This is a genomic window from Acinetobacter sp. CY05, assembly GCF_059515805.1.
This window is the reverse complement of record NZ_JCAKMW010000018.1, coordinates 1-47,500: the sequence shown is the minus strand read 5'-3', so window position 1 is coordinate 47,500 and position 47,500 is coordinate 1. Positions and strand designations below refer to the sequence as shown.

Here is a 47,500-nt window from a genome sequence, read left to right as displayed (position 1 = left end):
CGAGTAACGTCCACTATCCTAGAGTATTAATCTAAGTAGCCTCCTCCTCGCTTAAAGTGCTTTACAACCAAAAGGCCTTCTTCACACACGCGGCATGGCTGGATCAGGCTTTCGCCCATTGTCCAATATTCCCCACTGCTGCCTCCCGTAGGAGTCTGGGCCGTGTCTCAGTCCCAGTGTGGCGGATCATCCTCTCAGACCCGCTACAGATCGTCGCCTTGGTAGGCCTTTACCCCACCAACTAGCTAATCCGACTTAGGCTCATCCATTAACGCAAGGTCCGAAGATCCCCTGCTTTCCCCCGTAGGGCGTATGCGGTATTAGCAGTCGTTTCCAACTGTTGTCCCCCATTAATGGGCAGATTCCTAAGCATTACTCACCCGTCCGCCGCTGAATCCAGTAGCAAGCTACCTTCATCCGCTCGACTTGCATGTGTTAAGCCTGCCGCCAGCGTTCAATCTGAGCCATGATCAAACTCTTCAGTTTAAAATCAATAGTGCCTATAGGGCACCAATCTTGGCTCATCAATTACTGACAAAAAATTTGCTCAAATAAACTTCGAGAAATTCTTACCAATTATCAATGAAAATATATTCGATTGATCAACCAGTAAAAATCCACACAAGTTGTTCTTCATAATCTCTTAATGATTTTCTTGCATCTTCGTCAGAAGCAAGTAGTCGGCTATAATACTCTTATTCTCACAAGAGTCAAGCAATTTATTTCAATCACTGCCGATGGATGAGCATTATAAATAAAAATGTAACACTAACAAGCTCTTTTTTAATTAAATGTTGATTAAATCAACTCAAAAAATATAAGACAATGATTTTTATGGGAAAATATTTTTAATAATTTATACCAAATTGATTCCTTTTGGTTTTAGAATCTAGTTTTTTTCAGTTAAATCAATGCAAAACAGCTGTTTTTGATTCTGATCAGAGCCAAGAACAAGCCAAAGCGAAAAATCGGCTTTGGCTTGTGACATAGTTTTAGAACTTCATACTTAGACGTGCCCAATAATTACGGCCAATATTATTAAATTGCTCATTACCCGCTAAGCCAATGCCAGCATTACCCATTTTATTTAAGTGTTCGGCATAGCTTTTATCTAATACATTATCAATTCCGACTGCCAGATCAACACCCTGTCTTAAATGATAGGTCGCATTGACTGCGAGTGTGCCAAAACCATGACTTGGCTTCAGGTCATAACCCACAATATTTCCCTCACCGACACTGACACGGTCTTGATCATCAACCATACGCCAGAGTAGTCCTAAGTTATATTTATCTTGGCTATAACGCAAATTAATACGCGCCTCTAGAGGTGCAATTTGTGGCAAAGCAGTATGGTCAGTGGTATTTTCACCCCAAGCATACATCGCACTTAGATCTGCAGAGATTACATCAGTAAATTGATAGCCAATACCGGCTTCTGCACCTGCAATTGTAGCGTCTACATTACGACTATGTGCCTCTGCCCCCATCATCCCTGTTGCCTGATAAGTGGTTAAAACATAGTCCTGCACTAAACCTGCATAAGCCGATACCCAAGAATTCCAACCCGCATGATGATGTTGATAGCCAAGATCGAGCTGTAAAGTTTTTTCAGTATCCACATGGTTAAAGGTGTTGAGATGACCATTACCTGATTTTGGACTAAATAACTCCCAGTAATCCGGCATACGCTCTACATACCCTAAGCCAATATAGGTTTTGCCGTCATCGTGTTCGGGATGAATGTTTTCAAAACGGATAAAAGCGCTAGGTAAAGTCTGCTCTCGTTCACGATTTAAACCTGTTTGAGTACTCGCACGTTGATCTTGGACCTGAACCTGATCAACACGCAGCCCTGTGACCACACGATTATCGTCACCTAAGTCATAGCTTAGTTCCGTAAAAGCACCATAAGATTGAAACTGCATATCAGTTTCGCGTGGCAGATCCTTATAACTGTTATGCATACCTTTACGAATGCTATGACGATTACGTTGACTATCTAAGCCGCTGATCAATTGCAGCTTATCCCACTCTGTAGTCATGGCCACTCGGGCATTTAAAGTTTGGCGTGCAACATTGGTGGCCATTGGCATTTTCATACCGCCTGCAGGGTTAAACTCTCGCAAGCTAAAGTTATCCATCACATGATCATTAAAGTTGTAATTCACTTGAGCTTCGAGCTTTTTTACATGATCAGTTAAGTTTTTCTTTTCAGCACGTAGGCCTAAACTCTCACGGGCAAATTTAGATCCATCCATCGCGCGTCCAGCATACACCGCTTCACCATCAGCCTTACCTGCGGTCAACTCTAACCAAGTATCTTGATTTGGTGTCCAGCCAAAAGCCAGATCAGCATTCCAACGCTGCCAATCCGAGGGCACTGTTGTACCATGACCGTCTTGATAACTGTCCGATACAGAACGATTGGTATTTAAACGGATATATTTGTGTTCATCGCCCACAGCAGCTTCAATGTTATGGTCTAAGCGGCCATAAGAACCAACCACAACACTGGCTTGACCACGATAATTGTGATCCTGTGAGAATTGCTCTGGACGTCTTTCAAAAATCACTGTAGCCGCAGAACCCGTATTGGCATATTGTACGGTTTGTGGCCCCTTAATCACTGAAATTTGATCATAACTTTCAGGTGAAATATACGAGCTTGGCGAGTCCATTCGACTTGGGCAAGCACCAAGGTTTTCTGTACCATCGGTCAAAATTTTAATTCTTGAACCAAACATACCGCGGAAGGTCACATCACCATTGGTACCTGCACCACTATTCACGGCGCTAAATCCCATAATACTTTGCAAATAATCTGCTCCATCTGCAGCTGGAATAGGTTGAATCGGCTGTTTAGGATCAGCGCGTACAATTAAACCATGGGCATCATTGCCTTGCTGTGCTGTTGCCACAATTGGCGCTAAGGATAGAGGCTGATTTTCTGAATTTTGAGCCGCAAAAATTGTACTTGAATAGGCGATCGCCATGGCAGCCGCTAGAGGCTGTAATAAAAACTGACCTGATGTCATGATCATCTCACTTAAAACATAAATACGAGTAGGCTAGAGCCAGCAAAGACCCTAAAAAATTGATCGAAATTTATGCAAAAAGTGGTGGAGCTCGCCCTTGGGGCAGTAAGAATAGACGTTGTAAAACAAACCAAACATAGGCGGCATTATTTTGCCAAGCAGCAAAACGCACTTGAATACGGTCTAGTACTTCCTTAACCGATAATTCAGGTGGTAAAACTAAATTGCCATATACCGTACAATATTGGCACTGATGATTAGCATCATGATGCTGATGCTCATGTTGTTGCTCTACAGCGTGATGATGTGCATGTGTTTCTGAATGTGAATGCAGTAAAGCTTGGGCAATAGTTTCACAGACCGGCGCCACTTGATAATGTGCTGGCAATAAAGGCTGTAAAAACACAGCAATCTGTAAAAACACGGCTGCAAAAGACAGCAGTAAAGCACTGCGCTGATACAAAAACAAAAACCCATACCTTGAGTATGGGTTTAAGTATAACAAAGTGGCAGAAAAAAGCAGCCTCTTTGCTTAACGTTGCACTTTTTGACGTTGACGTAACACTTTTTCCACTTTCTCACGTGCACGTTGACGTTTGAGTGGTGAGAGATAATCGACAAAAAGTTTACCGTTTAAGTGATCCATTTCATGCTGAATACAAACTGCCAGAAGTTCATCTGCTTCCATCTCAAATGCTTGACCTTCAAGGTTAATTGCTTCGATCTTTACGCGTGACGGACGCTCAACTTTGTCGTATATTTGGGGCACTGATAAACAGCCCTCTTCATACGGTTGGGTCTCTGTGGTCAGTGGGGTAATTTTTGGATTAATGAAAACCAAAGGTTGATCTTTGTTCTCAGATAAATCCATCACGATCAATTGAATATGATGGTCAACTTGGGTCGCAGCCAAGCCAATGCCGGGCGCTGCATACATCGTTTCAAACATATCTGCAGCAAGCTGACGAATTTCATCAGTAACTTCTTCGACAGGTTTCGCAATGGTACGAAGACGGGGATCCGGGAAACTTAAAATAGGTAACAAGGCCATACTGCGTCCTCAATTCTGCCATTGAATTAAAAAACCCAATGAAGGAATGCTTCATCAGAAAATTGTGTGTAAGATCGTTATTATAACGCAACTACATACATAATTTTAGGAATTATGATAATGAAAAAGGTTTTGACAGACACTGCTATTTTTCGTGTCTTGGGGTTTAAGCAGCAATTATTGGCTGTTGCAATATGTACCAGTTTGGGGCTGGCTTTTATCAGTGTCGCTGAAGCTGCACCGGCACGTAATATTAATCCACCTGCTTTAAAAGCCAATGCACCCAACGTGTATATTGTCAAAAAAGGCGATACCTTGTGGGACATTTCAAAACGTTTTTTAAAAAATCCGCTACGCTGGCGTGAAATTTGGGCCAGCAATAAACATGTCAAAAATCCGCATTGGATTTTCCCTGGTGACCGCCTCTTAATGTGCGATTATCAAGGTCGTCCAATTTTGGGTAAAGATGAAGGTGATGGTTGTGAAGGCATTATTAATCGCTACTTAGGCAGTCAAAACTTAAGACCTCAAGTGCGTTTAGAATCGACTAACAATGCCATTCCTGTAATTGCCTTAGATGATATCAAAAACTTTTTAGAACGCTCACATATTATTGGCCCTGATGCACTAGATGCAACGCCTTATATTGTGGGTGCAGCTGATCAACGTGTGTTAGCAGCCAAAGGACAAACAGTTTATGCACGTGGTGCTGGTTTAGAATCAGGTCAACGCTATGCAATTTACCGTGAAGGTGAACCTTATACAGCAGTAGATGCGAAAGGACGCAAATATCCAATTGCTTTAGAACTGACACAAGTCGCGACAGCCATTGCCAGCAAAAATACGGATGATATAACCACCCTAGAAATTACCGACACTTACAACTACGAAGTCCGTCGTGGTGATCGTGTTTTACCAATTTACGACCCAATGTTGCCAACTTTGTTCTACCCTGTAGAGGCAGATCATGTCGTGCCAGAGGGTAAAGTGATTCGTGTACAAGGTTCAATTGGTACAGCAGCTCAAGGTAGCGTCGTCACTTTAGATCGTGGTAGCCAACACGGCGTACAAAGTGGCCATGTTTTTGCACTTTCACAACAAGGCGAAATTGTCACCGATCCAAAAACCAAAGAACGGATTCAGCTCCCAGGACAACGTATTGGGCATGTCATGGTCTTTAAAACCTTTGATCAATTCAGCTATGGCTATATTCTAAATAGTGAATTACCCATTAAAGTCGGTGCTCATTTAGTGGCACCGGACAGTGATGACTAATCTCTAAAGTGAGGTGAGGTATGTTGCAGCAACTCTCACAGAATCAACTTGATACCATACGTCTCTGGTATTTGGTGCAACATTCCTTATCGAGTTTTTATAAACTCATCCAGCATTATGGCTCAGTCCAAGCCGCCTTTACAGCGCGACATGACTGGGCCAGCTTGAATTTACATCGCAGCCATCTAAAACGTGTTCAAGACTTTGAACAAGCTGCCGTTCAAGATCATTTCCAAAAAACTTTAGACCTTATTCAGCAACATAGTGATTTTGTACTGTGTTTAGATGATGCTGACTATCCACAACAACTCAACACCTATAATGACAAGCCACCTATTTTATTTGGTCAGGGTGATGTCTCTATTTTAAATGAAGCACAAATTGCGATTGTAGGCAGTCGTAAACCCAGTCCACATGGCCGACAAGTAGCTTATGATTTTGCGTATTATTTAAGTGAAAAAGGATTTTATATTAATAGCGGTCTAGCCTTAGGGATTGATGAAGCTGCACATAAAGGTGGCTTACTACATGGGCGTACCTTGGCGGTTATTGCCACTGGCTTAGAAACAACCTACCCCAGCCAACATTTGCAATTAAGACAACAAATCATTGCCCAAGGTGGTGCAGTGATTAGTGAACTTTTACCCTTCACTCAGCCCTTACAACATCATTTTCCACGGCGTAACCGAATTGTCAGTGGTTTAAGCCTAGGTATTATTGTGGCTGAAGCAACTTTAAAAAGTGGCTCGCTCATTACTGCTAAAATTGCTGCGGAACAAGGTAAACATATTTTTGCAATTCCAGGTTATATCTATGATGAGTATCATCAAGGTTGCCATTTACTCATTCGTGAAGGCGCAACCTTAGTGGATCATCCTGAACAAGTGCTTGAAGACTTAGCTTTAGCCACTACATGGCAACATCAACAACAGAGCCAGCGCAAATCAAACGTCTCTGATCGCACACCCCCTCTACTGCCTAAAACCAGCAAGACTGTTGTACCTGAACATTTAGCAGCGCTCTACGCCGTACTCGATTGGCAAGGTCAGGATTTAGACCAACTGTGTTTGAAATTAAATGACCATGCAGCCAGCTTAACAGGCCAATTAATGGAACTTGAACTCCTTGGGTTAGCGATGCAACAGTCAGGTTTATACCTGCGTTGTGGTTCAGGTCAATAAGGTTCACAATAGTCTTTCCATCCATCAAGTTAAGGGAAAGATGTATATGATTACGACCTCTGTTGCTGAAGCGGCACAATGTCTCAAACAAGGACAAGTTTTAGCTTACCCTACAGAGGCTGTTTGGGGTCTAGGTTGTGACCCATATAACGAACAGGCATTTTTAGAGATCTTACGCTTAAAACAGCGTCCGATGGAAAAAGGGGTAATTTTACTGGCTGCCAGTCTGCATCAAGTGGAACCTTTGTTGGCACATTTGCAAACGAGTATTCGTGAACAAGTGATTGCCTCATGGACCAATCGCAGTGCCAACGAACGTGCCACCACATGGCTATTGCCTGCGACCAATGAAATTCCAACGTGGATCAAAGGCAATCATCCAAAGGTCGCGGTACGTGTTACGACGCATCCTTTATGCGTAGCACTATGCAATGCTTTTGATGGTTTTATCGTCTCTACCAGTGCCAATCCAGCAGGACTTGAACCTGCACGTTCTTTACAAGATGCTAGTCAATATTTCGCCCAAGAATTAAATTATTTAAATGGTGATTTAGGCTTAAGCCGTGAACCAAGTCGCATTTTAGACGCTGAAACAGGTGCAGTGATTCGAGCCTAAATCATTAAATTTTAGGCAAAAAAAAGCTCAGCCATATAGGGACGGCTGAGCATAAAAAGGATGTGTAAATCACATCCAGAGGGTCTTTCAATCTGGTGCCTACTTAAGATCTTTAAGAATTACTTAAGTATTTGCGATGGCGGTATTATGTTCTAATCACTTGTTTTTAACAAATATATTTTTAAACTCAATTAATATATAAAATGTATTAGCTAATTATATTTTTACCTATTTGTTCAACGTATCTGACTATTTTGTATTTAGTTTTAAAAGAATTATCAATTTTCCATATTTGAAAAACTGAAGTTCTTTTAGAACAACTTCAATAAAAATATTTTTTACAGCCATGTGGCTGCTTAATTTTTAGACTCAAGCTTTACGCTGTGCTAAAAAAACGGCTGCCAAAATCACCCCACCTCCTATGCTGTGATAGATGGTCCATGCTTCATTGAGCCAAACATAGGCGATCATAGCGGTAAAAATTGGCATTAAATTCATAAAAATGCTGGTGCTATTGGGGCCTAATTTTTGAATGGCTAGCATCCACAGTAAAGGTGCTAGCAAAGATGGAAAAACCGCTGCATATAATACGCTTAAAATATTGGCGCTCGTTAATGTATCTAGGCCTATATACGCGATGAAGGGTAAGTGATACAGGACCGCGAAACAGATTTGCATATACAGCATGATCATCAGTGGCAAAGACAATTGCCACTTCTTTAAAAATACTCCATAAAAAGCATAGAAAAACACTGCTAGTAGCATAACAAGATCGCCACTATGCTGACCGAGGCTGAGTATTGCCGCCAATTGTCCTTGGCCAATCACATATAATAAGCCTAAAAAAGATAACGCACTGCCAATAACCGCATAACGGTTAGGGCGTTGTTTTAAAATCAGCAGCGCCACAAAAATGGTAAAAATAGGGATGAAAGCATTAATTAAGCCCATATTGGTGGCCGTCGTATAATGCGCCGCACTATAGGCCAGACCTTGATACAGCAACATGCCAAAAGCACTCAGAATAGCAATCTTGCCAAGAGCAGGCTTAATCTGCTGACGTTGCTGCCACACAGGTAGTAGCATAAATGGGCTCAAAATGAGCCATGCAATAAACCATCGGTAAAAACTAATACTGATAGGTTCAATAAATTCAGTGACGTAACGTGTCACCACAATATTTAATGACCAAATTAATACTGCACCAATGGGTAATAACACTGCCCACCAAGCCATCCGGCTTTGTTTCATTGTATTGTCCTTAATTTTTCTTTTGCGCCAACATCACGCCTGCAATGGCCATGATGGTACCTAATGTATGGTAATACATCCACTGCTCACCCAAATAAAAATAAGCCACAAGTGCGGTAATAATGGGCCCCAAATTCGTAAACATACTTGAACGATTAGGTCCCAAAGTTTGCATAGCTTTCATCCACATAAATGGTGCCACAATTGAAGGAAGTAGCGCCGCATACATCACACTGCTCACATTAGCTTGATCTAAGGGTTGCAAACCAAACACCAATAACAAAGGGATATGCAGGAGTAGGGCCAAGAGTGTTTGTGCAAATAAACTCACCCCTAAATTTAAAGGCAATTGCCAGGCACGTAATAACACGCCATATAGTGCATAGCTCAGCACCGCAATAATCATTAGGCCATCACCAAAATGAAAAATGCCCTGCAATAAAGTCATTGGTTGACCTCGTGATATTAAAAATAGTAAACCTGTGATAGAGAGGATACTTCCAAATATTCCGTATTGATTGGGCTTTTCAGTCAGAATAATGAAGCTGACGAAAATGGTAAAAATAGGAATAAAAGCATTGATAATGCTCATATTAGTGGCAGTGGTACTATGCCCTGCCCAATAAGACAAACACTGATAAATCAGCATGGCCAGACTTGCCAACACAGTTAGCTGACCCAAATGTGCAAACACTTGCTGTTTTTGTTGGATGAGTGCTTTAAATACAAAAGGTGCGATAACCATTAAGGCAATCAGTAAACGCCAAAAACTAATACTCACTGGCTCAATCACATGAGCAGCATAACGTGTAACCACCATATTCAGCGCCCAAATCACCACTGGAATCAGCGGAAAACTATATAACCAAATTGAATGAGTCTGAGTAGTGGCAGTGGGTGTGGTCATAGCACAGCATCTTATTTTAACTTGCTGCCATTTTAGCGGGCTTTTCTAGATCAGCTGTACAAGTTTTCACTTGCTCGTATCGCATTTTCTCGCTACAACATCAGTTGCTTAAAAACAAATAAGGATCAGTCATAATGACTTCTGTATACAATATTCCTGTAGTCACCATCAATGGCGCAGAAACCACATTAAATCAATATCAAGGTAAAGTGCTGCTGATTGTAAACGTGGCTTCTAAATGTGGCCTCACCTCACAATACGAAGGCCTACAAAAACTTTACAATGATCAAAAAAGCGCTGGCTTAGAAATCTTAGCTTTTCCATCTAATGATTTCTTGGCACAAGAACCAGGAAGTAATGAAGAAATTCAACAATTTTGTAGTGTAAATTACCAAATTGATTTCCCATTGTTTAGCAAAATTACGGTTGTCGGCGAAGATAAACACCCGCTTTACCAAGCATTAACCCAAGCAATTCCGGAGCGTATTGGTGAAGGTCCATGGGTGAAAGATTTAACTGATTATGGTTTAACACCAAATCAACCGCCTGAAGTGCTTTGGAACTTTGAGAAATTCTTGGTCAATAAAAATGGTGAAGTGGTGGCACGTTTTGCTCCAGACATTGCCGCAGATGATGCGCGTATTAGCGATGCCATTGCAGCTGAATTAGCCAAATAAATTATACATTCCGTAAAGTATCTATACCTCTTAGATACTTTACTTTTTATTCAATACAAGTTGTTGCATTGGATGAATATTGACGGTGACTATATATTCCAACATCTATCAAGTCTTTCAAATGATCTTGCTGAAAAAAAGAGTGCTTAGGCACTCTTTTTTATTTTTTGTTATGCCTTTGCAACAATCCATATTGTTGTCATATTTCTGTCGTATCTTACTCTATACATTGAATATTGGATCTAATTAGGCATGAGAAAGATTTTGCAAAGCATGGCAACGCCAATTGTGTTATTTAGTTTTGGTCTTGTAATGCTGGGCTGTGGCCAAACCCCTGCCCCTGAAGCAACTGCCCAGCCTGAAACCAATGTCAATTTAGAACAACAGGTGACTGAAGAAACAACAGCGCAAACCAGTGAACTCAAATCAGGCAGTATGTTTTATATGGTACGCGACGTTGCTGATGTACAGTTAAAAGCAGGTAGTTACATTGCTGACTTGCAACAGACCCAAACTGACTTGCAACAAGCAGTTGATTTACAAGATCATGAAAAATTAGAGGCTGCTGCCAAAAATTTACATAGTCAATTAACAGGCTTTAACCAAGCTTTAAATAGCCTTGATCTAAAAAGTCAGGAAATTGCCGACATTCGCCACAATATTATTGAGGCCAATGAAAAAGTGTTAGCCTCCGAGTTTCTAAACGGTCAACTCAATTTTAGCCAAGTTGATTTTAAGCAAATTGAGGCACAAATGGGCAATGTACAAGCTGAGATGCTGAAACTAGCAGGTCTGCTACTGCCACAAAAAGAAGCTGAATCTTAAGACATATGACAGTGAAGCCTAAGCATAGGCTTCACTGACTTTATACAACCCAATAGCCATAGTACAACACGAAAAAATAACCAGCTTGCTAGCATAACAATAAATTAAAAAGGCAAGGAGAGCTGTATGCAACAGGCTATCTATTCTATTGTCCCAGTAGAATTTCGTTTAGATCTCAAAGACCCTTTTATCTTTACCGCGCATCATATTGATTATTTTCCTGAAGGCAATGCTGATTTAGGTCCTCAACATCCTGCCTTAAATCATGAATATCGCATGCACTATGGCGAGACTGTCCCAGGTTTTCCTGAACATCCGCATACTGGTTTTGAAACTATCACCCTAGTAGAGCAAGGTGTGGTGGATCATTTTGATTCTTTAGGCAATGGCGGACGTTATGCCGCAGGCGACGTGCAATGGCTGACCACAGGCAATGGGATTGAACATTGTGAAATGTTTCCTTTAATTCATGAAGATCGCGCCAATACCATGGAATTGTTTCAAATTTGGTTTAATTCATCACCCGAACAAAAACAACAAGATCCAGATTATAAAATGCTGTGGCGTGAACACATTCCGCATGTCTATTTAAAAGATGCCAATGGTCAAACCACTGATATTCGCGTTATTTCAGGGCGATTACATGATCAAAAAGCACTTCCCCGTCCGCCACACTCTTGGGCAGCAGCACAAGAAAATCACGTCAATATTTTCCTGCTACAAATTCCAGCACATGCTCAAGTGACCCTACCTGCAACCACTGCAACTTCAACGCGTTTTGCCTATTTCTATCAAGGCTCAAATCTTGAATTATTTGGTCAAACAGTGAAGTTTAAGCATCTCATTGAGCTTCAAGCTGATGTAGAGGTCACCTTAACCGCGGGTGATAAAGAAGCACGAATTTTATGGTTAGAAGGCGAACCAATTGGCGCACCTGTAGCCATGCGTGGGCCTTTTGTTTTAAATAGTGAACAAGAACTTGATGCTGCTTTTCGTCGTTATCGCGCGACCCAATTTGGCAATTGGCCATGGCCAAGTTCTGCACCTACTTTTAAACGTGAACAAGCACGCTTTGCAACCTATGGCGGAGGTAAACGCCAAGAATTCCCTGAAAAATAAGCAACTTGTGCTTATGTGAAAACCACCCTATGCTGCTCTTAGTGTTATAAAAGCAGCTTATTTTGATGCAATTAATTATTTTTTGTGGCGTACAAGCTTCGGGTAAATCGACCTTTTATCAGCAGTATTTTTATACTACACATTTACGTTTAAATTTAGATATGCTCAAAACAAGGCACCGTGAAAATTTGCTCTTTGAAGCCGCTCTAGCTTCTAAAACTAAAATGGTGATTGATAACACCAACATAAATATCGAGGCACGCAGTCGTTATATCGCGCGAGCAAAAGCTGCTGGTTTTGAAGTGATTGCTTATTATTTTGATACCGATTTAAAAAGTACTTTAATTAGAAATAATCAGCGAATAGCTAAAGCCCAGATTCCTGAAATTGGCGTACGAGCAACCTATAGAAAACTTGAAAAGCCAACATTGCGCGAAGGCTTTAGCGCAATATATCAGGTCAAAATTATAGGTAATGGCGAGTTTTCAATTCAAGTATTTGATGCTGTTTGACGCCATGCCTTAAACGCAACCTGCATCTTTGCTTCTGTTAGTGGGTCAACTTGCTGTGCTTTTAGTTGTTTAAAATTGGCTTGGTAGACTTGGTGGCTAAAATCTTTGGCAAGTTGCTCTATGGCGGCTCTACCCTGCTCTTGGTAAGCTAAAATTTGCTGCTGAGTTAATTGTAAATGCCAGCAGTGCATCGCATCGCCTGTATCTACGGCAAAGCCTAAATAATATTGGTCTTGTTGTTGATAAAGTTCCCAAAAATGGGGTTGTTGTTGGATCAGCTTCATTTTTTAATTGTGATGTTGTAAAAAATAAATGTATAGCATAAAAAAGCTTTCATGATTAAATGCACGTTCAAACTTTCACTGTGCTTTAATTAAAAATTCTTTTATCTTGAGCTTAAGTAGTAAAACTTTGAAATAATAAAGCAGAGCCAAGGCTATCAAGCGATTTATCTAATCAAAATGATGAGCAATAGAAAATTTTCTCTTGCGTCACCACAAAATACATCTCTTAAATATGAAAAAAAGTACCGCCTTACTCACCATTCTGTGTAGCACAATTTTGCTGACCGCTTGTGTCTCATCAGCGCCAAGTGTTCAAACTGATGCACAGCGCCTAAGCCAAATTCAGCAGGATATTGCACAGAGCTTTACCAAAGCCAATACTGCAGGTGTGTTGTTATTTCAAAAAAATGATCAAATAGTGATTACAGGAAATCAGCTGCATAGGGCAGATCAATTCTTTATTCCTGCTTCGAGCTTTAAAATATTCAATGCATTGGTTGCGCTTGAATATCATAAAAGCAATCCCAACGAAATTTTTAAATGGGATGGTCAGCCTCGTGCCTATACACATTGGCAAAAAGACATGAGTATGGTTGAAGCTATGCAGTTATCTACTGTGCCTGTATATCAAGAGATCGCCAAGCGTATTGGTTGCAAACTTATGCAGGCGGAGTTAAAACGCCTGCATTATGGTAATGAAACCATGGGCGATGTGATTGATCGTTTTTGGCTTGATGGCCCCTTAGAAATTAGCCCTCGTCAGTTTTTAGGCTTTATTACTAAACTTTCACACAATACCTTGCCCTTTAGACCTGAAGTGCAACAGACTGTCAGTGAAATGTTGCTCATTGAAACTCATCCAAGTTACAAGCTGTATGGCAAAACAGGTTGGGGAACAACTCAACCATACGATGTCGGTTGGCTTGTTGGATGGATTGAAACTGCAAATCGTGAAGTTATTCCTTATGTTCTAAATATACAAATGAAACAAGGAATGGATCCAAATCTTCATAAGGAACTTCTCATCAAGTCATTGCAGAAGTTAAATATTATTTGATTCATTAATTCAAGCCATAAAAAAACCACCCTTGCGGGTGGTTTTTTCAATCTTAAACCGTCTCTTATTGAGCGCGGTTTTTGATTTTGCGGATCGTTTCTAACTGAGCAGCAGTTTCTGCAAGAGCAGCTAATGCAGCAGCAGCGTCCAAATCGCTCTTTTGATTTGCAAGCAAGTTTTCAGCATTTTTACGTGCTTCAATAATTGCTGCTTCATCTAAGTTTTCTGCACGGACTGCAGTATCTGCAAGCACCGTAACAACATGCGGTTGAACTTCTAGAACACCACCAGATACATAGATCAACTCTTCTGTACCATTTTCAAGCACAACACGAATCGCGCCAGGCTTGAGCAAAGTTACCAATGGTGTATGACCAGGCATAATACCGAGTTCACCACTAGCACCTTTTGCGATAATCATGCTGATTGTGCCTGAGTACAAAGACTCTTGAACACTTACAACATCACATTGCATAGTCGCCATGAGAATCTCCTAAATTAGGGAACTAATTAAAGTTTCTCAGCTTTAGCAATAACTTCGTCAATACCACCAACCATGTAGAACGCTTGTTCTGGGATGTGGTCGTATTCACCAGCTAGAAGACCTTTAAAGCCACGGATTGTGTCTTTAAGTGGTACAAGTTTACCAGGCGCGCCAGTAAATACTTCAGCTACGTGGAACGGTTGAGAGAAGAAACGTTGGATCTTACGTGCACGGTATACAGTAAGTTTGTCTTCTTCAGCCAATTCGTCCATACCAAGAATTGCAATAATGTCTTTCAATTCTTTATAACGTTGAAGAACGTTTTGAACTTGACGTGCAATTGCATAGTGCTCTTGACCTACAACAAGTGGGTCTAACTGACGTGAAGTAGAGTCAAGCGGGTCGATCGCAGGGTAAATACCTTGAGATGCGATATCACGGCTTAATACTACAGTTGCGTCTAAGTGAGCGAACGTAGTTGCAGGTGATGGATCTGTTAAGTCATCGGCAGGTACGTATACCGCTTGGATTGACGTAATAGAACCAGACTTAGTCGATGTAATACGTTCTTGAAGAACACCCATCTCTTCTGCAAGAGTCGGTTGGTAACCTACTGCAGATGGCATACGACCTAGAAGTGCTGATACTTCAGTACCTGCTAGTGTATAACGGTAGATGTTGTCTACGAACAATAATACGTCACGGCCTTTACCGTTTTCGTCTTTCTCGTCACGGAAGTACTCAGCCATAGTAAGACCAGTTAACGCTACGCGTAAACGGTTACCTGGTGGCTCGTTCATCTGACCGTAAACCATCGCTACTTTGTCAAGAACGTTTGAGTCTTTCATCTCGTGATAGAAGTCGTTACCTTCACGAGTACGCTCACCAACACCAGCAAACACAGATAAACCTGAGTGTGCTTTCGCGATGTTGTTGATCAACTCCATCATGTTTACAGTTTTACCAACACCGGCACCACCGAACAGACCAACTTTACCACCTTTCGCGAACGGGCATAGTAAGTCGATGACTTTAATACCAGTTTCTAAAAGGTCAGTAGAAGCCGCTTGTTCTGCATAAGAAGGCGCAGAGCGGTGAATTGGTAAACGCGCTTCAGTCGCAACAGGACCAGCTTCATCGATCGGGCGACCAAGAACGTCCATGATACGGCCTAAACATGCTGTACCTACTGGTACAGAGATCGGCGCTTGTGTGTTAGTTACGTTCAAACCACGCTTAAGGCCTTCAGTAGAACCCATTGCAATAGTACGAACTACGCCATCACCAAGTTGTTGCTGAACTTCTAATGTAGTTTCAGTACCGTCAACTTGGAGAGCGTCATAGATCTTAGGAACGCTGTTACGTTCAAACTCGACGTCGATAACCGCGCCGATGATCTGAATGATACGACCGCTACTCATTGCTGTCTCCTCAATTCAAACTAATATATGTTAAACGGCAGCGGCACCACCAACGATCTCAGAGATTTCCTGAGTAATCGCGGCTTGACGCAGCTTGTTATAAATAAGTTGTAGGTTCTTGATCAACTCACCCGCGTTATCTGTTGCAGCTTTCATTGCAACCATACGAGCAGACTGCTCACACGCGATGTTTTCGATCACACCTTGATACACCACAGACTCGATGTAACGAACCAATAAGCCATTTAAAAGCTCTTCAGCTCCTGGCTCATAGATGTAGTCCCAACCGTATTGACGGTTCAGACTCTCGCCTTCTTCAGCAGCTGCTAAAGGAACGAGTTGTTCGATCTTTTGGTTTTGAGTCATGGCGTTGACAAAGCCGTTAGACACTAAATAAATGCGATCTAACTCGCCTTTATCATAAGCGTCTAACATCACCTGTACAGAACCAGATAACTGTTCAAGACTTGGTGCATCGCCGACATTCGTCGTTGCGCCAAGCACTTTACCGCCGTAGTTTTTAAAAAACGAAACCGCTTTTTGACCAATCAAAGCAAATTGAACTTCAATTGACTGCTCTTGTTGCTGTTGAACGTGTTTAACCACTTTTTTGAACAAGTTAATGTTCAAACCACCAGCAAGGCCGCGATCTGAAGACACGATAATATAGCCAACGCGCTTTACAGGACGTTCAACCATATAACGGTGTTTATATTCAGGATTCGCTTGAACCAAATGAGCAATTACACGGTGCATATTTTCGGCATACGGACGGCCTTGAGCCATGCGCTCTTGCGCACGACGCATCTTAGAAGCTGCCACCATCTGCATCGCGCGAGTAATTTTCTGCGTGCTTTTGATACTAGCTACTTTGGCGCGAATTTCTTTTAAATTTGCCATACGCTTAACCTAGTATTCGAAGGCCCTTTCGAGCCTCCGAAGGTTGATTCCGTGAACCAAACCAACACTAAATCCAACAATTGTTGAAATTAGTAAGTTTGAGTCGCTTTGAACGTTTCAATACCTGATTTGAATGCTGCTTCGATGTCTTTATCCCAAGCACCAGTCTCATCAATTTTTTGCATTAACGCAGCGTGCTCTGAACGGAAGTAAGAAATTAACGCAGCATCAAAGTCTACGATTTTCTTCACTTCTACGTCAGCCATGTAGCCTTCGTTAGATGCATAAATTGAAACAGCTTGGTCAGCGATTGAGTATGGAGCGTATTGTTTTTGCTTCATTAACTCAGTTACGCGTTGACCGTGTTCAAGTTGCTTACGAGTTGCTTCATCAAGGTCAGAAGCGAACTGAGCAAACGCTGCTAATTCACGGTACTGTGCAAGAGCAGTACGGATACCGCCAGACAGTTTTTTGATCACTTTAGTCTGCGCAGAACCACCAACACGAGATACAGAGATACCCGCGTTCACAGCAGGACGAATACCTGCGTTGAATAATGATGTTTCTAAGAAGATCTGACCGTCAGTGATCGAAATTACGTTTGTTGGTACGAATGCAGATACGTCACCCGCTTGAGTTTCAATAATCGGTAATGCAGTTAAAGAACCAGTTTGGCCTTTAACTTCACCGTTGGTGAATTTCTCAACATAGTCAGCAGAAACGCGCGAAGCACGCTCAAGAAGACGTGAGTGAAGATAGAATACGTCACCTGGATACGCTTCACGACCTGGTGGACGACGTAATAACAATGAAATTTGACGGTAAGCAACAGCTTGCTTAGACAAATCATCATAAATAATTAATGCGTCTTCACCGCGGTCACGGAAGTATTCACCCATTGTACAGCCAGAGTACGGAGCAAGGAAAAGCATTGCTGCTGGATCCGCTGCCGCTGCTGCTACAACAGTTGTATACGCCATAGCGCCAGTTTCTTCTAACTTACGTACAACGTTCGCGATTGTTGATTGTTTTTGACCAACAGCTACGTATACGCATTTAATGCCAGAATTCTTCTGTGCGATAATCGCATCGATCGCCATCGCTGTTTTACCAGTTTGACGGTCACCAATGATCAACTCACGCTGACCACGGCCAACTGGAATCATTGTATCTACTGATTTATAACCAGTTTGTACAGGTTCATCCACTGATTGACGCCAAATTACGCCTGGTGCTACTTTTTCAACAGCATCAGTTAATTTTGCATCGATCGGGCCTTTACCATCAATCGGGTTACCAAGAGCATCAACTACACGGCCTAAAAGTTCTGGACCAACCGGAACTTCTAATACACGACCTGTGCAACGCGCTTTTTGACCTTCTTGAAGGCTTAAGTAGTTACCTAAAACAACGACGCCCACTGAATCCTGTTCTAGGTTCAGTGCCATACCATAAAGGCCGCCGTCGAATTCGATCATTTCACCGTACATTGCGTCAGCAAGACCGTGAATGCGCACAATACCGTCAGATACCATAACAATGGTACCTTCGTTTTTAGCGGTTGCGCTGGTGTCCAGATCGCCGATACGCTGTTTAATGAGCGCACTGATCTCGGATGGATTCAGTTGTTGCATTGCGCTATACCTCAATCTTTTTAAAGTTCAGTCTTCGAGCAATTACGCAAGAAGACGAGTCCGCATTTTTTCAAGCTTATTAAGCGCAGAATCATCTATCACTTGGTCGCCTGCACGAATAACAACACCCGCAATTAACGCTGGGTTCACTTCTACAGAAACATTTACTGCTGCTTGGAATTTCTTCTCTAAGGCATGTGCAAGTAGTTGTTCTTGTACAGAAGTTAATGGAAAAGCCGATTCGATCACGACATCCACAATATTGTTATTCTGTGATTTAAGCTGTTCGTATTCCGCTGCAATTTCAGGTAGAAGACTCAAACGACCATTTTCAGCAAGCAATGTCAAAAAGTTTGACACTGCTGCGGTTTGGTCTTCACCTAAAACTTTAGCAAAAAGACTTACCTGCTCAGCAGGATTAAGCTCAGGGCGATTTAGATAAGCTGAAAATGCTTCGTCTTGCACCGCAGCACTGAGCAAGTTAAGCGCAGTTGACCAAGAGTCAGCTGCGTTTTGCTCAGAAGCGTAAGCAAATGCTGCTTTTGCGTAAGGGCGTGCCAACGTCAAGAGTTCAGCCATAATCCGCCTCTCTTAAAGTTTAGCAGCCAGCTGAGTCAGCATGGCATTGTGAGCTTCTGCATCAACTTGCTGGCTAAGAATTTTCTCAGCACCAGCTACTGCAAGAGCAGCCACTTGTTGACGTAATTGTTCGCGAGCCGCATTGATTTCAGTATCAACAGCTTCTTTAGCCTGTTGACGAATGCGCTCACCTTCAGCTGCTGCTTGAGCACGCGCTTCTTCTACCAATTGCGCACCGCGACGGTTCGCTTGTTCGATCAATTGAGCCGCTTGTGCTTTAGCTGCGTCGAGTTCAGCTTTTACTTGTGCTTGCGCATCCGCAAGGTCAGCTTTTGCTTTCTCAGCCGCATTTAAGCCGTCAGCAATTTTACGCTGACGCTCACTAATCGCATTGATTAGTGGTGGCCATACAAACTTCATGCAGAATGCGACAAACATCGCAAACGCAATCGCTTGGCCAAACAATGTGAGGTTGATATTCATTGCAAATTCCTCAAATAGTGAATTTCGGAATTAAGCTGATTAACCTACAAATGGATTAGCGAATAGGATAAATAAGCCAATACCAACACTGATCATTGGGATCGCATCAAGAAGACCCGCTACGATGAACATACGTGTTTGAAGTTGTGGAGCAAGCTCAGGCTGGCGAGAAACAGCTTCTAGGAAACGACCACCTAATAGTGCGAAACCAATACCAGTACCTAATGCAGCAAAAGAAATTAAGATTGCGACTGCAATAGCAGACAAACCAAGTACTAATTCCATGAAAAAATCCTCAAATGTTAGGTTAAATCAAAACTAATAATCATCTAACCATTAACGAACAATTAGATAAAAAAATACGATTAATGCTTTTCACTTGCCATACTTAAGTACACGATGGTCAACATCATAAATACGAAAGCTTGCAGTGTAATTACAAGAATATGGAAAATTGCCCAAGGTACAGACAATGCCCATTGGATCCAGAACGGTAATAATGCAATTAGGATGAAGATTAACTCACCTGCGTACATGTTACCAAACAGTCGTAGAGCCAATGAAACTGGACGCGCTAGGAAAGTAGCTAACTCTAAAACTAAATTTACTGGAACTAGTAAAATTTTAAATACAATATTATTTGAACTAAACGGGTTGAATGCAAATTCGCCTGCAAAACCACCTAAACCTTTCGCACGAATACCGTAGAAGAAGATTAAAGCAAAAACAGACAACGACATACCTAAAGTCACGTTGATATCTGTTGTTGGAACAATCTTAAAGTAGACGTGATGCGGGTCCATGCCAAATACGTGTGCACCGATCAATTGAGCTGTATACGGGATAAAGTCAACTGGGATTAAGTCCATCAAGTTCATGAGGAAAATCCACACGAAAATGGTCAATGCAAGCGGTGCGATTAAACGCGATTTGCCATGAAAAGTGTCGCGAACATTTGAGTCAATGAACTCGATAATCATTTCAATTGCAGACTGGAACTTGGTCGGAACACCAGCGTTTGCAGCTTTCGCTGCAACCCAGAACAGAAAACAGAAAATGATACCAAGGCCAATTGACCAACCCATTGAATCCAAATGAATAGCAGTGAACCCCATCTGTTGAGCTTCTTCAGCACTTTCAGCTAACTTCCACGAACCGTCTGGCATTTTGCCATAGGTCATGTTAGTCAAGTGATGCTTGATATACTCGGTCGAAGTAAGGGCATGTTCTTCAGCAGCCATAAATCACACCTGGTCAATGTCAAATACTAATATAGAGATAAGCGAACATCGCGTGCTGCTTGATATCTCGCTCAACTCCAAAAAACTTTTCAATTTTTGCTTGTGCTGATACTCATCGTTTTAGACGTGACACACAAAAAGGTGCGACCCACGACATGGCTTGAACGAGAATAAAACCACAGAACAATGCCCCCGCTGACAACGGTTCGACATTACTCAAAATCAAAACGAATCCTACGATCACAATCGCAAACTTACCCATTAAGCCTCTAAACATGTTCAAATAAACTTGTTGAGAAGCTCGAGCGCCTGCTGTACGAAAAGATTGCCACGTAAAGTAGCAACTCGCGAGCCAACAGACAAATGCACCTAAAGCTGCACTTAAGGCCACGGTTGAGTCTTTTACAACCCATCCTATCAAGGCTGAAACAGGAATCATGCATGCTTGTAAGAAGACCAAAGCTTTCGCTAATCGTCGGTCAATCAAGCGACTAGTTCGGCTCATTTTTTATCCACTCACAGCAATGACGCTTGACAAGTTTAGCTGATGATCGTTTTTAATCGCAGGCATTATAGAGTTACACCCCTGAACATGCAATCTTTTCCCGACCTTAGTCGCGTTTTTTTGTATGTTGGCATGTAATCAATAAACCTAGCAATTTGCATATTTTTTGCTTTACTTTCGTGCATTTAATACGCACTCATGAGTTTTATCAGCCAATGATTGCCACGCTTGCACAAAATTCGTCTCATGACTCATGCTTTCATCTACCGTGCTAAACACGATATTGCCTAATTTTTGATACTGACTTTTGCTCGCATGTCCTTCAGCAAGTAAGCACATTTTACGATATGGACGGTTGTCATTAAGATATTTAATTTGCGCAACCGTTGCCCCCACATGTGGATCATCGGTTAAAGCACCAGCAAACTTCAGCTTGAGCGGACGCTCTAAATATTGATAGGCATCATGATAAGCCCAATAGCTTTTACCCGTACTACTATGCGTATATTTTTGTGCAGTTAATAACATGCTTTGCGCAAATTGTTTGGCATTATTCCAATACATTTCACGCTTTTCAGGCATTTGTTGTGAACGTAGCGCCGCAATAAAGAATCCAATACGTACCGCATTATTTGGATCTAACCACACATGGGTATCTACACTGTTTTTAATCGCCACTCCGCGGGTATTACGTAGCGGCAGGGTTTGTAAAATACCCGAATCTAATAACGCAATCGCTTTGCCATCATTGGCCAATAGTTTTTCTAAAGGGGCTTCATGCGCTTTGCCTAACCACAATACCAACGAGGCATCTTGAATCAATTTACGATGATTGGGCGTTAAACTGACATCATGTCCTGATTGTTCCGCCAATAACAAAGTTGGTTTTTCTACTCCTTTGGTAATTTCCTTGGCAATGAGATAGATCGGCTGTGTAGACACGACTAGACCTTGCGCCCACGATAAACTCGTAAACAAAGCCAGTGACACAAATGCTATTAAACGGGACATGAGGAGAAATCGCTAAATTTTTAACTGTTGTTATAATATAACAACTCGACAAAAATACCTACGCGTAATCGAAACTCAAAGCGCTTCGTGCTAAAATTTAATGTCCACTTTTCTTGACTCTCTGAACTGAGGTTTGCGCATGAGCTTATGTTCGCATGAACACCACAATGTCTTGCACGGCGTCCACGATCATCACAATGTGGCAGCGCGTCTTGCGGAAGCAGAAAGCCTGTGTGCCAATAGCGGCGCGCGTCTAACCCCACTACGTAAAGAAGTATTAGAACTGATTTTAAATGCCAATGGCCCGATGGGTGCTTATGACCTATTGGCTAAAATTAAAGGTCAATCTGATCGTCCGGCTGCACCGCCTACCGTCTATCGCACTTTAGATTTTTTATTAGAAAAAGGTTTAATCCATCGTTTAACCTCTATTAATGCTTACATTCCTTGTTGTCATCCACGTGAAGGACATCAGGCCGCTTTTTTAATTTGTACCGAATGTAAAGTGGTTAAAGAGGCATCAGCACAAACCTTATTACAACAATTGAAATCTTTAGCCGATGATGATGGCTTTACCCCACATCACAGCATTATTGAGATTTCTGGCATTTGCCAACAGTGTCAAAAATAATGAATAACCCATTAATTGAATTACGTGGCATTCAGGTCCGTATTGATGAACGTGACATTTTAAAAAATGTTGATTTTAGTCTGCATCCTCAAGAAATTGTGACTTTAATTGGTCCCAACGGTGCAGGAAAATCAACTTTAATTAAGGTGTTACTGGGTATTCTTAAACCCAAATCTGGACACGTGATCAGCCATAAAGCGCTGAAATTTTCCTATGTGCCACAGAAGTTTAATCCTTCACATAGCTTGCCGCTTAGGGTGTGTGATTTATTGGCCTTAGAAAAATGCGATGCTGAGATTAAGCAACAAATTATTCGTGATACCGGTATTGCCAAGCTTGAGCGCTCTAAGGTTCAACAACTCTCAGGGGGCGAACGGCAACGTGTACTAATTGCACGCGCTTTACTGCGCCAACCGGATATCTTAGTGCTAGATGAACCGATGCAAGGTTTAGACATTCAGTCTGAAGCTGAACTGTACCACTACGTCAGCAGTTTACCAGCCAAATATGGCTGTGCCGTGCTGATGGTGTCGCATGACTTACAATGGGTGATGCAAGGTACGCATCGTGTGGTGTGTTTAAACAAACACATTTGTTGCAGCGGGACACCTGCCAATGTACAGCAACACCCCGAATACCAAGCAATTTTTGGCACCAATCGCGTCTTTTACCAACATCATCATGACCATTGTGCACATGGTGATTCAGCTACGCCGTGCCAACATGATCCACGCCCGCATATTCACCCAGAACCGGAAGTTTAAAACATGATGGATTGGTTACAACTGCTGTTACCTGCATGGACGATGGGTACACTCTTGGTATTTTTAACCGCGCCACTGGGCTGTTTAATGTTATGGCGCCGTATGTCATTTTTTGCCGATACAATGGCGCATGGTACCTTATTGGGGGTTGCCATTGCTGGTGCGATGAGCTTACCGCTTTGGATGGGCGTGACTTTTATTGCGCTGCTGTTAGTGGGCATTCTTTGGATCCTGCATGATCCACGCCTACCAAACGATGCGCTACTGGCACTGTGCTCGGCTACTTTACTGTGTTCAGGTTTATTGTTTATTCAACATATTCCAAGTTTACGCCCTGAACTGCTCAGCTATTTATTTGGTGACTTACTGCAAATTGCTTGGTCAGATTTACCTGTCTTTGCCTGCGTCATCATTGCTGCACTTGTGGTGTTATATAAATATTGGCATCAACAAATCCAAGTTGCGATTGACCCTGATATTGCAGTCAGTGAAGGGATTAATGCCAAATGGCAACGTTTAGTGTTTATGTTACTGTTGGCTTTATTTACTGTATTGGCGCTTAAAGCTGTTGGTTCATTACTCATGGGCGCATTACTAGTCATTCCCGCTTTGACTGCACGCCTGTTGGCACACTCACCTAAACAAATGCTGATTTGGGCTTTTGTAGTGGCACAAATGGGTATCAGTGTTGGTTTATGGTCAAGTGCAGGTCTCAATATCTCAAGTGGCTTAAGTATTGTCATTACCATGTCAATGCTGTTTGCCCTGATCTTTAGCGTACAAAAACTACGCAAAATAGCGTAAAAGCACTCCCCTCCCCTCGCTTGAAAGCTAAAAATTCCTAAAAAAGTCACCTTCAGTGGCTTTTTTGCTTTTAACTTACAATGTTGTAGGTGAAAGCTTACATCGTATAGTGCCAATCGTCGCTTGGGCAAAAGTTCGCTGTGACTTATTCTAACTACATCAGGAACAGGAAGTTCCGGAACATAAAACAATAATTATAAGTTCTTACATCAGGAACGTGAGGTACGACAGGAGTTATACCTAAACCTACCCCCATCTAGAATAGCCCGACAGGATGTCGGGCTATTCTTTTATTGATGAACCAAACTGAGTAAAATTGCTGCACCTGCAAACAGCGTGGCAAAACTTTTATTGAGAATTTTTTGTTGTTTGGGTGATTTCAATAAGCGAAGCACTTTGGCCGCCAATCCGGTATAACCCGCCATCACGATCAAATCAATACTAATCATGGTGATGGCCATCATCACATACTGTGGCCATTGTGGCCGTGATAAATCTAAAAATTGTGGCAGTACCGCCAGTAAGAATACAATCGCTTTGGGATTACTCATATTAACTAAAAAGCCACTGAGCACAAGTTTTACAGGCGACTTTAATTGGGTGTCTTGTGCAATTTGAATGGATTGTACTGGCGCACGCCATTGTAAATAAGCCAAATACAACAAATACGCCACCCCAAACCATTTAATCGCTAAAAAGGCCCACGGACTGGTCGCAAACAATACCCCTGCCCCAGCAGCGACAATCGCAATTTGCACCAATAAGGCCAATTGCAAACCCAACGCATTCCAATAGCCACGGCGAAAACCATAGTTGAGTCCACTTGACATCGAAGCGATTGCCCCTGCGCCAGGCGAAATACTAATCACCCAACATGCCAGCATAAAACCTAGCCAAAGCTGATACGACATCATCTCAACCCACTGCAAAAATTACGCTTATTATAGCGTCGTACTGAACTCATCGCTGTGAAATTTTAAGCCTACTCTATGCACAGCATAACTGCTCGGGCACAATAGGCCCGAGCCAAATAGCAAAAATATATTCAAGGAGCTGATTATGACCGCACAATCTGTCATTTTGCCACTACCTTCTGAGCATGCCCGTTTTATTGTTTTACGTCTAAAAGATCTAAACATTAATCAACTCAAGCAGCAACTTGCAGCACTGTTTAGCACACGCGATCGTTTAATCACTCAACATCCTCAAGCTCAAGTAAAAACTGCAGTGGCATTTGGCCCTCAGCTGTGGCAGCAGCTCTATCAGCAAGCACCGCAAGGCTTTAAACAACTCGAACCGATTCATGGCTCATTTACAATGCCTGTGGTTGAGGCGGATGTGTTGATTCATATTGCTGCACAGCGTAGTGACATTTGCTTTGCCTTAAGCCAAGCTTTCTTTGACGGGATTCAAGATAAAGTAGACGTATTAGATGAACGCGTCTGCTTCCGTAATTTTGATGGACGTGACCTAACCGGTTTTATTGATGGCACAGAGAACCCACAATTCCCAGATGATCGTGCTGAAACTGCATTATTGCCTGAAGATGCAGGTATTTTTGCCGATGGCTCATTTGTCTTTGCCCAACGTTATGCCCATGATTTAGGAAAATGGAAAAAACTCAAAGTTGATGCACAAGAACAAGTGATTGGCCGTACTAAATTAGAAAGTATTGAACTTGATGATGATGTAAAGCCTGACAATGCACATACCGCACGCGCCATTGTAGAAGACGAAGATGGTGAAGAATTGGCCATTTTGCGTCATTCACTGCCTTATGGGGATGGTCGTGGTGATCAAGGTCTATTTTTTATTGCCTACACCAACGATTTAAGCATTATTGATCAAATGCTCTTGCAAATGTTTGGCAGCAGTGGCGATGGGATTCATGACCGTCTGCTGCATTTTGTTACTCCAAAAGATGGAGCATATTACTTTGCCCCAAGCGAAGAATTGCTCGAAGAAGTGCTGACAACAGCATAAAAAAAGGCGCTTTAAGCGCCTTTTTTATTTAGAACGTTACACGTCGATATGGACGGTATTGCGGTGTCCAGAAGTTACTTTCAATCATCTCTTCTAAAGCCGCATCATCAATAATCGGTGCTACTCCATCTGCCATAGCCGCTTTTGCCACTCTAAAGGCAATGAAGCGCGATACTTTTTGGATCTGATCAATTTCAGGTAATAAATCAGCAGTAATATCTTGGAGTTTTGGAGAGCATTCTGCTAAAGCATTACTCGATGCCATTAACATCGCATCGGTCACACGGCTAGCACCCACTGCAATTACCCCTAAGCCAATGCCTGGGAAAATATACGAGTTATTACACTGCGAAATATTGTAAATTTTGCCTTGATAATTCACAGGTGCAAATGGACTACCTGTTGCGATTAAAGCATGCCCTTCAGTCCAGGCGATCACATCACTTGGCGATGCTTCAACACGTGACGTTGGATTAGAAAGCGGTAACACAATCGGATGCTCGCAATGGCTGGCCATCGTGCGAATGACTTCTTCGGTAAATAGACCCGGTTGACCTGATACACCAATCAGTACACTAGGTTTGGCATTTTTCACGACATCCAATAATGAAATCATGTCATTGATGTCAGCCCAATGGCTTACATTGGCAGGGTTTTGTGCTAATTTACGTTGGAAATCTAATAAATTTGGCTGATTTTCAGTAATTAAACCAAAACGATCCACCATAAACACCCGTGCACGCGCCTCGGCATCGCTTAAGCCTTCTGCCACCATTTGCGCCACAATTTGTTCTGCAATTCCACAACCAGCCGAACCTGCACCTAAGAATGCCACCACTTGGTCTTTGAGTTGTTTACCTGCAGCACGACTTGCAGCAATCAGACTACCAACTGAAACCGCTGCCGTACCTTGAATATCATCATTAAAGCAGCAGATCTTATCGCGATATTTCATCAGTAATGGCATCGCATTTTTTTGCGCAAAGTCTTCAAATTGAATTAAGGCTTCAGGCCAACGACGTTGAATAGCATCGATGACTTCATCCACAAAGTCATAATACTCATCGCCACTAATACGTGGCTGCGGCAGCCCCATATAGATGGGATCATTCAGTAACTGTTGGTTGTTGGTGCCAACATCTAAGGTAATCGGCAGCGTATAAGCTGGGCTAATCCCACCACAAGCGGTATACAGCGATAACTTACCAATAGGGATACCCATACCACCAATGCCTTGATCACCTAAACCTAAGATACGTTCGCCATCAGTGATCACAATCACTTTAACGTTTTTCTTAGTCACGTTATGCAAAATGTCGTCAATATGACCACGATCTGCATGCGAGATAAATACGCCACGATGACGACGGTAAATATCAGAAAAACGCTGACAGGCTTCGCCCACAGTTGGGGTATAAATAATAGGCATCATCTCACTTAAATGATTTTCAATTAAGTGATAGAACAAGGTTTCATTGGTGTCTTGAATATTACGTAAATAGATATGACGGTTAATGTCATCATTAAATGCGCAGTATTGTTGATAAGAACGCTGGCTTTGCTCTTCAATACTTTCAATAGCATGTGGAATTAAGCCATGCAAATTAAATTTGCTACGTTCTTCTGCAGTAAATGCTGAACCTTTATTGAGTAAAGGAAGTTCTAGCAGATTGTGGCCTGCATAAGGGAGATATAATGGTTTTTTGAAATCGTCTGCGGTCATGCCTAAGCTCGTTATTGTGTTTTGCAAAAATGGGGTTAGCTGTCGTACCCCTTGCTTAAAGATGCCTAAGCTTAACCCTATTTTTAACAAAATGTATATTTAGTAAATTGATAATGATATCAAACTAATTTCTTTTATTAATACCACTAAAATTAGCCTGAGTTCGGGCAAAAATCCAACTTAAATCACATTTTTTTCGCATCCATACTTAGACAAAGCCATTATTTTCGCTACTCTAAGCACAAAGCCACATCTTACACTTTAAAAATTCGTGTTAGGGCTAAGCCTAGACAGAGTTCAGCTTACAATCGTTAATTCCGTTTAAGACTACAATTTAGTCATTTAATAGCGAAATGATCGTAAGCATATTATCAGTTTAAAATCCAAGCAAACAAAGGTCTTAAAATGCTCATTTTTACAACTCAAGATTAAACTTTTTGACTGCTTTGCTATGATTCAACAACCCTATTTTCCGTTATGGTTTGCTTAGCCTTATACAGCTTAAATCTTAGCGAGGCTTAAAAAACATCGCACATTATTTATTCACAACAAATGGCTTCACCTAAAGGCACGGAAATTTGCTATATTTGCTGTTTTTCTGCGACATTTATTTTCGACTGAATATGAACACGGCAATCCAAGCAGCGCTCGATCATGCAGTGCAAGCCCTTCAAGCTGAAGGTGTACTCCCATCCGACTTTAATAATAGCGGTAACTTAACGCGTACTAAAGACCGCAGTCACGGTGACTTTGCGTCAAATATCGCCATGATCGCGTCGAAAGCTGCGGGTATGAAGCCTCGTGATTTAGCGGAAAAGATTTTAGCAGCACTTCCTGAAGTTGCAGATATCAGCAAAGCTGAAATCGCAGGTCCAGGTTTTATTAACTTCTTCTTAAATGCTGACCAACGTTTTGCAGTGCTAGATGCCATTCAAGCACAAAAAGCAGCTTTTGGTCGCACCCAAGTCAATGCGCAAAAACGTGTCCAAGTTGAGTTTGTCTCTGCAAACCCAACATCTAGCCTACACGTAGGGCATGGTCGTGGTGCAGCGTATGGTATGACAGTCGCAAACCTGTTAGAAGCAACGGGTGCCACTGTTGACCGCGAATATTATGTCAACGATGCTGGCCGTCAAATGGACATTTTGGCAACTTCTACTTACCTACGTTACTTAGAATTAACAGGTCAAGAATTAGTCTTCCCAAAAAATGCTTACCAAGGCGACTATGTTAAAGAAATCGCACAAAGCATTATTGACCAAGATGGTGATGCACACGTGCGTCCTGTAGCAGATGTGTATAAAGATGTGCCTGAAGACGTACAGTTTGCTGCCGAATTAGATGCAGATGGCAACAAGGTCGTTTTATCTGGCGACAAAGAAAAGCATATCGACGGTTTAATTCATAACTCACAAGCGTTAATTGGCGAAGGTTACCGCGTATTCCATCAAGCAGCTTTAAAAGCCATTCTTGATGACATCAAAGATGACCTTGGCGAATTTGGTGTTACGTTTAATCAATGGTTTAGCGAAGCTTCATTAACTGAGAAAATTGAAGAGGCACTACAAACCTTAGACCAACGTGGGTTCCTTTATGAAAAAGACGGCAACATCTGGTTTAAATCCACTGAATTTGGCGATGAAAAAGACCGTGTGGTGAAACGTCGTAATGGTCAAACCACTTACTTTGCCTCTGATATTGCTTACCACCTAAATAAACTACAACGTGGCTATACCGATATCGTCGATATTTGGGGTTCAGACCACCACGGATATATTGCACGTGTGAAAGCAGCAATTGATGCTATGGGTTACGACTCTAAAAAATTGACCGTACTTTTGGTTCAATTTGTTAGCTTATGGCGTGGCGGCGAGATGGTGCAAATGTCATCGCGTTCAGGTCAGTTCGTAACTTTACGTGACCTACGTAAAGAAGTGGGTAACGATGCGGCTCGGTTCTACTACGTGATGCGTAAATCAGAGCAACACATTGACTTTGATTTAGACTTAGCTGTGTCACAAAGTAAAGACAACGCGGTGTACTACATCCAATACGCGCATGCACGTATTTGCCGTATGTTAGAAAAAGCAGCCTCTTTAAGCATTAACTTTGATGCAACAGTTGCGCGTGGCTTAGCTGCTAAACTTGAGCTAGATGCTGAAACTGAAATCTTAGCCAAGCTTGCTGCTTATCCTGAAATTGTTGCGCGTGCTGCTAATAGCTACGAACCGCACCAAGTGGGTAATTACTTAAAAGAACTGGCAGCGTTATTCCACGGCTGGTACAACGAAAATAAAGTACTAGGTGACGACGCTGAGCTCACTCAAGCACGTTTACTGTTATCAGTGAATGTACAGCAAGTGCTACGTAACGGTTTAGAGCTACTCGGTGTATCTGCACCAGAGAGCATGTAATACCTTTATAGGACTGACTGCCCTTTCTTGCTGCTCATCATCTTTTGAGCAGCAAACTTAAAGTGCATCAAGCACTTTATATTCACGATGTAATAGATTGTTATTACATGGTGAGTTCAAAGGCTTAAGGTTTGACTTTAAGTCTTTGAATCGCTACAAGTGGTTTATTCACTCGATCTGTTTAAATAAGGACATCTACGTGTTTGGAAAAACGCAACGCGGCGTATCTGAACGACCGAATAAGCAAAAAAAGCCACTCATCCCGACTTGGTTATGGATGTTGTTGGTGATTTTAATTGTACTTTGCTTTGCTGTCGCATTGATGCTGTGGAAACCGTGGTCGCCTGTACAGACCAAGACCCAAGTCACCACTGAGCAAACCCAAGAAGATACCAACAAAGACTATCGTTTTTATGAGTTGTTACCCCAACAACAAGTTACTCCAATTCCCGAACAAGCTATACCCGAAAATAAAAACACCAATGCAGTGGTGATTATTGAAGCGCCTGAAGCGCCGGCTTCAGAAGCCACCGCTAATCAGACTGGTTTACTCAGCCCTGAAGAAGTCAAAAGCAACTACATTTTACAAGTGCGTAGCTATAATGACCCTGATCAGGCCGATGCACGCCGTGCTGAAATTATTTTAAATGGCTTATCTGCCGATGTACTCAAAATTCAAGAAAATGGTGAGACCTGGTATCGCGTCATTTCAGGTCCCTATGAATCGCAAGATGCTGCAATCAGTGCTCAGCAAACCTTACAACACAGTGGTATTGATTCCATTGTGGTAAAACGCTAAAACTGAAGCGACCTATAGGGTCGCTTTTTTATGGCATCTGATTTAATTCTTGATCTTTGCCTTTCGCGCGTTGATAAGCATCACGCGCTTCAATACGCTTCACATAAGATTGAATATTGGCATATTCATCCCCAAAGCGTGCTGCCAAGGCTTGCAGTGCAAAGCTCATTTGAATATCAGCAAAAGAAAATTGACCAGCAAAATATTCATTTTGGGTTAAGTAGTCTTCCAAATATTCTAAATGTTCTTTTAAACGTGGGCTAATGAAATTGTGCTTTACCCCATCCAAGACTTTATCTGCAACACCTTGCAGCACGTCAGGGAGTTTTTTAGGTACTTCATTCATAACAAAGGTCATTAGCAATAAAGGCATCAATGAGCCTTCAGCATAATGCATCCAATAACGATACTGTAATTTTTGAGCTTGCGCTGTAGGCTTAAACTGATCTTGTTGATCATATTGTTCTTGCAGATATTCTAAGATGGCTGCTGATTCAGCTAAAGTAAATTCTTGATCGGTTAAAATAGGTGCTTTACCTAAAGGATGAACATTTTTTAATTCTGGCGGTGCGGAGAAATTGCTCTGACGCTGATAAAATTTAACTTGGTAGTCGAGCTGAAGTTCTTCAAGCGCCCATAAAATCCTTAACGAACGCGACTTTTCTAAATGATGTAAGCAGATCATCTGCATGCTCCTATTCTCGTTTGGTCTTGACTATAACGAGCTTTGCTTCAGAAAATCTGCCCCATTTACATAAAGGCTATTTAGAGCCTAAATGCCTTAACATTATTATTTACTGGCCCGCATACGCTCAGGTAAAACTGGTGCTTCTAAACGTGGTCCTTCATAAGCTGGAATGTGACCAAAACGCGCACGCCCTTCTACCCATTGCTGACGTGCTTCAGCCAACTCTTCTTGGGTACGTCCGACAAAATTCCACCATAATAAGATGGGTGATTCAAAAGGTTCACCGCCAAGTAATAAAACACGACTATTGGCAGCCAATTCAACTTGAATTTTGTCTACACCCGGCTCAATAAACAAAAAGTTATCATCATTAAGCTCATGACCATTTACCGTGGCTTCGCCCTCTAACACCATAAAGCCATACTCGAACTTGGGGTTGAGTTTTAACATGCTATTGGCTGCTTGCTTGGTTGTTAAATCTACCCCTAGTAGCTCGCTATGGACTTTCACTGGTGAAGTCTTATTTAAGAAGTCACCTACTAACACGGTAAATTCAATCTCATCTTTGACCACAACTGGCAAATCAGGATAGTGGTCAAAGCGTGGTGCGATATTGCGCTTATCATCTGGCAACGCAATCCATAGCTGTGCCGCGTGCATTTGCGTTTCATTGTCGGGCGCTACTTCGGTATGCGAAATACCATACCCTGCGGTCATTAAATTGACTTGTTTAGGGCGAATTAATTGCTTCGAACCTAAGCTGTCATCATGCAACATCGTGCCATCAATCATCCAAGTAAAGGTTTGCAAACCAATATGTGGATGTGGACCAACATCTAAACCATCACCTTGTGGAAAATGGACAGGACCCGCATGATCTAAGAAACACCATGCACCAATCATACGTTTCTCACGACTCGGTAATGCGCGTTTAATTACTGTACCTTGGCCAATTTCGGCACGGCGTAGAGTAAATGTTTGAATAAATTGGTTGATATATTTGGCGCAATCATCAGAATGCGAAATTTCGGTGTAAGTATTATTGGTCATGACACATCCTAAGTGTTGCTGATTATAAAAGTTTAATCATTTTACTGGTACGAATCTATCATCCATTTGATACGCTAAATCCTATCTTTAGGACAACACTATTTTAATTTAGTAACAAAAAAGAGCGCCTAAGCGCTCTTTTTTATTGGATGTGCCCTTATTTAGACACTGCCGCGAGCATAGCTATTGGCGTAAAATCGGCTAAAAGCTATCGCTTTTAGAAAGCCCGATTGCCTCAAGCATAGCTTTCGGCGTAATTTAGGCAAGAAACGTTGTTTCTTGAAACCCCTAAATTACTCCCATTCAATCGTTGCAGGTGGTTTAGACGATACGTCATAAACAACACGAGAAACGTCAGCAATTTCATTCATGATACGCGTCGAAATCTTGTCAACTAAATCATAAGGAAGATGTGCGAAACGCGCTGTCATAAAGTCTACAGTTTCAACGGCACGAAGTGCAATTACCCATGCATAACGACGACCATCACCCACTACACCCACAGATTTCACTGGTTGGAATACCGCAAATGCTTGTGCAGTTTTGTCGTACCAACCGCTTGCACGAAGTTCTTGCATAAAGATGTCATCTGCTAAACGTAAAATGTCAGCATATTCTTTCTTTACTTCACCAAGAATACGAACACCTAGACCCGGACCTGGGAATGGGTGACGGTAAAGCATTTCGAAAGGTAAACCTAAAGTTGTACCTAAACGGCGAACTTCGTCTTTAAATAAGTCACGGATTGGCTCAACCAATTCAAAAGCTAAATCATCTGGTAAACCGCCCACGTTGTGGTGTGATTTAATGACGTGTGCTTTACCATTTTTGGTTGCAGCAGATTCGATCACGTCTGGGTAAATCGTACCTTGTGCAAGGAAGTTTACGCCATCTAACTTACGTGCTTCTTCAGCAAATACTTCGATGAATTCACGACCAATGATTTTACGTTTTTTCTCAGGATCAACTTCACCTGCAAGTGCAGATAAGAAACGATCTTCAGCATCAGCACGGATCACGCGAATACCCATGTTTTTCGCAAACATGTCCATCACTTGCTCGCCTTCGTTCAAACGTAATAAACCGTTATCTACGAATACACATGTCAATTGATCGCCAATCGCACGGTGTAAAAGCGCAGCCACAACAGATGAATCCACACCACCTGAAAGACCTAGAAGCACTTTTTGATCGCCAATTTGTTGACGAAGCTGTTCTACACGTAGGTCAATAATGTTTTCAGAATTCCAAAGCGCACGGCAACCACAAATGTTGTGTACGAAGTTAGACAGTAATTCAGCACCTTTTGCAGTGTGAGTCACTTCTGGGTGGAATTGAATACCATAGAAACGACGTGCTTCGTCAGAAACCATCGCCACTGGGCAACTTGGTGTGCTAGCAGTAATTTGGAAACCTTCAGGAATGGCAGTCACTTTATCGCCGTGACTCATCCAAACTTTTAACTGGTCTTTAGAATCTTCAAGGTCGCCAATAAGTTTGTCGCGCACTTGAATATTCACTTCTGCATAACCAAATTCGTGAACAGTACCTGGCTCTACTTTACCGCCAAGCTGTGCAGACATGGTTTGTAGACCATAGCAAATACCAAGAACAGGTACACCAAGTTCAAATACAACTTGCGGTGCGCGTGGACTACCTTCTTCATGAACACTTTCTGGACCACCTGACAGGATGATCCCGTTTGGGTTAAATGCACGAATGTCTTCTTCAGACATATCAAAGGCGTACATTTCTGAATAAACACCAGCTTCACGTACACGACGTGCAATAAGCTGACTATATTGAGAACCGAAATCCAGAATCAGGATACGATCTTCAGTAATTTGGGTATTGGTAGTCATGGCAAACAACTATGCAGGCAACGAATATAAGCGCGCTATTCTAGCATTTTTCCTACGATTAGGCACACTATTCAGATAAGGTTAAAAACTAAACTGTGCCTTTTTAACCAATTTAGCTTCTAACCTGATTATTTTGGCTGAAATTGCGGACTTAAGGCAGACGTTGTAGTTTAATCACTTCAATATCTGTAGGTTTACTACGATGGGTATCCACTTCACCCATCAGCTTCACTTTATCACCAGCTTTGAGTTGCATCGGTTTCCATAGATCATCATCGATATCTAGCATAATGCTGCCTGTAGCATCTTTAAACTCAAAATCATCGCCAGCAATATGCTTAACAATGGTACCCGTTAAGGTCACGCCAGTTTCATCTTTAAGTGTTTTGGCTTTGGCAACACTCACGTGATTTTTAGCTGCTTCTTGCAACAGCACTTGATCTGACTTGGCAAAGGCCAAAGGACTGCTGAGTAATGCTGTACCAAGACACAGACTTAAAATAATTTTTTGCATATTTCTCTCTGGATTGTTGTATGGATAGCATTATTTTAAGAGCTCAACTTTTTTTAAATGTAAATTTTGGTGGTAATTTAAGCAGTTTTATACCTCTATAATCTTATAGTTTTACAAGATGATTACAGCACAACAAAAGCTGAAATTATTTGACTTGGCTACTGACTTTCCCCCCCTAGACTGTTAGCATTTGGCGACACTTTAGCTTGCTGCCGCTCATGGAACTCCTCGATTTTATCTTACACGTAGACGATCACTTGCTTGAATTCATCATCAATTACGGGGTGTGGATTTATGCAATTTTGTTTTTGATTATTTTTGTGGAAACTGGTTTGGTGGTAATGCCATTTTTGCCAGGTGACAGTTTACTGTTTGCAGCGGGGGCTTTAGCAGCATCAACGGGTGCTATGGACCCTTGGATTTTAATTCCACTGTTGTTTGTTGCTGCGGTTTTAGGTGATACTTTAAATTATCATATTGGTCGTTATATTGGGCCTCGTGTATTTGAAATTGAATCACGCTTTATTAATAAAAAACATTTACTTGCTACACAACAATTCTTTGAAAAGCACGGTGGTAAAACCATTATTTTTGCCCGCTTTGTACCATTTGCCCGTACCTTTGCGCCCTTTGTCGCTGGTGCAGGTCATATGAATTATAAATTTTTCTTAACCTATAACATCGTGGGTGGTGCGCTGTGGATTAGTTCTTTTGTTATTTTGGGCTACTTATTTGGCAATATGCCAATTGTCAAAGATAACTTCACCCATTTAATTTTTGGCATCATTATTTTAAGTGTTTTACCCGGTGTCATTGGTGTTATTCGTCAAAGATTTTTTAAGAAAACCCCAGCTTAAAACAAGCCAATGAGTACTGGTAGTACGCACACGATTAATAAAACTGCCGATCCCTTATATAAGCGATCGGCATTTTTTGCACTGTTTTGAGGGTCTAATAAGGCACGTCCAAAGCCCATCCAAAATAATGCTGTTGGAATTAAAATAATACTAAAACAAGCAAAGACTGTAAGGGTACGTTGTGGATCATCCCAAGTCTGTATTGGAAAAATCCCTGCGGCAAAAAGTAACGCTTTAGGATTTTTTAAGGTGGCAAAAAACAATTGATAAGCGCGAATGGTGTGATGCTGTTGACTGTACTTTTGTAAATGATTGGCTTTCCATAAATAAAAAGCCCAACCAATCGTATAAAGACTACTCGCCACATGAAAAACCAAACTAATTTTTGGCCAGTAAGGCTGCATTAAGTGAATAAATAATGCCCATAAATTAATAGCATAGATATAACCAAATAATTGCATCGGAAGATAAACACTGGTTTTGGCAATGCCTTGTTGATGAGCCGAACTGGCCCATAAAGCATTGGTCGGCCCAGGGATCATCAATACAGCAAATACAGCCATCAGAAAAATCCAGTTCTCTAGCATCCTTACCCCTTCGCATCCTGCAGCCTAAAACACTCCATTGGGCTGCTTAAAGCGTATTATTTTTTTACATTTTGACGCACAATCATAGGACAGTTTTTAAATTTTGCCGCTTGTACTAAAGCTTCTTGTTGACCCAAAAGTCGTGCTTCTTCGCTACGTTTGGTATTACTTGACTGTCCCATATTCACCGATACATTGGGTGCTAAGCCCCAGCCACCACGACTACCCCAACCACCACCAAGGCCAACACCTACGCCCATACCTGTGCGTTTTGGCGTTTCTACACCATTGGCAATATATTGGCTGATGCGATTATATTCACTTTGCAATTGTTGACAGTTTAATGCTTGATATTGGGTTGGCGAAACATAAGTAGGCTTAACTGGCGTTGAGCATGCGCTGAGTAATACAGCACAGCTCGCCAACACAGCAGCAACAGTTAATTTTTTCATATCGATCTCAATATGTTCATTCTTCTATTTCATTGAACAACGATTGATAGGCCTGCGTCAATTTATGCTCTGTGGCAAAATGGATTAACGGTAAATTACGTTGATGTGACTCTTTCATGACCACGGATGGCGGCAGTTTATTTTCAAATACGGGCAAACCTTCCGCCACTAAATCTGCTACTACACTGCGGGGTAATTTGGCTTGCATTTGATACTGATTGACTACAATTCCTTCGATTTTTAAATCAGGATTATGATCATCCTGTGTTTCGATAATATTATGAATTAAGCTATCTAAAGCACGGCGCGAAAAGACATCACAATCAAAAGGAATCAAGATGCGATCTGCAGCAATTAATGCCGATAAACTAAAGAAATTAAACGCAGGCGGTGTATCAATATAAATACGCTGATACTGCCCATTAAGCTCCGCTAGCGCGTCACGTAACTTATAAATTTTATGTTTGGCCTCCAAGGCCGCAGTTAAGCTGCCCAAATGTGGACTTGCTGGTACCACTGCGAGATTGGCAAATTTAGATTGATGAATATAAGGTGCTAAACCTTGAGAACGATTTTTTAATAAACCACCCAAAGCATTACTCAGTAGGCCTTTAGCAGGACTATTTAAGACATTTTGAAAATATTCTTGAATATTCGGTTGGATCCAATAATCAGCGCTGGCAATGGCATCCTGCCCTAACACATATTGACTGGCATTGGCTTGAGCATCTAAATCAATAAGTAATGTGGTATAGCCTTGCTGAGCACTTAGTGCTGCCAAATTTACAGCAATACTGGATTTTCCCACACCACCTTTTTGATTAAAGACCACGCGTGTCAGCATAAATTACCCCTCAGTTTTTATTGTGTAGTTTTACATCAGTCTAACTGAGAGGTTTTAATCAGGGCTTAATTATGTCCAACAATCACGAGAAAACTGGTTTAATAATAACCAAACCTAGTAAGCCTATTAAAGCCAATATGGCAATTCCCATTCCAGCACGACGCTGTACCAACAAAACTGAATCATCTTGTTTAAAAGCTTTGATCATTGAGGAGACAATGACAAAAAATAGCACCACTTTGGCATAGAACCATGGCTGTACCAAAAAATCCTTTAAATACAAAGAGATTAAACCAGTTAAAGCCATAAAAGTTAAACTAAAATGCTGTAAACCTACCCACACTTTTCGCCCTTTGGGACTTGGCTGTTGACCTTGTGTACCTACAAATAAACTCGCTGTACGTGCCAACATGACGACAATCAGTAGGCTGGCCAAGCTCATATGAATAATTTTGACCAATAATTGAGTTTCCATAATCTACCTTAGGCTTTAGGTGCGTGCGCACATTCTGGACTTGCTGTATCTTGACCTTGCCATTCGTCTGCTACAAACGCATGAATGGCCAGTGCATGAATTTTACCTGGGCTGAGTAAATCACCCACTGCTGCATAGATTTTTTGATGACGTTGTACCAAACGTAAGCCTGCAAATACATCACTCACAATCACCACTTTAAAATGCGATTCTTTACCTGGATAATAGCCGCCATGACCAGAAGATTCATTAACCACTTCTAAATAAGTTGGGTTCAGTCCCTCTAAGCACTGTGTTAACTGCTGCTCTAACATTGTATTCACCATTGATTCGTTTTGATTTGAGTATAGCGTGCTCCTTTAAAAAAGCAGTAGTCAGCGTATTAATCAGGTAAAAATGCTTTGATTTTAATCAAATTAAATTAATTTGCTGCAATTTTACTCAAACAATGCATTAATTTAAAAAAAGGTGTTGACCTAATTTTTTCAATCTGTATTATACGTAGCCATGCGGGAATAGCTCAGTTGGTAGAGCATAACCTTGCCAAGGTTGGGGTCGGGAGTTCGAGTCTCCTTTCCCGCTCAAAATTTTTTGATTTAGTTTTTTTATTTAAAAAACCGAATAGACTCCGCGGGAATAGCTCAGTTGGTAGAGCATAACCTTGCCAAGGTTGGGGTCGGGAGTTCGAGTCTCCTTTCCCGCTCCAAATTTTTTTGATTTAGTTTTTTATTTAAAAAACCGAATAGACTCCGCGGGAATAGCTCAGTTGGTAGAGCATAACCTTGCCAAGGTTGGGGTCGGGAGTTCGAGTCTCCTTTCCCGCTCCAGATTCTAAAAAAACCCTGATTTTATATCAGGGTTTTTTTTCGCCTATTATTTTTTACTACCCTTGCACATAGAATAAGCAACCAAGCAGTCTTGCCACTAAAGTTTTATCCTATGGGCATTCGAGCTTTTTACTGTAAAAATTTTCCTAAAATTGGCTAACTTTGCATTTTTTTTGATATTTTTCGCAGTTTTTCTGCATTTTATTTGCTAAAACACGTTGCATAATCAACACACTTTAAAGTCTAGCTCTTTTCAAACATGACGCTGCTGTGTATAACAATGGACTTTAGGGAAAAGCAATAAGCATAGTCAAAAGGCCTATAAAAGCGTTAGACTATGCCCACAATCAATGCAATGAAATGTCCGTTGAGACAAACAAGAAGGTGAAGGTTGATGCCGCTCAATACAGTTGAAGAGCTTGTAGCAGATATCCGTGCAGGAAAAATGGTCATCCTTATGGATGATGAAGACCGTGAAAATGAAGGTGATCTTGTAATTGCTGCCACGCACGTGCGTCCGGAAGACATCAACTTTATGATCACGCACGCGCGTGGCCTTGTTTGCTTAACGTTGAGTAAAGAGCGTTGCCAACAATTAAATCTGCCTTTAATGGTTGATGCTAACGGTGCCCAGCACGGTACTAATTTCACCCTTTCTATTGAAGCGGCTGAAGGCATCTCAACCGGTATTTCTCCTGCCGAACGTGCCCACACCATTCAAACTGCGGTGGCAGCACATGCTAAACCTGCGGATATTGTACAACCGGGGCATATTTTCCCGTTAATGGCGCAGCCAGGTGGTGTATTACACCGTGCCGGTCATACCGAAGCAGGTTGTGATTTATCGCGTTTAGCAGGTTTAGAGCCAGCATCTGTGATTTGTGAAATTATTAATGAAGATGGCAGTATGGCGCGCCGTCCTGATTTAGAAGTCTTTGCAGAAAAGCATGGTCTTAAAATTGGTACCATTGCGGACCTCATTCACTACCGTATGACCAATGAGCAAACGGTAGAACGTTTAGATCAACAAACACTAGATACTGAATACGGTACTTTTGAATTATTCCGTTACCGTGAATTGGGTAACCCAGATATTCATTTAGCTTTGGTCAAGGGTGAGCCTAAACAAGGTGTGACCACCGTACGTGTACATGGTTTTAGCCCAGCACGCGACTTACTCAAAATTAATAAACAAGACGGTGAACCCGCTTGGAACTTAGATCGTGCTTTAAAAGAAATTTCAAGCAGCGAGCGCGGTGTCTTGGTATGGATTGGTCAACGTCATTTACAAGATTTAGGTCCAGCTTTAGAGAGCTTAACCGCACCTAAGAAGACTAAATCTAATGCAGCATTGTCGCAGCAATATCAAACCATTGGTGTTGGTGCACAAATCTTACGCGATTTAGGCGTAGAAAAAATGAAACTGTTAAGTTCGCCATTACGTTTTAATGCACTTTCAGGTTTTAACTTAGAAGTGGTGGAATACATCACCGCAAATCAAACATCTTAAGAAATCATCGAGGTTATTATGGCAGTTCGCCGTATTGAAGGTATGTTACATCTCGCGAACGAAGACCGTTATGCGATTTTAGTGGGTCGTTTTAACAGTTTTGTTGTAGAACATTTACTAGAAGGTGCAATTGATACATTGAAACGTCATGGTGTATCAGAGGATAATATCACTGTTGTTCATGCACCCGGCGCTTGGGAACTTCCAGTTGTGGCTAAGAAATTAGCAGCAACCAATAAGTTTGATGCAATCATTGCTCTTGGCGCGGTAATTCGTGGTAGCACACCTCACTTCGACTTTGTTGCGGGTGAATGTGCCAAAGGTTTAGGCGTTGTTGGTCTAGATACTGGCTTACCAGTAATTAACGGTGTATTAACTACGGATAGTATCGAACAAGCGATTGAACGCTCTGGTACGAAAGCAGGCAACAAAGGTAGCGAAGCTGCCTTGACTGCTATTGAAATGGTTAACTTGTTAAAGGCTATTTAACGCTATGTCGCAAACACTTCAAGCAACTTATGCAGCAAAACGTAAAGCACGTCGCTTTGCTGTACAAGGTATTTATGAATGGCAAATGAGCCACAACCCTGTGCATGAAATTGAAGCACGTACACGTGCCGACAATGCCATGCATAAAGTGGATCTTGGCTACTATCATGAATTGTTGACTCAAGTGGTTGCAAACTCAGAAGCTCTAGATGAGCTGCTTATCCCTGTGCTGGATCGTGAATTAAATGCCCTAGATGGCGTTGAACTTGCGACCCTTCGTTTAGGCGCCTATGAACTTCAAGAACATCTTGAAATTCCTTATCGCGTGGTTTTAGACGAAGCAATTGAGCTTGCGAAACATTTTGGCGGTGCCGATAGCCACAAATACATCAATGGTGTATTAGATCGCTTAGCAACGACTTTACGTGCAGCAGAAAAGCAACAAGCAAATTAATTTTGGTTTGTTGCGATGGCTGAGTTTTCAATTATTGAGACCTACTTTAATCGGCAGAATAAAAACTCTGTCGATTTAGGTGTGGGTGATGACTCAGCCCTGCTCACCCCGCCAAAAGGTCAACAATTGGTGATTTGCGCAGATACCTCTGTCGCAGGTCGGCATTTTCCTGTAGAAACCCATCCACATTCGATTGGCTGGAAATCTGTGGCAGTGAATTTATCTGATATTGCTGCAATGGGTGCCAAACCGCATAGTATTTTATTGGCATTGAGCCTACCCCAAATTGATCATGACTGGCTCAAAGGCTTTAGTCAGGGTTTATATGATTGTTGCGATCAATTTGGTGTAAGTTTAATTGGTGGTGATACCACGCAAAGCCCACATCTGACTATTACCGTCACCGCCCTTGGTTGGATTGAACACGGTCAAGGGGTACTCCGCTCTGGTGCAATGCCAGGCGATTATATTTGTGTCAGTGGCACCGTTGGTGATGCTGCTTATGGCCTCGCACATCTAGGTCATCCCCTGCAACAACGTCTCGATTATCCGACACCGCGTTGTGAATTAGGTGCTGCTTTAAAAGGCTTAGCCTCGAGTATGATTGATGTTTCAGATGGTTTAGCTCAAGATTTAAGCCATATTTTAACGGCATCTCAAGTGGGTGCAGTGATTGAAGTCAATGATTTACCGCTCAGTGCCACATTAGCTGCTTTAGACGAACAACAGCGTTATCGCTATGCTTTGGCTGGAGGTGATGACTACGAGTTGTGCTTTACCATCAGTCCAGAAAATTATGCGCGTCTTGAAGCGCTGAATCTTAATCTCGCTTATCGTAAAATTGGTGCAGTGCACAACACACTTGGGTTAACATTTACCCAATATGGACAGGCTTATCACTTCGATTTTAACGGATACCAACATTTTGCCTAAAACACCTATTCAATTTAGCCGTATGTCTGCTTTTGAACGTTTTATTGTGTTCTGTGGCGTCGGTTTTGGTTCGGGTCTAACACCTAAAGCACCAGGCACATTTGGTTCAGCTTTCGCATTGATATTTATTCCTATTTGGCTTGCATTTGGCTTTATAAACACTATATTAGCTATCGTCCTGATGTCTTTGGTGGGAATTTATATTTGTGGAAAGACCGCTCAAATCATGCAGGTACATGATGATGGGCGTATCGTCTGGGATGAGTTTGCAGGACAGTCTATTACTTTTTTACCTCTCATTTACTTCGGGCAAATGAGTCTATTCTGGGTACTCATTGGTTTTGTGCTATTTCGAGTGTTTGACATTTGGAAGCCTTGGCCAATTAATGTTGTAGATCGCCAAGTCAGTGGGGGCGTTGGCATCATGCTCGATGATATTATCGCGGGTATTTGGGCAGCATTATGTATCTGGGCATACTTACATTTAACAATGACATAGATCATTAAGTAGGATTTTTCATGTCTACGACCGTTATTATCTTAGCTGCCGGTAAAGGCACGCGCATGCGTTCAAGTTTACCTAAGGTATTGCAACCGCTTGCAGGGCGTCCATTGTTGGGTCACGTGATTGCCACTGCCAAGAAATTGAACGCCAATAATATTATTACAATCTACGGTCACGGCGGCGCTTTAGTACAACAAGCTTTTGCAGCTGAACAAATTGATTGGGTCGAACAAGCCGAGCAACTCGGTACAGGTCATGCGGTACAAATGACCCTACCCGTCCTTAAACAAGAGGGTATGTCGTTAATTTTATCCGGTGATGTACCTTGTGTAACACAAGACACTTTACAACGTCTACTCGACGCTTCACAACAAAGCGGTATTGGCTTAGTCACTCTTACCCTGCCTGATGCTTCAGGTTATGGGCGTATTGTGCGTGAAAATGGCGCAATTCAAGCTATTGTTGAGCATAAAGATGCTTCTGATGAGCAGCGCCAAATTCAAGAAATTAACACCGGTATTTACTGTGTCAGCAATGCCAAATTGCATGAGTGGCTCCCAAAACTGTCTAACGACAATGCCCAAGGCGAATATTACTTAACAGATATTGTCGCTATGGCTTTAGCCGATGGTATGACCGTAGCCTCTGTGCAACCAACACTTGCTTTTGAAGTTGAAGGCGTCAATGACCGCGTACAACTAGCAGCCTTAGAACGTGAATTCCAAGCCTTTCAAGCCAAGAGCTTAATGCAACAAGGTGTGCATTTAATTGACCCAAGTCGTTTTGATTTACGTGGTGATTTAACTGTTGGTCGAGACGTTCGCATTGATATCAATGTGATTATTGAAGGCGAGGTGACTTTAGGCGACAACGTGGAAATTGGTGCAGGTTGTATCATTAAAAACACCACCATTGCAGCAGGCACCAAAGTTCAACCATATAGCGTATTTGAAAATGCAGTAGTGGGTGAAAATGTACAGATTGGCCCATTTGCCCGTTTACGCCCAGGCGCTAAACTTGCAGACGAAGTACATATTGGTAACTTTGTTGAAGTTAAAAATTCGAGCATTGGTCTTGGTTCTAAAGCCAATCACTTTACTTATTTAGGTGATGCAGAAGTGGGCGCAGGCTCAAATATTGGTGCAGGCACAATTACCTGTAACTATGATGGCGCCAATAAATTTAAAACCATCATTGGTGATGCTGCATTTATTGGTTCAAACAGTTCTTTAGTTGCTCCTGTGACCATTGGCAATGGTGCAACCGTAGGTGCAGGCTCAGTGATTACCCGTGATGTGGCAGACCATAGCCTTGCTTTTGAACGCAGTAAACAATTGGTAAAAGAAAACTATCCACGCCCCCAAAAGGTTAAGAAATAAGAGGATTTAAATATGTGCGGTATTGTTGGTGGCGTTGCAGAACGTAGTATTACCAGTATTTTAATTGAAGGTCTAAAGCGTCTTGAGTATCGCGGCTATGACTCAGCAGGTCTAGCCTTAGTCAGCCAAGGTCAAGTGTTACGCGAACGCCGTGTGGGCAAAGTGGCTAATCTTGATCAAGCTGTTAAAGAATCAAATATCACAGGTTCATTGGGTATTGCGCATACTCGCTGGGCAACGCATGGTAAACCGACTGAAAATAATGCCCATCCGCATATTTCAGGCAATGTGGCTGTGGTGCATAACGGTATTATCGAAAACTATCAAGAACTTAAAGATGACTTACAAGCTTTAGGCTATGTCTTTACTTCACAAACTGATACCGAAGTTGTCGCGCATTTAGTCAATGATGCCCTTAAAACCACGCCAAGTTTATTAGAAGCAGTCAAAAAAGTTGTTCCTCAACTTAAAGGTGCTTATGCGCTTGGTATTGTCCACACTTCACACCCAGATGAACTCATCACAGTACGTGAAGGTTCACCGCTAGTGATTGGTGTAGGTATTGGCGAGAACTTTATTAGTTCGGATCAGTTAGCATTATTGCCAATTACCAACCGTTTTATCTACCTTGAAGAAGGTGATATTGCACGTTTAACTCGTAATACCATTGAAGTTTTTGTCGATGGTAAGCTAGTTGAACGTCCAGTGAAAGAATTAGATGCAACGGTCAGCAATGCATCTAAGGGTGAATATAAGCATTACATGCTGAAAGAAATTTACGAGCAACCTGAAGCCATTCAGCAAACCATTTCTCAAGCTTTAGATGGCAATGCCCTACGCCCTGATTTCTTAAAAGATGCAGTTGTAGATTTTGAGAAAATTCAGCAAATACAAATTATTGCCTGTGGTACCAGTTACCATGCGGGCATGATTGCTAAATATTGGTTTGAACAACTAATTGATTTACCATGCCAAGTGGAAATTGCCAGCGAATTCCGCTATCGCTTGCCAGTGGTTGTAGCCAATACTTTATATCTATGTATTTCACAATCAGGTGAAACTGCTGATACTTTAGCTGCATTACGTGATACGCAAAAACGTGCAGGAGCTAAAGGTTTAGATATTACGACGATGGCCATTTGTAATGTGGCAACATCGTCAATGATTCGTGAGACCAATCATAACTTGTTGACTTTAGCGGGTCCTGAGATTGGTGTAGCTTCGACCAAAGCCTTTACCACCCAACTTGCAGCTTTAATGCTTCTAGTCCTTAAAATTGGTGCAGTAAAAAATACCATTAATGCTGAGCGAATTTCTAGCATTGCCGCTGAGCTGTGGCATACGCCAAAAGTGATTTTAGATACCCTACAAAACAATGATTCAATTTTGCGTTTATCTGAATTATTTGTTGAAAAACAGCATTGCTTATTCTTAGGTCGTGGTACACAGTTCCCGATTGCCTTAGAAGGTGCGTTAAAGCTTAAAGAAATTTCTTATATTCATGCTGAAGGCTATGCTGCAGGTGAACTCAAACATGGTCCATTGGCACTCGTGGATAACGATATGCCAGTGGTGATTCTTGCACCTAAAGATGACATGCTCGATAAACTAAAATCGAATATGGAAGAGGTGCAAGCACGTGGTGGTGAACTGTTTGTTTTTGCTGATGAAAACAGCGGTATTGGCTGTAAAGAGCGTCAACATGTGGTCGCTGTACCAAGTATTAGCCCAATTCTGGCGCCAATTGTATATAGCGTACCTGTGCAATTGCTGTCTTACCATGTTGCAGTGTTACGTGGTACGGACGTCGATCAGCCGCGTAACTTGGCAAAATCGGTAACAGTTGAATAATACAGTGCATAAAGAAGGGCGCTTTTGTAATAGAGTAAAAATGTTTAATACTATGTAATAAAGTCCTTCACCCTAAAATAAAGTTCCATACTTTTTCTATACTTAAAATATATTTACATATTTTTCAGTATATTAAGAAATAAGTATGGAACTTTTTTTATTTTTAAATGAATCAAAAATTATTTTGTTGTTAGTAGTATGAAATTTTCTTTAATTAATATTAAAAATTTATTGATTAAAATCAATTATTTATAAACTGTATAGTATGAAACTATATTACCTTACAATATAAAACACTCAACTCTATCAATTCTTATCAAAATTCCCTCAAAACTTTATCCGAAGAGATAACTTTTTATACGGACTAGCTTTGTTGCCCAAAGATTCATAGGGGCAGAGCTACCCTTAATTATTCAACTTTAAGATGCAGCTTAGGTATGAGGACAGATTAATTCTATAAATCTATTGAGTACTACTACATGTGCATACATCTCACTAGAGAAGCTCCTTACTGGCAATTTATCGTCTAATAATTTGATGCGATGTATCGTGGCTTCCACCAAACCTTCGAAGACGGCACTCAGACCAGAGACCCTCCTACATGTCTGACTGTTTTTCTTTAATGCCTTACCATATCCAAATAAATGCAGCTGGATAAATTTAGGCTTAAATCCCTAAGAATATTTTTCATAGAAGTAATATTTTCAATTTAAACTGAGCTAAAGAAAAGACCTCTTGCGAAAGTGGTTATTGCAAGTTTATTCGGTTTACTAGTGCAGCAATTAAGTTAATGCGTAAACCGAATCTTTTCCGTCTATTTCGATAGCGTTCACTTAATATTCTAAATGTTTTCAATTGACTATTGATGTGTTCGATCACAACTCGTATTTTTCCAATCAGTTTATTGTACTTTTTCTCAACACTAAATAACGGGAAATTCTTCTTTTTCTTTATGGGCATCAATAATTTAAAGCCATGTTGCTCTAATCCATAGTACCCTAAATCGGTCACAACATATTCACAATGCTTAAATTTCTTAACCGTTTCTCTTGCC

At 41.6% G+C, this 47,500-nt stretch carries 50 protein-coding genes, 3 tRNA genes and 1 rRNA gene (1 of these 54 cut by a window edge); 25 read left to right on the top strand and 29 right to left on the bottom strand.

The genetic code is table 11. From position 1 onward, the window contains the following. The 4 genes from AC5YCD_RS12440 to def form a co-directional block, all read right to left on the bottom strand. A 16S ribosomal RNA gene (locus AC5YCD_RS12440) occupies nt 1-486 on the bottom strand (it extends 1,051 nt beyond the left edge of the window). A 506-nt stretch (nt 487-992) separates the two neighbouring features. Continuing rightward, nucleotides 993-3,038, bottom strand: a complete 2,046-nt coding sequence (locus AC5YCD_RS12435; RefSeq protein WP_496130334.1) for a TonB-dependent copper receptor — start codon at nt 3,036-3,038, stop codon at nt 993-995. A gap of 70 nt (nt 3,039-3,108) precedes the next feature. Next, nucleotides 3,109-3,501 carry a DUF2946 domain-containing protein gene (locus AC5YCD_RS12430; RefSeq protein WP_496130333.1) on the bottom strand — a complete coding sequence of 131 codons (393 nt, stop codon included), beginning with the start codon at nt 3,499-3,501 and terminating at the stop codon, nt 3,109-3,111. A 69-nt stretch (nt 3,502-3,570) separates the two neighbouring features. After that, on the bottom strand, nt 3,571-4,089 hold the full coding sequence (def, locus tag AC5YCD_RS12425) for a peptide deformylase (protein WP_496130330.1): 519 nt from the start codon (nt 4,087-4,089) through the stop codon (nt 3,571-3,573). Nucleotides 4,090-4,209: 120 nt separating this feature from the next. Between def and AC5YCD_RS12420 the strand changes: the two genes are divergently transcribed. From AC5YCD_RS12420 to tsaC, 3 genes are read left to right on the top strand one after another with little or no spacing between them, the layout of a single operon-like run. After that, on the top strand, nt 4,210-5,364 hold the full coding sequence (locus tag AC5YCD_RS12420; RefSeq protein WP_496130329.1) for a LysM peptidoglycan-binding domain-containing protein: 1,155 nt from the start codon (nt 4,210-4,212) through the stop codon (nt 5,362-5,364). Nucleotides 5,365-5,384: 20 nt separating this feature from the next. After that, nucleotides 5,385-6,545: a DNA-processing protein DprA gene (gene dprA / locus AC5YCD_RS12415; protein WP_496130328.1), complete on the top strand. Its 1,161-nt coding sequence runs from the start codon at nt 5,385-5,387 to the stop codon at nt 6,543-6,545. Nucleotides 6,546-6,591: 46 nt separating this feature from the next. After that, nucleotides 6,592-7,161 carry an L-threonylcarbamoyladenylate synthase type 1 TsaC gene (tsaC, locus tag AC5YCD_RS12410; protein ID WP_496130327.1) on the top strand — a complete coding sequence of 190 codons (570 nt, stop codon included), beginning with the start codon at nt 6,592-6,594 and terminating at the stop codon, nt 7,159-7,161. A 369-nt stretch (nt 7,162-7,530) separates the two neighbouring features. On the opposite strand, the gene AC5YCD_RS12405 is transcribed toward tsaC, so the two are convergent. Continuing rightward, complete coding sequence (locus AC5YCD_RS12405) at nt 7,531-8,412, bottom strand: DMT family transporter (protein WP_496130326.1); 882 nt, start codon at nt 8,410-8,412, stop codon at nt 7,531-7,533. Between the two features lie 10 nt (nt 8,413-8,422). After that, nucleotides 8,423-9,319 carry a DMT family transporter gene (locus AC5YCD_RS12400; protein ID WP_496130325.1) on the bottom strand — a complete coding sequence of 299 codons (897 nt, stop codon included), beginning with the start codon at nt 9,317-9,319 and terminating at the stop codon, nt 8,423-8,425. A gap of 131 nt (nt 9,320-9,450) precedes the next feature. Here AC5YCD_RS12400 and AC5YCD_RS12395 point away from each other — a divergent pair, with 131 nt between their 5' ends. The 4 genes from AC5YCD_RS12395 to AC5YCD_RS12380 all read left to right on the top strand — a co-directional run bounded on the left by AC5YCD_RS12395 (nt 9,451) and on the right by AC5YCD_RS12380 (nt 12,452). Beyond that, nucleotides 9,451-9,996, top strand: coding sequence for a glutathione peroxidase (locus tag AC5YCD_RS12395; protein WP_496130332.1), 546 nt, complete (start codon nt 9,451-9,453; stop codon nt 9,994-9,996). 252 nt (nt 9,997-10,248) lie between these two features. Then, nucleotides 10,249-10,821, top strand: coding sequence for a PM1805 family lipoprotein (locus AC5YCD_RS12390; RefSeq protein WP_496130324.1), 573 nt, complete (start codon nt 10,249-10,251; stop codon nt 10,819-10,821). Nucleotides 10,822-10,947: 126 nt separating this feature from the next. Further along, on the top strand, nt 10,948-11,940 hold the full coding sequence (locus tag AC5YCD_RS12385) for a pirin family protein (protein ID WP_496130323.1): 993 nt from the start codon (nt 10,948-10,950) through the stop codon (nt 11,938-11,940). A 65-nt stretch (nt 11,941-12,005) separates the two neighbouring features. Beyond that, nucleotides 12,006-12,452: an AAA family ATPase gene (locus AC5YCD_RS12380; protein WP_496130322.1), complete on the top strand. Its 447-nt coding sequence runs from the start codon at nt 12,006-12,008 to the stop codon at nt 12,450-12,452. On the opposite strand, the gene AC5YCD_RS12375 is transcribed toward AC5YCD_RS12380, so the two are convergent. Next, nucleotides 12,431-12,736 (bottom strand): hypothetical protein, encoded by a 306-nt coding sequence (locus tag AC5YCD_RS12375; protein ID WP_496130321.1) that lies wholly within the window; start codon nt 12,734-12,736, stop codon nt 12,431-12,433. The two genes, AC5YCD_RS12380 and AC5YCD_RS12375, sit on opposite strands and share 22 nt — an antisense overlap. A gap of 232 nt (nt 12,737-12,968) precedes the next feature. On the opposite strand from AC5YCD_RS12375, the gene blaOXA reads away from it, so the two are divergent. Next, nucleotides 12,969-13,793, top strand: a complete 825-nt coding sequence (blaOXA, locus tag AC5YCD_RS12370) for a class D beta-lactamase (protein WP_496130320.1) — start codon at nt 12,969-12,971, stop codon at nt 13,791-13,793. Nucleotides 13,794-13,857: 64 nt separating this feature from the next. Here the strand turns inward: blaOXA and AC5YCD_RS12365 are convergent, their stop codons facing one another. The 10 genes from AC5YCD_RS12365 to AC5YCD_RS12320 form a co-directional block, all read right to left on the bottom strand. Next, a complete protein-coding gene (locus tag AC5YCD_RS12365; protein ID WP_496130319.1) occupies nt 13,858-14,277 on the bottom strand; it encodes a F0F1 ATP synthase subunit epsilon in 420 nt (139 codons plus the stop codon). Nucleotides 14,278-14,303: 26 nt separating this feature from the next. Further along, nucleotides 14,304-15,698 (bottom strand): F0F1 ATP synthase subunit beta, encoded by a 1,395-nt coding sequence (gene atpD / locus AC5YCD_RS12360; RefSeq protein ID WP_496130318.1) that lies wholly within the window; start codon nt 15,696-15,698, stop codon nt 14,304-14,306. Between the two features lie 30 nt (nt 15,699-15,728). Next, complete coding sequence (gene atpG / locus AC5YCD_RS12355) at nt 15,729-16,598, bottom strand: F0F1 ATP synthase subunit gamma (RefSeq protein WP_496130317.1); 870 nt, start codon at nt 16,596-16,598, stop codon at nt 15,729-15,731. A gap of 89 nt (nt 16,599-16,687) precedes the next feature. Next, on the bottom strand, nt 16,688-18,232 hold the full coding sequence (atpA, locus tag AC5YCD_RS12350; RefSeq protein ID WP_496130316.1) for a F0F1 ATP synthase subunit alpha: 1,545 nt from the start codon (nt 18,230-18,232) through the stop codon (nt 16,688-16,690). Between the two features lie 42 nt (nt 18,233-18,274). Further along, the gene (locus AC5YCD_RS12345; RefSeq protein ID WP_496130315.1) at nt 18,275-18,811 is read right to left on the bottom strand and encodes a F0F1 ATP synthase subunit delta; all 537 of its coding nucleotides are present in this window, start codon (nt 18,809-18,811) and stop codon (nt 18,275-18,277) included. Nucleotides 18,812-18,823: 12 nt separating this feature from the next. Beyond that, nucleotides 18,824-19,294 carry a F0F1 ATP synthase subunit B gene (locus AC5YCD_RS12340; protein WP_496130314.1) on the bottom strand — a complete coding sequence of 157 codons (471 nt, stop codon included), beginning with the start codon at nt 19,292-19,294 and terminating at the stop codon, nt 18,824-18,826. A gap of 39 nt (nt 19,295-19,333) precedes the next feature. Beyond that, nucleotides 19,334-19,579, bottom strand: coding sequence for a F0F1 ATP synthase subunit C (gene atpE / locus AC5YCD_RS12335; protein WP_104989258.1), 246 nt, complete (start codon nt 19,577-19,579; stop codon nt 19,334-19,336). Between the two features lie 80 nt (nt 19,580-19,659). Then, a complete protein-coding gene (gene atpB, locus AC5YCD_RS12330) occupies nt 19,660-20,535 on the bottom strand; it encodes a F0F1 ATP synthase subunit A (RefSeq protein WP_496130313.1) in 876 nt (291 codons plus the stop codon). A gap of 112 nt (nt 20,536-20,647) precedes the next feature. After that, entirely contained in the window at nt 20,648-21,040 is a 393-nt protein-coding gene (locus AC5YCD_RS12325; protein ID WP_496130312.1) for an ATP synthase subunit I, read from the bottom strand. Nucleotides 21,041-21,211: 171 nt separating this feature from the next. Further along, nucleotides 21,212-22,051 carry a metal ABC transporter solute-binding protein, Zn/Mn family gene (locus AC5YCD_RS12320; RefSeq protein WP_496130311.1) on the bottom strand — a complete coding sequence of 280 codons (840 nt, stop codon included), beginning with the start codon at nt 22,049-22,051 and terminating at the stop codon, nt 21,212-21,214. A gap of 139 nt (nt 22,052-22,190) precedes the next feature. Here AC5YCD_RS12320 and AC5YCD_RS12315 point away from each other — a divergent pair, with 139 nt between their 5' ends. From AC5YCD_RS12315 to znuB, 3 genes are read left to right on the top strand one after another with little or no spacing between them, the layout of a single operon-like run. Next, a complete protein-coding gene (locus AC5YCD_RS12315) occupies nt 22,191-22,682 on the top strand; it encodes a transcriptional repressor (protein ID WP_496130310.1) in 492 nt (163 codons plus the stop codon). Then, entirely contained in the window at nt 22,682-23,446 is a 765-nt protein-coding gene (gene znuC, locus AC5YCD_RS12310) for a zinc ABC transporter ATP-binding protein ZnuC (protein ID WP_496130309.1), read from the top strand. The genes AC5YCD_RS12315 and znuC overlap by 1 nt, the downstream gene beginning before the upstream one ends. Nucleotides 23,447-23,449: 3 nt before the next feature. Continuing rightward, on the top strand, nt 23,450-24,250 hold the full coding sequence (znuB, locus tag AC5YCD_RS12305) for a zinc ABC transporter permease subunit ZnuB (protein ID WP_496130308.1): 801 nt from the start codon (nt 23,450-23,452) through the stop codon (nt 24,248-24,250). A 290-nt stretch (nt 24,251-24,540) separates the two neighbouring features. Here znuB and AC5YCD_RS12300 read toward each other — a convergent pair whose 3' ends face one another. Further along, nucleotides 24,541-25,161 (bottom strand): LysE family transporter, encoded by a 621-nt coding sequence (locus AC5YCD_RS12300; RefSeq protein ID WP_496130307.1) that lies wholly within the window; start codon nt 25,159-25,161, stop codon nt 24,541-24,543. A 148-nt stretch (nt 25,162-25,309) separates the two neighbouring features. Between AC5YCD_RS12300 and AC5YCD_RS12295 the strand changes: the two genes are divergently transcribed. Continuing rightward, complete coding sequence (locus AC5YCD_RS12295; protein ID WP_496130306.1) at nt 25,310-26,233, top strand: Dyp-type peroxidase; 924 nt, start codon at nt 25,310-25,312, stop codon at nt 26,231-26,233. A 28-nt stretch (nt 26,234-26,261) separates the two neighbouring features. Here the strand turns inward: AC5YCD_RS12295 and AC5YCD_RS12290 are convergent, their stop codons facing one another. Next, complete coding sequence (locus tag AC5YCD_RS12290; RefSeq protein ID WP_496130305.1) at nt 26,262-27,956, bottom strand: NAD-dependent malic enzyme; 1,695 nt, start codon at nt 27,954-27,956, stop codon at nt 26,262-26,264. Between the two features lie 623 nt (nt 27,957-28,579). Between AC5YCD_RS12290 and argS the strand changes: the two genes are divergently transcribed. After that, nucleotides 28,580-30,370, top strand: a complete 1,791-nt coding sequence (argS, locus tag AC5YCD_RS12285) for an arginine--tRNA ligase (protein WP_496130304.1) — start codon at nt 28,580-28,582, stop codon at nt 30,368-30,370. Nucleotides 30,371-30,569: 199 nt separating this feature from the next. Then, entirely contained in the window at nt 30,570-31,169 is a 600-nt protein-coding gene (locus AC5YCD_RS12280) for an SPOR domain-containing protein (RefSeq protein WP_496130303.1), read from the top strand. Between the two features lie 28 nt (nt 31,170-31,197). Here the strand turns inward: AC5YCD_RS12280 and AC5YCD_RS12275 are convergent, their stop codons facing one another. The 4 genes from AC5YCD_RS12275 to AC5YCD_RS12260 form a co-directional block, all read right to left on the bottom strand. Continuing rightward, nucleotides 31,198-31,854: a glutathione S-transferase family protein gene (locus AC5YCD_RS12275; protein ID WP_496130331.1), complete on the bottom strand. Its 657-nt coding sequence runs from the start codon at nt 31,852-31,854 to the stop codon at nt 31,198-31,200. Between the two features lie 105 nt (nt 31,855-31,959). After that, nucleotides 31,960-32,907, bottom strand: a complete 948-nt coding sequence (locus AC5YCD_RS12270; RefSeq protein WP_496130302.1) for a pirin family protein — start codon at nt 32,905-32,907, stop codon at nt 31,960-31,962. 293 nt (nt 32,908-33,200) lie between these two features. After that, the gene (guaA, locus tag AC5YCD_RS12265; protein ID WP_496130301.1) at nt 33,201-34,769 is read right to left on the bottom strand and encodes a glutamine-hydrolyzing GMP synthase; all 1,569 of its coding nucleotides are present in this window, start codon (nt 34,767-34,769) and stop codon (nt 33,201-33,203) included. Between the two features lie 151 nt (nt 34,770-34,920). After that, nucleotides 34,921-35,283 carry a NirD/YgiW/YdeI family stress tolerance protein gene (locus AC5YCD_RS12260; RefSeq protein ID WP_496130300.1) on the bottom strand — a complete coding sequence of 121 codons (363 nt, stop codon included), beginning with the start codon at nt 35,281-35,283 and terminating at the stop codon, nt 34,921-34,923. A 218-nt stretch (nt 35,284-35,501) separates the two neighbouring features. Here AC5YCD_RS12260 and AC5YCD_RS12255 point away from each other — a divergent pair, with 218 nt between their 5' ends. After that, the gene (locus AC5YCD_RS12255) at nt 35,502-36,140 is read left to right on the top strand and encodes a DedA family protein (RefSeq protein ID WP_496130299.1); all 639 of its coding nucleotides are present in this window, start codon (nt 35,502-35,504) and stop codon (nt 36,138-36,140) included. Here AC5YCD_RS12255 and AC5YCD_RS12250 read toward each other — a convergent pair. From AC5YCD_RS12250 to AC5YCD_RS12230, 5 genes are all read right to left on the bottom strand, one after another. Beyond that, entirely contained in the window at nt 36,137-36,727 is a 591-nt protein-coding gene (locus AC5YCD_RS12250) for a threonine transporter RhtB (protein WP_496130298.1), read from the bottom strand. The two genes, AC5YCD_RS12255 and AC5YCD_RS12250, sit on opposite strands and share 4 nt — an antisense overlap. A 56-nt stretch (nt 36,728-36,783) precedes the next feature. Next, a complete protein-coding gene (locus AC5YCD_RS12245; RefSeq protein WP_496130297.1) occupies nt 36,784-37,179 on the bottom strand; it encodes a hypothetical protein in 396 nt (131 codons plus the stop codon). A 16-nt stretch (nt 37,180-37,195) separates the two neighbouring features. Next, nucleotides 37,196-38,023 (bottom strand): ParA family protein, encoded by an 828-nt coding sequence (locus AC5YCD_RS12240; protein WP_496130296.1) that lies wholly within the window; start codon nt 38,021-38,023, stop codon nt 37,196-37,198. An 82-nt stretch (nt 38,024-38,105) separates the two neighbouring features. Beyond that, the gene (locus AC5YCD_RS12235) at nt 38,106-38,498 is read right to left on the bottom strand and encodes a SirB2 family protein (protein WP_496130295.1); all 393 of its coding nucleotides are present in this window, start codon (nt 38,496-38,498) and stop codon (nt 38,106-38,108) included. Nucleotides 38,499-38,506: 8 nt separating this feature from the next. Beyond that, nucleotides 38,507-38,812 (bottom strand): BolA family protein, encoded by a 306-nt coding sequence (locus AC5YCD_RS12230; RefSeq protein WP_496130294.1) that lies wholly within the window; start codon nt 38,810-38,812, stop codon nt 38,507-38,509. Between the two features lie 195 nt (nt 38,813-39,007). Here AC5YCD_RS12230 and AC5YCD_RS12225 point away from each other — a divergent pair. The 10 genes from AC5YCD_RS12225 to glmS all read left to right on the top strand — a co-directional run bounded on the left by AC5YCD_RS12225 (nt 39,008) and on the right by glmS (nt 46,446). Then, a tRNA-Gly gene (locus AC5YCD_RS12225) sits at nt 39,008-39,080 on the top strand. A gap of 48 nt (nt 39,081-39,128) precedes the next feature. After that, nucleotides 39,129-39,204: transfer RNA gene (locus AC5YCD_RS12220), tRNA-Gly, on the top strand. A gap of 45 nt (nt 39,205-39,249) precedes the next feature. Continuing rightward, nucleotides 39,250-39,325 (top strand) — tRNA-Gly (locus AC5YCD_RS12215). Between the two features lie 394 nt (nt 39,326-39,719). After that, nucleotides 39,720-40,835, top strand: a complete 1,116-nt coding sequence (ribBA, locus tag AC5YCD_RS12210; RefSeq protein ID WP_496130293.1) for a bifunctional 3,4-dihydroxy-2-butanone-4-phosphate synthase/GTP cyclohydrolase II — start codon at nt 39,720-39,722, stop codon at nt 40,833-40,835. Nucleotides 40,836-40,853: 18 nt separating this feature from the next. Beyond that, on the top strand, nt 40,854-41,324 hold the full coding sequence (gene ribH, locus AC5YCD_RS12205) for a 6,7-dimethyl-8-ribityllumazine synthase (RefSeq protein WP_122900914.1): 471 nt from the start codon (nt 40,854-40,856) through the stop codon (nt 41,322-41,324). 4 nt (nt 41,325-41,328) lie between these two features. After that, the gene (gene nusB, locus AC5YCD_RS12200) at nt 41,329-41,778 is read left to right on the top strand and encodes a transcription antitermination factor NusB (RefSeq protein WP_496130292.1); all 450 of its coding nucleotides are present in this window, start codon (nt 41,329-41,331) and stop codon (nt 41,776-41,778) included. Nucleotides 41,779-41,793: 15 nt separating this feature from the next. Beyond that, nucleotides 41,794-42,711 carry a thiamine-phosphate kinase gene (gene thiL / locus AC5YCD_RS12195; RefSeq protein WP_496130291.1) on the top strand — a complete coding sequence of 306 codons (918 nt, stop codon included), beginning with the start codon at nt 41,794-41,796 and terminating at the stop codon, nt 42,709-42,711. Next, on the top strand, nt 42,662-43,210 hold the full coding sequence (locus AC5YCD_RS12190) for a phosphatidylglycerophosphatase A family protein (RefSeq protein ID WP_496130290.1): 549 nt from the start codon (nt 42,662-42,664) through the stop codon (nt 43,208-43,210). The genes thiL and AC5YCD_RS12190 overlap by 50 nt, the downstream gene beginning before the upstream one ends. Before the next feature lie 20 nt (nt 43,211-43,230). Then, nucleotides 43,231-44,595 (top strand): bifunctional UDP-N-acetylglucosamine diphosphorylase/glucosamine-1-phosphate N-acetyltransferase GlmU, encoded by a 1,365-nt coding sequence (glmU, locus tag AC5YCD_RS12185; protein ID WP_496130289.1) that lies wholly within the window; start codon nt 43,231-43,233, stop codon nt 44,593-44,595. Between the two features lie 12 nt (nt 44,596-44,607). Continuing rightward, complete coding sequence (glmS, locus tag AC5YCD_RS12180; RefSeq protein ID WP_496130288.1) at nt 44,608-46,446, top strand: glutamine--fructose-6-phosphate transaminase (isomerizing); 1,839 nt, start codon at nt 44,608-44,610, stop codon at nt 46,444-46,446. A gap of 747 nt (nt 46,447-47,193) precedes the next feature. Here the strand turns inward: glmS and AC5YCD_RS12175 are convergent. Further along, a partial coding sequence (locus AC5YCD_RS12175; protein WP_496130287.1) for a transposase family protein occupies nt 47,194-47,500 on the bottom strand: 307 nt, incomplete at its 5' end.

What these genes read in the sequence shown, in the direction of transcription:
- AC5YCD_RS12385 (WP_496130323.1), top strand. Translation starts at nt 10,948, where the DNA reads ATGCAACAGGCTATCTATTCTATTGTCCCAGTAGAATTTCGTTTAGAT.
- AC5YCD_RS12345 (WP_496130315.1), bottom strand. Translation starts at nt 18,811, where the DNA reads ATGGCTGAACTCTTGACGTTGGCACGCCCTTACGCAAAAGCAGCATTT.
- znuB (WP_496130308.1), top strand. Translation starts at nt 23,450, where the DNA reads ATGATGGATTGGTTACAACTGCTGTTACCTGCATGGACGATGGGTACA.
- AC5YCD_RS12365 (WP_496130319.1), bottom strand. Translation starts at nt 14,277, where the DNA reads ATGGCGACTATGCAATGTGATGTTGTAAGTGTTCAAGAGTCTTTGTAC.
- AC5YCD_RS12435 (WP_496130334.1), bottom strand. Translation starts at nt 3,038, where the DNA reads ATGACATCAGGTCAGTTTTTATTACAGCCTCTAGCGGCTGCCATGGCG.
- AC5YCD_RS12260 (WP_496130300.1), bottom strand. Translation starts at nt 35,283, where the DNA reads ATGCAAAAAATTATTTTAAGTCTGTGTCTTGGTACAGCATTACTCAGC.
- nusB (WP_496130292.1), top strand. Translation starts at nt 41,329, where the DNA reads ATGTCGCAAACACTTCAAGCAACTTATGCAGCAAAACGTAAAGCACGT.
- AC5YCD_RS12230 (WP_496130294.1), bottom strand. Translation starts at nt 38,812, where the DNA reads ATGTTAGAGCAGCAGTTAACACAGTGCTTAGAGGGACTGAACCCAACT.
- atpG (WP_496130317.1), bottom strand. Translation starts at nt 16,598, where the DNA reads ATGGCAAATTTAAAAGAAATTCGCGCCAAAGTAGCTAGTATCAAAAGC.
- AC5YCD_RS12235 (WP_496130295.1), bottom strand. Translation starts at nt 38,498, where the DNA reads ATGGAAACTCAATTATTGGTCAAAATTATTCATATGAGCTTGGCCAGC.
- AC5YCD_RS12315 (WP_496130310.1), top strand. Translation starts at nt 22,191, where the DNA reads ATGAGCTTATGTTCGCATGAACACCACAATGTCTTGCACGGCGTCCAC.
- blaOXA (WP_496130320.1), top strand. Translation starts at nt 12,969, where the DNA reads ATGAAAAAAAGTACCGCCTTACTCACCATTCTGTGTAGCACAATTTTG.
- AC5YCD_RS12255 (WP_496130299.1), top strand. Translation starts at nt 35,502, where the DNA reads ATGGAACTCCTCGATTTTATCTTACACGTAGACGATCACTTGCTTGAA.
- tsaC (WP_496130327.1), top strand. Translation starts at nt 6,592, where the DNA reads ATGATTACGACCTCTGTTGCTGAAGCGGCACAATGTCTCAAACAAGGA.
- argS (WP_496130304.1), top strand. Translation starts at nt 28,580, where the DNA reads ATGAACACGGCAATCCAAGCAGCGCTCGATCATGCAGTGCAAGCCCTT.
- AC5YCD_RS12405 (WP_496130326.1), bottom strand. Translation starts at nt 8,412, where the DNA reads ATGAAACAAAGCCGGATGGCTTGGTGGGCAGTGTTATTACCCATTGGT.
- glmU (WP_496130289.1), top strand. Translation starts at nt 43,231, where the DNA reads ATGTCTACGACCGTTATTATCTTAGCTGCCGGTAAAGGCACGCGCATG.
- ribBA (WP_496130293.1), top strand. Translation starts at nt 39,720, where the DNA reads ATGCCGCTCAATACAGTTGAAGAGCTTGTAGCAGATATCCGTGCAGGA.
- AC5YCD_RS12400 (WP_496130325.1), bottom strand. Translation starts at nt 9,319, where the DNA reads ATGACCACACCCACTGCCACTACTCAGACTCATTCAATTTGGTTATAT.
- AC5YCD_RS12240 (WP_496130296.1), bottom strand. Translation starts at nt 38,023, where the DNA reads ATGCTGACACGCGTGGTCTTTAATCAAAAAGGTGGTGTGGGAAAATCC.
- AC5YCD_RS12190 (WP_496130290.1), top strand. Translation starts at nt 42,662, where the DNA reads ATGGACAGGCTTATCACTTCGATTTTAACGGATACCAACATTTTGCCT.
- AC5YCD_RS12380 (WP_496130322.1), top strand. Translation starts at nt 12,006, where the DNA reads ATGCAATTAATTATTTTTTGTGGCGTACAAGCTTCGGGTAAATCGACC.
- dprA (WP_496130328.1), top strand. Translation starts at nt 5,385, where the DNA reads ATGTTGCAGCAACTCTCACAGAATCAACTTGATACCATACGTCTCTGG.
- AC5YCD_RS12325 (WP_496130312.1), bottom strand. Translation starts at nt 21,040, where the DNA reads ATGAGCCGAACTAGTCGCTTGATTGACCGACGATTAGCGAAAGCTTTG.
- znuC (WP_496130309.1), top strand. Translation starts at nt 22,682, where the DNA reads ATGAATAACCCATTAATTGAATTACGTGGCATTCAGGTCCGTATTGAT.
- atpE (WP_104989258.1), bottom strand. Translation starts at nt 19,579, where the DNA reads ATGGAATTAGTACTTGGTTTGTCTGCTATTGCAGTCGCAATCTTAATT.
- AC5YCD_RS12270 (WP_496130302.1), bottom strand. Translation starts at nt 32,907, where the DNA reads ATGACCAATAATACTTACACCGAAATTTCGCATTCTGATGATTGCGCC.
- AC5YCD_RS12390 (WP_496130324.1), top strand. Translation starts at nt 10,249, where the DNA reads ATGAGAAAGATTTTGCAAAGCATGGCAACGCCAATTGTGTTATTTAGT.
- AC5YCD_RS12275 (WP_496130331.1), bottom strand. Translation starts at nt 31,854, where the DNA reads ATGATCTGCTTACATCATTTAGAAAAGTCGCGTTCGTTAAGGATTTTA.
- atpD (WP_496130318.1), bottom strand. Translation starts at nt 15,698, where the DNA reads ATGAGTAGCGGTCGTATCATTCAGATCATCGGCGCGGTTATCGACGTC.
- AC5YCD_RS12340 (WP_496130314.1), bottom strand. Translation starts at nt 19,294, where the DNA reads ATGAATATCAACCTCACATTGTTTGGCCAAGCGATTGCGTTTGCGATG.
- ribH (WP_122900914.1), top strand. Translation starts at nt 40,854, where the DNA reads ATGGCAGTTCGCCGTATTGAAGGTATGTTACATCTCGCGAACGAAGAC.
- guaA (WP_496130301.1), bottom strand. Translation starts at nt 34,769, where the DNA reads ATGACTACCAATACCCAAATTACTGAAGATCGTATCCTGATTCTGGAT.
- def (WP_496130330.1), bottom strand. Translation starts at nt 4,089, where the DNA reads ATGGCCTTGTTACCTATTTTAAGTTTCCCGGATCCCCGTCTTCGTACC.
- atpA (WP_496130316.1), bottom strand. Translation starts at nt 18,232, where the DNA reads ATGCAACAACTGAATCCATCCGAGATCAGTGCGCTCATTAAACAGCGT.
- glmS (WP_496130288.1), top strand. Translation starts at nt 44,608, where the DNA reads ATGTGCGGTATTGTTGGTGGCGTTGCAGAACGTAGTATTACCAGTATT.
- AC5YCD_RS12290 (WP_496130305.1), bottom strand. Translation starts at nt 27,956, where the DNA reads ATGACCGCAGACGATTTCAAAAAACCATTATATCTCCCTTATGCAGGC.
- AC5YCD_RS12250 (WP_496130298.1), bottom strand. Translation starts at nt 36,727, where the DNA reads ATGCTAGAGAACTGGATTTTTCTGATGGCTGTATTTGCTGTATTGATG.
- thiL (WP_496130291.1), top strand. Translation starts at nt 41,794, where the DNA reads ATGGCTGAGTTTTCAATTATTGAGACCTACTTTAATCGGCAGAATAAA.
- AC5YCD_RS12420 (WP_496130329.1), top strand. Translation starts at nt 4,210, where the DNA reads ATGAAAAAGGTTTTGACAGACACTGCTATTTTTCGTGTCTTGGGGTTT.
- AC5YCD_RS12245 (WP_496130297.1), bottom strand. Translation starts at nt 37,179, where the DNA reads ATGAAAAAATTAACTGTTGCTGCTGTGTTGGCGAGCTGTGCTGTATTA.
- AC5YCD_RS12300 (WP_496130307.1), bottom strand. Translation starts at nt 25,161, where the DNA reads ATGTCGTATCAGCTTTGGCTAGGTTTTATGCTGGCATGTTGGGTGATT.
- atpB (WP_496130313.1), bottom strand. Translation starts at nt 20,535, where the DNA reads ATGGCTGCTGAAGAACATGCCCTTACTTCGACCGAGTATATCAAGCAT.
- AC5YCD_RS12320 (WP_496130311.1), bottom strand. Translation starts at nt 22,051, where the DNA reads ATGTCCCGTTTAATAGCATTTGTGTCACTGGCTTTGTTTACGAGTTTA.
- AC5YCD_RS12375 (WP_496130321.1), bottom strand. Translation starts at nt 12,736, where the DNA reads ATGAAGCTGATCCAACAACAACCCCATTTTTGGGAACTTTATCAACAA.
- AC5YCD_RS12295 (WP_496130306.1), top strand. Translation starts at nt 25,310, where the DNA reads ATGACCGCACAATCTGTCATTTTGCCACTACCTTCTGAGCATGCCCGT.